We start from the raw sequence: 42121 nt of genomic DNA on the forward strand, positions 1-42121 counted from the left end.
CGTTGCGTACAAAGTATTGTTTGTAAACAATCTTCTGATTATTGTTTCATTTTGGATTTTCGTTCCGCTGTTCGCTTTTGGTTTTACATTTTTTGTAGCAAAGCTGTTTCGTTATTTTAAAATCGAAATTACGTCTTCCCGTAAACAAAACATCCTTGGCATCCTTTTGCTATGCGCTGGTTTTTTTGAAGCATTTTCTGCGGGCATGAACAATGTAGCGAATGCTGTTGGACCGTTAGTGGCTGCCGGCGTACTGGATGTAGCGAAAGGAACCCTGTATGGGGGAGTTTTTGTAGCCCTGGGCGCACTGATATTAGGCCGCAGGGTGTTAGAAACAAACGGGAAGAAAATCACGCGGTTTTCAAAAGGGGAAGGCATTCTCCTATCCGGAACAGGAGCAGGGCTGGTGATCATCAGTTCTATATTTGGAATGCCGGTGCCCTTGGCGCAAGTAACGTCATCGTCTATTATCGGAATAGGCATGGCGAAAAACGGACCAAACGTATTTCATAAACAGGTCGTTCAAACGATGCTGAAAGTATGGATCGTGTCGCCGTTTTTATCTTTATCCATCTCCTATCTGCTTGTATCTATGTTTTTAAAGGCGGATTATTATTCAATCTTTATCATGGTAAGTGTGCTTTTAGCGGCAGGCGGTGCCGTCAGCCTGACAAAAGCCATTCGTAAAGAGAGACGCTCTGTCCACGATCAAGGCGGGGGAATCTAACTATTAATCTGAGTTATTTTATCTGTTAACTAGGAGGAAATGAATATTATGAGCTTAGCACCACATGGAGGAAAACTGGTAAACCGAGTAAATGAGTCATATGAGGTAAGCGGCATTCAGAAAGAAATTGAACTTGATTTGATTTCTTTTGCCGACCTGGAATTGATCGGAATCGGCGGATACAGCCCGATCGAAGGCTTCTTAAATGAGAAAGATTACGTATCTGTTGTTGAAAACATGCGTCTTGCTTCTGGTGTTGTATGGTCTATTCCGATCACGCTGCCGGTAGATGCACAAAAAGCAGCCGAACTGTCAGTCGGCGAAACAGTAAAATTAACGTATGACGGAGAAACATACGGCGTTATCCAAATCGAAGACTTATACGTGCCTGACAAACAAAAAGAAGCTGTTAACGTGTATAAAACGGATGATCAGGCTCATCCAGGGGTAAAAAAGCTGTTCAGCCGCGGTGATACATATGTCGGCGGTCCGATCACACTGATTAAAAAAGCTTCCAAACAATTCCCTGAGTTTACATTTGAACCGACGGAAACAAGACGCCAGTTTGCAGAAAAAGGCTGGGAAACAATTGTCGGTTTCCAAACGAGAAATCCTGTTCACAGAGCACATGAATATATTCAAAAAACGGCTCTTGAGACAGTGGACGGTTTGTTTTTAAATCCGCTTGTCGGCGAAACAAAATCTGATGACATCCCCGCTGATGTCCGGATGGAAAGCTATCAAGTGCTTCTTGACAACTATTACCCGAAAGACCGTGTCTTCCTTGGCGTTTTCTTGGCTGCAATGCGTTATGCCGGTCCGAGAGAAGCGATTTTCCATGCGCTTGTCAGAAAAAACTACGGCTGCACGCATTTCATTGTCGGCCGCGATCACGCCGGTGTCGGTGACTATTACGGCACGTACGAAGCCCAGGAGCTGTTTGACACATTTAAACCTGAAGAACTCGGCATTACACCGCTGAAATTCGAGCACAGCTTCTTCTGCGAAAAATGCGGAAATATGGGAACGGCAAAAACATGCCCGCACGGCAGAGAGCACCACGTGATTTTATCAGGCACCAAGGTAAGAGGGATGCTGAGAGACGGTGTACTGCCGCCTGCAGAATTCAGCCGCGCAGAAGTTGTAGAGGTGTTAATCAAAGGCATGAAGAAAAAAGAAGAAGCAGGCGTTTCTTAAGGGGGACTGGCAGTGACAAATCGCGATATCGTATGGCATGAAGCCTCTATTACAAAAGAAGAGTATCAGAAAAAAAACAAGCATAAAAGCTCCATTCTCTGGCTGACGGGCTTAAGCGGATCAGGCAAATCAACCATTGCCAATGCTGCTGCGAGAGAACTTTTTGAGCAAGGCTACCAAGTTATTGTGCTGGATGGTGACAACATTCGCCACGGTTTAAATAAAGATCTCGGTTTTTCTGATGAAGACCGAAAAGAAAACATCCGCCGAATCGGAGAGGTAGCGAAACTTTTTGTGCAGCAGGGCACCATTGTCATTACTGCTTTTATCTCTCCTTTCCGTGAGGACAGAGACCAGGTTCGCCAGCTTGTGGAAGCAGGCGAATTTAACGAAGTTTATATTAAATGCGACCTCGATATTTGTGAACAAAGAGATCCAAAAGGGCTCTACAAAAAAGCAAGAAACGGAGAAATTCCGTTCTTCACAGGCATTGATTCTCCATATGAAGAACCGGAAGCTCCTGAGCTCGTCCTTGACTCAGGACAATATGATCGTGAAGAGTGCAAAAATCAGCTGATCGAGTTTGTAAAGCAGCAACTGAGCTAAACGCCGCTCAGCTGTGTTCTTCTCAGATGCCGAAAATGCAAACAAGAACAACATCACAGCGAACGTTCTGGAAGAACTCGAATAGATCGGGGGAAAGACGATGGGGAAAGTATATATTGTAGGAGCGGGTCCCGGAGATCCTGATCTGCTGACAATTAAAGCGCTGAAAGCCATTGGAAAAGCTGATGTAATCCTATATGACAGATTAGTAAATAAAGAGATTTTGCAATATGCCAAGGAGCAGGCGGACCTGATCTACTGCGGGAAGCTTCCAGATTTTCATACAATGAAGCAGGAAACCATCAATCGGTTTCTTGTGAAGTATGCGCAAAAAGGGAAAACCGTTGTCAGATTGAAAGGCGGAGACCCATTTGTGTTCGGCAGAGGAGGGGAAGAAGCGGAATGCCTTTCTGAAAATGGCATTCCGTTTGAAATTGTCCCCGGTATCACATCGGGAATCGCGGCGGCTGCTTATGCCGGGATTCCTGTCACTCATCGGGACGCGGGCTCTAACGTGGCTTTTGTAACGGGGCATTATAAAAAAGAAGAGGATTTTGAGGAAAAGTGGAAAGCGCTGGCCACAGGGATTGATACACTTGTCATCTATATGGGCATTAAAAATGTGCAGCAGATCGAAAAAAAACTCCTGGAAAACGGCCGGGACGGTTCTACTCCGGCAGCGTTTATTCATTGGGGAACAACGGACAAGCAAAAATCTGTTTTTTGTACAGTTGACACCCTTTCAGAAACGGTGAAAAAAGAAGACATTAAAAATCCGAGTTTAATTGTTGTTGGAAATGTTGTAAATTATCACTATAAGCTGGAATGGTTTGAATCTGAGCTGAAAAAACAAGATTTAAGCGAGGCGTTGTAAATGAAACAAGCGATTTTATATGTCGGCCACGGCAGCCGGGTAAAAAAGGCTCAGCAAGAGGCCGCTGCCTTTTTGGAAGGATGCAAGGCGCACGTCTCTGCGCCTGTACAGGAAATCAGCTTTTTGGAGCTTCAGGAGCCGACAATTGAGACAGGGTTTGAAGCATGTGTGAAGCAAGGCGCCACTCATATCGCAGTGGTGCCTCTGCTTCTTTTAACGGCTGCTCATGCAAAACATGATATTCCGGAAGAAATTGCCCGTGCCGCATCCCGGTATCCTTCAGTCCATATCTCATACGGAAGTCCGATTGGGATTGACGAAGAAGTTGTCAAAGCTGTCTATCATCGTGTTAAAGACATAGGCGTTCCGTACGAAAACGCCAGGGTTGTGCTCATCGGCAGGGGAAGCTCAGACCCAGATGTAAAAAGAGACGTAACCGGCATTGCCGGGTTGCTCCAAAACATCATGCCCGTCAAGGAAGTGATTCCATGTTTTATGACAGCATGCGGTCCCAATTACAAAGAGGTTTTTTCTGAGCTGAAAAAAGATGACGGCGTGACGACCTTTATTGTTCCGTATTTGCTGTTTACCGGGATGCTGATGAATGAGATAGAACGTGAGGTCCAGAAATTGAAGGCCAAAAATCCAAATGTCTACCTCTCTTCCTATATCGGTTTCCACCCGCATGTGAAAAAGGCATTTTTAAATCGTGTGAAAGAAACTGCTGACAACCATGAGGGGCAATTTAATTTTGACGGAGGCTCATATGCTCCCACTTCACATTAGTCTGCAGAAGAAAAAGGTTGTGATCGCAGGGGGCGGCAGTATTGCGCTCAGAAGGTTAAAAACGGTGCTTTCTGAGGGAGCGGATATTACGATTGTCAGTCCGGTTGCGGAACAGGAAATCAGGCAGATGGCAGACAATCGCCAAATCAAGTGGCTGAGCCGGAAGATTGAGAAAGAGGATTATCTCGACGCTTTTTTGATTATTGCCGCGACGGATGACGCCGCTGTGAATAAAGAAATTGCGCAAAATGCATCGCCTTCCCAGCTTGTCAACTGTGCCAGTGACGCTGAGCTGGGCAATGTGTACATGCCGAAAATCGTAAAAAGAGGGCATGTTACGGTTTCTGTTTCGACAAACGGAGCCAGTCCAAAGCATACGAAGGAACTTGCTGAAAAAGTGGACGTGCTCATTGACGGCGACTTTGTCAGCGAAGTAGACAGGCTTTATCAGATCAGAAGAAATAAATAAGCCAGAGCAGTTGCTGCTCTGGCTTTTCTTTATATGAATCAGCTTTTTTTCAGCCTGATGACAGTATCCGCATCAGGCGTGACAAAGACGGTATGCTGGCTGTCATAAGTCACGAATCCGGGCTTTGCGCCGTTCGGCTTTTTGACGTGCCTGATTTTTGTATAATCAACAGGCACAGAACTTGAATCTTTTGCTTTTGAAAAATAAGCTGCAATTGTGGCGGCTTCAATAATTGTTTGTTCATCCGGCTCGCTGCTTCTGATGACAACATGGGAGCCCGGGATATCCTTCGTGTGAAGCCATATGTCGTCTCTGGCAGCTGCTTTGGTCGTTAAATACTCGTTTTGACGGTTGTTTTTGCCAACTAAAATAGTGTGACCGGAAGAGGATTCGTATGTTTCTAAAACAGGGTTGTTCTGTTTTTGTTTTTTCTGCCCTTTTTGCTGCTTAGGACGTAAATATTTCCCCTCCACAAGCTCTTCTCTGATTTCACTGATATCACGCGGAGAAGCGGACGACAGCTGCTGAATCAGCTGGTCGAAGTATTCAATTTCTTGCTTAGCCAGACTGATTTGTTCTTCGACAACGGCAACTGAGTTTTTCGCCTTCTGATACTTAGTGAAATAGGCCTGTGCATTCTCTGAAGGCGTCTTGTTCGGATTTAGCGGGATAGCGATTGTCGGATTTTCCTCATCATAGTAGTTGATGACTTCAGCCTGCTTGTCGCCTTTTTTCATCATATATAAATTCGCAGTCAGCAGCTCCCCGTAAAGCTGAAATTCCTTAGCGTTTTCCGAATACTCCAGTGTTTTTTCTAGTTTTTTGATTTTGTTGGCATTCTTTTTCCGTTCATTCACAACGAACCGCTCAAGATCCTGAGCCTGCTGTTTAACCCGGTCCCGCTCAGCTTTTCCGAAATAAAAACGGTCCAGCAGCTCACTTAATGAATCGAAGCGGCGTGCTTCTCCTTTAAGGTGAGTCAGCTCCAGCAGATAAAAATATTCCTTCCCGTTAACAGTCGTAATGTTAGGGTTGAAACGGTGCTCCCTTACCTCTGCAAAGAGCTCCAGCAACGCTTTTGGCAGTGTCACTTTGTTGGCAAGGCCCGCTCTGTGGACAGCTTCTTTTGCGAAGAGCGGAGAAACACCGGAAAAATGGTCAACAATTTGTTTATCTAGCCGTCCTTCTTGAAAACTGAGATGACGCAACATGTCATCTTCAGTCGCTTCTAGCGGTGAGATCTTGTCCTGGGCCGGCGGAAGCTTATAATCGTAGCCCGGCAGTACGGTGCGATAGCTGTTCATTGACGGTGATAGATGTTTCAGCCCGTCGATGATCGCATTTTCCTCTCCGTCCGTCAGAATGATATTGCTGTGGCGGCCCATAATTTCGACATAAAGCTTTCGATGCGTTTCATCGCCGATTTCATTACGGCTTTTAATATGAAAAATCATAATGCGGTCAAGGCCCGCCTGTTCAATTTTTTCAATAAATCCGCCTTCAATATGCTTTCTTAGCAGCATGCAAAACATCGGCGGTTCACTCGGGTTTTCATACGTTTGTGCCGTGATATGCACCCGTGAATAGCTTGGGTGTGCCGATAATAAAAGCTTTTGGTTTTTTCCATTGGCGCGGATGTGAAAAATCACATCGTGCTTATAAGGCTGATGGACTTTTGTGATCCGTCCGCCCATTATTCGCTCGTTCAGTTCGTGTGTCATTCCGTATGTAAACATGCCATCAAACGACATATATAATACACCCTCTCATTCTTCCTGCATTCGATAATTATAGCATGAAATGGGACGAGTCAGAATAAGCATGCTTATAGAGTGATATCTCTATAAGAGAGCAGGGGAGTGGACGAGCGGAATGAAGTTTCATGAAATGGGACAAACAGATTTATTAGAGGCAACAAATACGTCCATGAAACAAGGATTAACTGAAAAAGAGGTGAAAAAACGCCTCGACAAGCATGGGCCAAACGAGCTTCAAGAAGGGAAAAAAACATCAGCGCTTATCTTGTTTTTGGCGCAGTTTAAAGATTTCATGGTGCTTGTGCTGCTTGCGGCAACATTAATTTCAGGGTTTCTTGGTGAATATGTGGACGCGGTTGCGATTATTGCGATTGTGTTTGTGAATGGCATACTTGGGTTCTTTCAAGAACGGCGTGCAGAGCAATCTCTTCAGGCATTAAAAGAGCTGTCAACTCCTCATGTGATGGCGCTCAGGGAAGGAAGCTGGACAAAGATCCCTTCTAAAGAACTGGTGCCGGGCGACATTGTGAAGTTTACAAGCGGCGACCGGATTGGAGCAGATGTCCGGATTGTCGAAGCGAAAAGCCTGGAAATTGAAGAATCAGCGTTAACCGGAGAGTCAATCCCGGTTGTGAAACATGCGGATAAATTGAAAAAACCCGATGTATCGCTGGGGGATATTACGAATATGGCCTTTATGGGAACCATCGTCACCCGCGGCAGCGGTGTCGGTGTTGTCGTCGGTACAGGAATGAACACGGCTATGGGGAAAATCGCTGACATGCTTGAATCGGCGGGAACTCTGTCAACCCCGCTGCAAAGAAGGCTCGAGCAGCTCGGGAAAATTTTAATTGTTGTCGCTTTGCTGCTCACTGTACTTGTTGTCGCTGTCGGCGTGATCCAGGGACACGATCTGTACAGTATGTTTTTAGCCGGTGTTTCGCTAGCGGTAGCCGCCATTCCAGAAGGGCTGCCAGCCATTGTGACAGTAGCGCTGTCATTGGGTGTACAGCGTATGATCAAGCAAAAATCAATCGTGAGAAAGCTTCCCGCGGTTGAGACGCTTGGGTGTGCCTCTATTATTTGTTCAGACAAAACAGGAACAATGACGCAAAACAAAATGACGGTCACACATGTATGGTCCGGAGGAAAAACGTGGAGAGTGTCGGGCACGGGCTACGATCCGAAAGGAGGCTTCACACTGAACGATAAAGAGGTCAGTGTGAATGAGCATAAGCCGCTGGAGCAAATGCTATTGTTCGGAGCGCTTTGTAACAATTCGAATATTGAAAAAAGAAACGGTGACTATGTGCTTGACGGAGATCCGACAGAGGGAGCGCTGCTCACCGCGGCAAGAAAAGGCGGCTTTTCAAAGGAGTTTGTGGAATCCCATTACCGGGTGATTGAGGAGTTTCCGTTTGATTCAGCACGAAAAATGATGACTGTCATTGTAGAGGATCAGGACAGAAAGCGCTATATCATTACGAAAGGCGCGCCGGATGTACTGATGCAGCGGTCCTCCCGTATTTATTATGACGGCTCTGCCGCTCCTTTCTCAAATGAGAGAAAAGCAGAAACAGAGGCAGTATTACGGCAATTGGCTTCCCAGGCGCTCCGAACGATTGCGGTTGCCTATAGACCGGTAAAAGCAGGGGAAACACCGTCAATGGAGCAGGCGGAAAAAGATCTGACAATGCTTGGCCTTTCAGGCATCATAGATCCGCCGCGCCCTGAAGTCAGACAGGCGATTAAAGAATGCCGTGAAGCGGGAATTAAGACTGTCATGATTACAGGGGATCATGTTGAGACAGCAAAAGCTATAGCGAAAGATTTGCGCCTCCTCCCGAAAAGCGGAAAAATCATGGACGGCCAGATGCTGAATGAGCTTTCGCAAGAAGAGCTTTCTGACGTAGTGGAGGATGTGTATGTGTTTGCCCGCGTTTCTCCTGAGCATAAATTGAAAATTGTCAAAGCGTATCAGGAAAACGGACATATCGTTGCAATGACAGGAGACGGCGTCAATGACGCGCCCGCGATCAAACAGGCTGACATCGGCGTTGCCATGGGTATTACAGGAACGGATGTGGCGAAGGAAGCATCATCCCTCATTCTCGTAGATGATAATTTTGCAACCATTAAATCAGCGATAAAAGAAGGCAGAAACGTCTATGAAAATATTAGAAAATTTATCCGATACCTGCTGGCTTCTAACGTAGGAGAAATTCTGGTCATGCTTTTCGCCATGCTGCTTGCCCTTCCTTTGCCGCTCGTGCCGATTCAGATTTTGTGGGTCAACTTGGTGACAGATGGATTGCCGGCGATGGCGCTCGGCATGGATCAGCCGGAAGGAGACGTTATGAAGCGGAAGCCGCGTCACCCGAAAGAAGGGGTGTTTGCCCGCAAGCTTGGATGGAAGGTGGTCTCCAGAGGATTTTTAATCGGTGCTGCCACGATTTTGGCTTTTATCATCGTGTATCACCGCAATCCTGAGAATTTGTCTTATGCGCAGACAATTGCGTTTGCGACGTTGGTGCTGGCTCAGCTCATTCACGTATTTGACTGCCGGAGCGAAACGTCCGTTTTTTCCAGAAATCCGTTTGAAAACTTGTATCTGATCGGCGCTGTATTGTCATCGATTTTACTGATGCTGGTGGTCATTTACTATCCGCCGCTTCAGCCGATTTTCCATACGGTTTCCATCACGCCGGGAGACTGGATGCTGGTCATCGGCATGTCGGCCATCCCTACTTTTTTGCTGGCGGGGTCACTTTTGACAAGAAAAAAGTAAATTCATATGATATAATCTTAGGGGTAATAGCATGTCTATTGCCCTTTTATTTTGAGAACAGGGAAGAAATTGGGTGTTTTATTTATGATACGAAGTATGACAGGCTTCGGCAGTGCAAGCAAAACACAAGATGATCTCTCTGTAAGCGTTGAACTTAAATCTGTGAATTACAGGTTTAAAGAAGTGAACGCTCGTTTGCCAAGGCCTTTGCTATATTTAGAAGATAAGCTGAAACAGACGATTCTGCAGTACATACAGCGCGGAAGAATTGAGCTTTTCGTCTCCGTTGACAGTGATATGCTTGTAGAGAGAAGGCTTGACATTGATTGGCCGCTGCTCGATGAGTTTGTCGCAGCTGCAGAGGATATGAAAAAGCGTTATCAATTGTCCGCAGAGCCTGATGTCATGGACTTCTTCAAGCTTGATCATGTCGTCCAGATTCATGAGGAACAGACTCAAAATGAAAAGCTTGAGGAGTTAATAACAGCTGCTGCAGAGGAAGCCGTAAAAGGACTCTGTGAGATGCGCGAAAAAGAGGGGCTGCTTTTAGCCAAAGACTGTCTGATGCATATTGATCAGCTTGAAGAGCTGACCGAAAAGACCGAATCTTTGGCAGCCGATGCGGTATCTCGTTACAGGGAACGGCTGTACGCCAGAATAAAGGAATGGACCGAAGACGTGTTGGATGAGAGCCGGCTTGTTACAGAATGCGCTATTTTTGCAGATCGTTCTGATATTACAGAAGAGATTACAAGATTGAAGAGCCACTTCGCTCAGTTTCGTGATATATTAGCTGAAGGCGGAGCTGTCGGGCGCAAACTCGACTTTCTTGTCCAGGAGCTGAATCGGGAAGCAAATACAATCGGCTCAAAAGCAAATGATCACCAGATCACAAAGCTTGTCGTCGAAATGAAAAGTTCTATTGAAAAAATAAAAGAACAAGTGCAAAATATAGAATAGTGACTGTGCGTATTGTTTACAGACGGACTTGCTAGGCTAAACTAGAGACGTCTATTTTACAGGGGGAACGTAGAAGATGACGATTAAACTGATTAATATCGGATTTGGCAATATTATCTCCGCCAATCGGATGATTTCGATTGTCAGCCCGGAGTCTGCGCCAATCAAACGGATGATCCAGGATGCAAGAGACCGCGGAATGCTAATTGACGCTACATACGGACGAAGAACCCGTGCAGTTGTCGTCATGGATAGTGATCACATTATCTTATCTGCCGTCCAGCCTGAGACAGTTGCACACAGACTTTCTGTTAAAGAAGAAATTATGGATGAAGGGCAGGGATAATTGCCGCATGAAAGAAAGAGGGTTATTAATCGTTCTCTCAGGTCCCTCAGGAGTTGGTAAAGGAACGGTTCGGCAAGCGATTTTTTCGCAAGAAGATACAAAATTCGAGTATTCGATTTCAGTAACAACGAGAAACCCGCGAGAGGGCGAAGTGAACGGAGTCGATTATTTTTTCAAAACGAGAGAAGAATTTGAGCAAATGATTGCAAACAATAAGCTGCTTGAATGGGCAGAATATGTCGGCAATTATTACGGCACTCCTGTCGATTATGTTGAACAGACGCTCCAAGAAGGAAAAGACGTCTTTTTAGAAATCGAAGTTCAAGGCGCTCTTCAAGTGAGAAATGCTTTCCCGGAAGGTCTGTTTATTTTCCTTGCGCCTCCGAGTCTTTCTGAACTGAAGAACAGAATTGTGACAAGAGGAACGGAAACAGATGCTCTGATTGAAAATCGCATGAAAGCCGCAAAAGCTGAGATCGAAATGATGGACGCATATGATTACGTCGTAGAAAATGATAATGTCGAAACGGCTTGCGACAAAATCAAAGCAATCGTTCTCGCTGAACATTTGAAGCGTGAGCGCGTTGCACCAAGATATAAGAAAATGCTGGAGGTTGAATAACTGATGTTAGATCCGTCAATTGACTCATTAATGAATAAATTGGATTCGAAATACACGCTCGTAACCGTTTCTGCTAGACGCGCGCGTGAAATGCAAATCAAAAAAGACCAGATGATTGAACATACGATTTCACACAAATATGTAGGCAAAGCTTTAGAAGAAATTGATGCAGGCCTGCTTTCGTTTGAAAAGGAAGACCGCGAATAGTAGCACAAGTAGCAACCTATATCATGTAGGTTGTTATTTTTTTCCGTGCTGTTTTAAATTGCAGAGGGGGAGAAGTCATTGCTGAACAATCGAAATGTGTTGCTTTGCGTGAGCGGAGGCATCGCTGTTTATAAAGCCTGTGCGCTGACAAGCAAGCTGGTGCAGGCAGGGGCAAATGTTAAAGTCATTATGACTGAATCTGCGTGCCAGTTCGTTTCACCGCTGACATTTCAGGCATTGAGCCGCCATGAAGTATATACAGATACATTTAAAGAACAAAATCCAAGCGTCATTTCTCATATAGACGCAGCTGACTGGGCCGACCTGATTATTGTTGCGCCGGCTACGGCCAATGTGATTGGAAAACTGGCCAACGGCATTGCTGATGATATGCTGACAACAACCTTATTAGCGGCAACAGCGCCGGTATGGATTGCGCCCGCCATGAATGTGCATATGTATGACCATCCGGCAGTCAAACGCAATATTTCTGTCCTTTATCAGGATGGTTTTCGTTTTATTGAACCGAGCGAGGGCTATTTAGCATGCGGTTACGTTGGAAAAGGAAGATTGGAAGAACCCGAAAACATCGTGAAGCTTGCGGAAAAGCATTTTGCAGAAGAAAAAGACGCGCCTTTAGAAGGCAAACATGTGGTGATCACAGCAGGCCCGACACGGGAGGCAGTTGATCCTGTGCGTTTTTTCACGAATAAATCGACGGGTAAAATGGGATACGCATTAGCTGAGGCTGCGGTGCGGTTTGGTGCAAACGTGACCTTGATCTCAGGGCCGGTTTCGCTTGATGTCCCTAAAGGGCTTTCTCAGTTTATCCCTGTCCAATCGGCTGCGGACATGCGCGATGCGGTGCTCTCTGTGTATGAGAGAAGCGACGTCGTCATAAAAACAGCTGCTGTTGCCGATTTTACGCCAAAAACAGTATTTGACCAAAAAATGAAAAAACAAGACGGCGGAATGACCCTTGAATTAAAAAGAACAGTCGACATCTTAAAAGAACTGGGCGAGAAAAAACAGCATCAGCTGTTAGTCGGTTTTGCTGCTGAGACACAAGATGTGGAACATTACGCCCGCAAAAAGCTTTCTGCCAAAAATCTTGACATGATTGTGGCGAATGATGTGAAAGCGGCAGGGGCCGGTTTTGGTGCTGATACGAATATTGTGACGCTCTTTTTCAAAGGCGGGCGCAAACGCGAGCTGCCGAAGATGTCTAAGCTCGATGTTTCGTTTGACATTCTTGGAGAAGTCGCAGCCCTCTTAAAACAAACCGGAGAGCACTCATGAATTTTGCCGAAGTCATCGTTGATGTCAGCACCAAAAATATAGACAGGCCGTTTGATTACAAAATCCCAGACCATCTTAAAGGTATGATCAAAACGGGAATGAGGGTCATTGTTCCGTTTGGCCCCCGTAAAATTCAAGGGTTTGTGACAGCTGTCAAAGATACGTCTGATCTCTCAGGTAAATCTGTCAAAGAAGTGGAGGATTTATTAGATCTTACGCCTGTTTTGACAGAAGAGCTGATGCATTTGTCTTCATGGCTGTCAGACAAAACGCTGTCTTTTAAGATTACGGCGCTTCAAGCGATGCTGCCTGCCGCATTAAAGGCAAAATATGAAAAAGAGCTGAAGATTGCGGAAGGTGCGGATATCCCGCCGCAGGTAGAACGGCTGTTTTCTGAAACAAAGAGCTTGCTGTATTCCGATATACCTGATCACGATACGCTGAAAATCATCCAGAAGCAGGTTCAAAAAGGCCATATCGATGTAACTTATAAAGTGGCGCAAAAAGCGAACAAAAAAATGGTCAGGTATATTCAGGCCAATGCCGGTAAAGAAGAGCTCTCCAAGCAGGCTGAGGGTTTATCCCGACAAGCGGCTAAACAGCAGGCGATCCTGCACTTTTTCATGACAGAACCGGAAGGCACGAAAATACCTGCTGCGGACCTGTGCAAAAAAACAGACGCAAGCTCAGCCACCATCAAGACCCTGATCCAAAAGGGGCTTCTGAAAGAAACCTATGAAGAGGTTTACAGAGACCCCTATCAGGACAAAATGTTCAAAAAAACAGAACCGCTGCCGCTGACAGACGAGCAGAGCGCGGCCTTTCAGCCGATACGCCGGACGTTAGATAACAATGAACATCAAGTGTTTCTCCTGCACGGGGTGACAGGAAGCGGCAAAACGGAAATTTATCTCCAGTCGATTGAAAAAGTGCTTGCGAAAGGAAAAGAAGCCATCGTACTTGTACCGGAAATATCGTTAACGCCGCAAATGGTTCATCGCTTTAAAGGGCGCTTCGGCTCTCAGGTAGCCGTGATGCACAGCGGGTTATCCACTGGTGAAAAGTATGACGAGTGGCGCAAAATCCACCGCAAGGAAGTACGGCTTGTCGTTGGCGCGAGGTCCGCTATTTTTGCCCCGTTTGAAAATCTCGGGATGATTATCATCGATGAGGAGCATGAATCGTCCTATAAACAAGAGGAAATGCCGCGCTACCATGCGAAAGAAGTAGCGATCAAGCGGGCGGAGCACCACCGCTGTCCGGTTGTGTTAGGTAGTGCTACACCGACGTTAGAGTCATATGCACGGGCGCAAAAAGGAGTGTACGAGCTGCTTTCGCTGAAACACCGCGTCAATCACCAAGTGATGCCTGAGGTTTCGCTTGTGGATATGAGAGAGGAGCTCAGAAACGGCAATCGCTCTATGTTTTCAATAGAATTGATGGAAAAGCTTGAAGAAACCATTGCCAAGGGTGAACAGGCTGTGCTGTTTTTAAATAAAAGGGGCTATTCCTCCTTTGTGATGTGCAGGGACTGCGGATATGTCCCGCAATGCCCTCACTGCGACATTTCCATGACGTATCACCGTTCCGGCCAGAGGATGAAATGCCATTATTGCGGACATGAAGAGCCTGTTCCGCATACTTGTCCTGAATGCGGGAGCGATCATATCCGTTTTTTCGGAACGGGAACACAAAGAGTGGAAGAAGAATTAACAAAGGTGCTGCCACATGCAAGAGTCATACGGATGGATGTTGATACGACCTCTCGGAAAGGTGCCCATGAAAAATTATTGTCTGCTTTCGGAGAAGGAAGAGCAGATATTCTTCTTGGAACGCAAATGATTGCGAAAGGGCTTGATTTTCCGAATGTGACACTTGTCGGAGTCTTAAGCGCTGACACAACACTGCACATTCCTGATTTCAGATCTGCTGAAAAAACGTTTCAGCTGCTAACACAAGTCAGCGGCCGCGCGGGAAGACATGAAAAACCCGGCAATGTCATCATTCAAACGTACACACCGTCCCATTACAGCATCCAGCTGACGAAAACGCATGATTATGAAACGTTTTATCAGCATGAAATGGCGCACAGGAGGGAGCAATCCTACCCGCCGTATTACTATTTGGCTCTTGTGACGGTTTCTCACGAGGAAGTGGCAAAAGCGGCTGTAACCGCTGAGAAAATCGCACACTTTCTGAAAGCAAACTGCGGGGCAGATACGAAAATACTTGGTCCAAGCGCATCGCCGATCGCCAGGATCAAAGATAGATATCGCTATCAATGCGTGATAAAATACAAACAGGAAACCCAGATATCAACTTTATTGAAGAAGATACTGGAACATTATAAACGGGAAATTGAACAAAAACATGTAATGATTTCAATTGATATGAATCCTTATATGATGATGTAAGATCTCACGTCTTGGAGGGTAATGAATTGGCAGTAAAAAAGGTCGTCACACATCCCGCGGAGGTTTTGGAAACGCCCGCGGAAACCGTGACTGTTTTTGATAAAAAGCTAAAAAAACTGCTTGATGATATGTACGATACCATGCTCGAAATGGATGGAGTCGGACTGGCAGCGCCGCAGATCGGTATTTTAAAAAGAGCGGCTGTTGTTGATATCGGAGAAGAAAGCGGCAGAATTGACCTTGTGAATCCGGAAATTCTTGAACAAAGCGGCGAGCAAACCGGAGTTGAAGGATGCTTGAGTTTTCCCGGCGTCTACGGAGATGTCACGCGTGCCGATTATGTGAAAGTGCGGGCGTATAACCGTCAGGGAAAACCGTTTATTCTTGAAGCAAGGGGCTTTTTCGCGAGAGCCGTGCAGCATGAAATGGACCACTTGGACGGCGTGCTGTTCACATCAAAAATAAGCAAATATTATACAGAAGATGAACTAGCGGATATGGAAGGATGATTTGATGACGAGAATCGTGTTTATGGGAACACCCGATTTTTCAGTTCCTGTTTTAAGAACCCTGATAGATGACGGATATGAAGTAGTGGGGGTCGTCACGCAGCCTGACCGTCCGAAGGGCAGAAAAAAAGTGCTCACGCCTCCGCCTGTAAAGGAAGAAGCTTTGCGTCACGGCATCCCGGTTCTTCAGCCTGAGAAAGTCAGACTGACAGAAGAAATAGAAAAGGTGCTGGCGTTACAACCGGATCTTATTGTGACGGCAGCGTTTGGGCAAATTCTGCCTAAAGAGCTACTCGACAGCCCTAAGTACGGATGCATTAATGTCCATGCGTCTCTTTTGCCTGAACTGAGAGGCGGGGCTCCTATCCATTATTCCATTCTCCAAGGAAAGAAAAAAACCGGAGTTACCATTATGTACATGGTGGAAAAATTAGATGCAGGCGATATGATTTCTAAAGTGGAAGTAGACATTGAAGAAACCGACAATGTCGGAACCCTGCACGATAAATTAAGCGTTGCTGGCGCGAAGCTTCTGTCTGAAACAGTTCCTCAAGTTATAGCCGGCGACATATCACCTGAAAAGCAGGATGACGAGAAAGCGACGTATGCGCCAAACATTAAAAGAGAACAAGAGCTGATTGACTGGTCCAGAGCAGGAGAAGAGCTTTATAATCAAGTTCGAGGTTTAAACCCATGGCCTGTTGCCTATACGACTTTAAATGGACAAAACCTGAAAGTGTGGGCGGCCAAGAAAACAGCGGCGCCGGCAAAAGCTGAGCCCGGCACAGTCATTGCTATTGAAAAAGAAGGAATTATCGTGGCCACAGGAAACGATACGGCACTGTTATTAACAGAGCTGCAGCCTGCCGGCAAAAAACGCATGCGAGGCGAAGACTTCGTCCGTGGCGCTCATGTTGAGACAGGTGATATGTTAGGAGTGCACAATGAAAACAAATAGCGTTCGTGATATTGCGCTGGAGGCGCTGGTCAAATTAGAACAAAATCAGTCATACAGTAACCTGCTCCTGAAATCGGTTATTAAATCCAATAAACTGAGCGATCAGGACCGGGGGCTTTTGACTGAACTAGTGTACGGTACATTGCAAAACAAAATCGCGCTGGATTATATGCTCAAGCCGTTTATCAACAAGCCGCAAAAGGTGAAGCCGTGGGTTATCCAGCTTCTCCGCCTGTCCCTATATCAAATGGAATATTTAGAAAAAATCCCGGACCGGGCAGTCATCCATGAAGCGGTAGAGATTGCTAAAAACCGCGGGCATAAAGGCATTGCCTCATTTGTCAACGGCGTGCTTCGCTCTATTCAGCGTGAAGGAGTCCCTTCCTTTGACGCCATCGAAGATCCTGTTCTCCGGCTTGCGACAGAAACCAGCCATCCTGAATGGCTCGTGAAAGAGTGGGCAGACGCATACGGATTTGATGCGGCTGAAAAGATTTGCCGCATTCATCTCATTCCGCCTAAGCAAACGCTGCGTATCAATGAAATGAAAACAGACAGAGCGGAGATACTTGATCAAATGGCAGCTGAAGGAATCGAAGCAGAAAAAGGCGATCTCGCCGAGGATGCTGTGAAGCTTGTTAAGGGAACAATCGCCGGAACTCACTTCTTCCAGATCGGTGAAGTGTCCATCCAGGATGAAAGTTCCATGCTGGTTGCCCGGGCCCTTGACCCTAAGCCAGGTGAAACGGTGCTTGATGCGTGCGCGGCACCGGGCGGAAAGTCAGCCCATATCGCTGAATTAATGGAGAACAAGGGAAGTGTGACATCGCTTGACCTTCACAAACATAAGGTGAAGCTGATCAAAGAAGCGTCAGAACGGCTTGGTCTTTCCATTATTGATGCGAAAACAATGGACGCGAGAAAAGCGGGAGAAACGTTTAAAAGTGAACAGTTTGACCGTATTTTGGTTGACGCTCCATGCTCAGGCTTTGGCGTGATCAGAAGAAAGCCGGATATGAAATACACCAAAACCCCGAATGACAGCTCCCGGCTTGCTGAAATCCAGCTGTCTATCTTAAGGGAAATTGCGCCATTAGTAAAAAAAGGTGGCACTCTTGTCTACAGTACGTGTACAATGGATCGGACAGAAAATGAAGAAGTTATCCATGCGTTTATACAAGAACATCCTGATTTTGAACCCGATTTGTCTCTTGAAAAGCGGCTGCCCGAAAAGGCGAGACCCTTTGTTCGGGATGGGAGGCTTCAAATCCTTCCGCATTATTTCGGAACAGATGGTTTCTTTATTTGCAGCATGAGAAAGAAGGGATAAGCAATGACAGAACTTAAAAAAACAAAGATCAGAAAAGAATTGCGGACAGAGCGTCCTTCAATTTATTCTTTTGAATTAGACGAAATCAAACAATGGCTGACAGACAACGGAGAGAAACCGTTCCGCGCGGCACAGATTTTTGAATGGCTTTATGAAAAACGAGTATCTTCTTTTGACGAAATGACAAACCTGTCAAAGGATCTGCGTGAGAAATTAAACACTCATTTCGTATTAACGACGCTGAAAACAGCAGTTAAACAAACTTCTCAAGATGGTACGATGAAGTTTTTATTCGAGCTTCACGACGGTTATACAATCGAAACCGTTTTAATGAGACACGAGTATGGTAATTCTGTATGTGTAACGACACAAGTCGGCTGCCGCATTGGCTGCACATTCTGCGCATCAACGCTCGGCGGCTTAAAACGAAATCTTGAAGCGGGCGAAATTGTCGCTCAAGTGGTGAAAGTTCAAAAAGCGCTGGATGAAACGGATGAACGCGTCAGCTCTGTCGTCATCATGGGAATTGGCGAACCATTTGATAACTTTAACGAAATGCTTGCCTTCTTAAAAATCATTAACCATGATAAGGGACTGAATATAGGAGCCCGCCATATTACTGTTTCTACAAGCGGAATCATCCCGAAAATTTACGAATTCGCTGATCAGCAAATGCAGATTAACTTTGCGATTTCTCTGCACGCGCCAAATACAGAAATCAGAAGCCGTTTGATGCCGATTAACAGAGCGTACAAGCTGCCTGATTTAATGGAAGCCGTTAAATATTACATTAATAAAACAGGACGCCGGATCAGCTTTGAATACGGTCTGTTCGGCGGCGTAAATGATCAGGTCGAGCACGCTGAAGAGCTTGCAGACTTGCTGGAAGGCGTAAAATGCCACGTGAACTTGATTCCGGTAAACTATGTGCCTGAACGGGATTACGTCCGCACACCGCGCGAGCAGATTTTTGCTTTTGAGAAAACGCTGAAATCCCGCGGAGTAAATGTCACGATCCGAAGAGAGCAAGGCCATGACATTGACGCAGCCTGCGGTCAGCTTCGCGCGAAGGAGCGTCAAGACGAGACGAGGTGATGAGGGTTGTTAACAGCCTTAAAAACAGATACAGGGAAAATCCGCCAGCATAATGAAGATGATGCGGGTATTTTTAAGGGGAAAGACGATTTTGTATTAGCGGTTGTCGCTGATGGCATGGGCGGCCATCTTGCTGGAGATGTTGCAAGCAAGATGGCTGTGAAAGCCATGGGAGAGAAATGGAATGAGGCAGATACGGTTCCTGCGGCGCCGTCAGAGTGTGAAGAGTGGCTCATTGAACAGATTCTAGCGGTAAACAGCAAGATTTACGATCATGCCCAAGCGCACGAAGAATGCCAAGGCATGGGAACAACCATTGTATGCGCTCTTTTTACAGGCAAAACGGTTTCCGTTGCTCATATAGGCGACAGCAGATGCTATTTGCTTCAGGACGATCTTTTCGTTCAGGTGACAGAGGATCATTCTCTTGTGAATGAACTGGTTCGCACCGGTGAAATCTCCAGAGAAGATGCTGAGCATCATCCGCGCAAAAATGTGCTGACGAAGGCGCTCGGAACAGATCAATCTGTCAGTATTGACGCACGTTCTTTCGAAATTGAACCCGGAGACAAACTCCTTTTATGTTCTGATGGACTGACGAATAAAGTGGAAGTCACTGAATTAAAAGACATCCTGCAAAGCGATTCAGCTCCTCAGGAAAAAGTAAACCTGCTTGTGGACAAAGCCAATGAGAATGGCGGGGAAGACAATATTACAGCAGTTTTGCTTGAGCTTGCTTTACATGTTGAAGAGGGTGAAGATCAGTGCTAATCGGCAAGCGAATCAGCGGGCGTTACCAGATTCTCCGTGCCATAGGCGGCGGGGGAATGGCCAACGTTTATTTAGCTGAGGACATTATTCTTGATCGTGAAGTCGCAATCAAAATCCTGCGGTTTGACTATGTGAATGACAATGAGTTTATCAGGCGTTTCCGAAGAGAAGCCCAATCGGCATCAAGCCTTGATCACCCGAATATTGTCAGCATTTATGATTTGGGCGAGGAAGATGACATTTACTATATTGTCATGGAATACGTAGAGGGCATGACGCTAAAAGAATACATAACAGCAAATGGGCCGCTTCACCCCAAAGAAGCGCTCAGCATCATGGAGCAAATTGTCTCAGCCATTGCCCATGCCCACCAAAATCATATTGTCCACAGGGATATTAAACCGCATAACATTTTGATCGACCATATGGGCAATATCAAAGTAACGGATTTTGGAATTGCGACTGCACTGACTTCGACAACAATCACCCACACCAATTCTGTGCTGGGCTCAGTCCATTATTTATCCCCCGAACAGGCGCGGGGCGGTCTGGCCACAAAAAAATCAGATATTTATGCACTTGGGATTGTCTTATTTGAGCTGTTAACCGGCCGAATCCCGTTTGATGGAGAATCGGCTGTCAGCATCGCCTTAAAGCATCTTCAGGCTGAAACCCCTTCAGCGAAAAGGTGGAATCCCTCAGTACCCCAAAGCGTTGAAAACATCATATTAAAGGCAACCGCCAAAGATCCTTTTCATCGCTATGAAACTGCTGAAGATATGGAAGAAGATATTCGAACAGCTTTTGACGCGGACAGGCTCAACGAAAAGAAATTTACGATTCAAGATGATGAAGAAATGACGAAAGCGATTCCGATTATTAAGGATGCAGAGCTTGCGAAAGCTTCTAATGAAACCGAAGCTGACATGACATTTCCTCAAGAAAACCAAACGAAGAAAAAAGCTAAGAGAAAAAAATGGCCGTGGATTTTGCTCACCATATGCCTGATTTTTATCACGGCAGGAGTTCTCGCCGTCACTGTTTTTCCTTCTCTTTTTATGCCTAAGGATGTCAAAATACCTGATGTAGCAGGGATGGAATATGAGAAAGCGGCAGATCTTCTAGAAAAAGAAGGCTTGCAGGTAGATTCAGACGTTTTGGAAATCTCAGATGAGAAGATCGAAGAAGGCCTGATGGTCAAAACCGATCCTAAAGCCGAGTCCACTGTTAAAGAAGGAGCAACGGTTACGCTTTATAAGAGTACAGGTAAAGCAAAAAAGCAGATCGGTGATGTGACGGACCAATCAGTCGACAAGGCAAAAAAAGTGTTAAAGGAACAGGGCTTTAAAAATGTAACGGTGGATGAAGTAAATAATGATGAGAAAGACGCCGGCACTGTCATAGACCAGAATCCGTCAGCAGGGACCGAACTTGTGCCGGACGAAGATCAAGTTAAGCTCACAGTCAGCATCGGGCCGGAAGATATTACGCTCAGAGATTTAAAAACATACAGTAAAGAAGCAGCCTCAGGATATCTGGAAGATAACGGGCTCAAGCTGGTGGAAAAAGAAGCGTACTCAGATGACGTTCCGGAAGGACAGGTTGTCAAACAAAAACCGGCAGCGGGAACGGCGCTAAAGCCGGGAAATGAGGTCGAAGTGACATTTTCTCTCGGACCTGAGAAAAAACCGGCGAAAACAGTGAAAGAAAAAGTCAAGATTCCATATGAGCCTGAAAACGAAGGGGACGAGCTGGAGGTGCAAATCGCGATTGACGACGCGGACCACAGCATTTCTGACACTTACGAACATTTTAAGATTAAAGAGCCCGTAGAACGGACGATCGAACTGAAGATTGAACCTGGCCAAAAAGGGTACTATCAAGTGATGGTAAATAATAAAGTCGTCAGCTACAAAACAATTGAGTATCCGAAAGATGAATAACAAGGAGGGAAAATATGCCTGAGGGCAAAATTATTAAAGCGCTTAGCGGCTTTTATTACGTACTGGATGAATCAGAGGATTCAAATAACGGAAAAGTTATACAATGCAGAGGAAGAGGCATTTTCAGAAAAAATAAAATCACCCCTTTGGTCGGTGATTATGTTGTTTATCAAGCTGAAAATAATAAAGAAGGATATCTTCTAGAGATTAAAGAAAGAACCAATGAACTTATCAGGCCGCCGATCTGCAACGTTGATCAAGCGGTGCTTGTTTTCTCGGCGATGCAGCCATCTTTCAGCACAGCATTGCTCGACCGTTTCTTGGTTCTCGTAGAAGCGAATGACATCCAGCCGATTATTTGTATTACAAAAATGGATTTAATTGAAGATCAACATACACAAAAGCTCATTCAAGCGTATGCTGAAGACTACCGGAATATTGGCTATGACGTGTATCTTACCTCTTCAAAGGACCAAGACAGTTTAACGGAGATCATCCCGCATTTCCGCGGCAAAACAACGGTCTTTGCCGGTCAGTCTGGGGTTGGCAAATCCTCGCTTCTCAACGCGATCAGTCCCGAGCTGGGTTTGAGAACAAACGAGATTTCCGAGCATTTAGGCCGCGGGAAGCACACAACCCGCCATGTGGAGCTCATTCACACGTCCGGAGGTCTGGTTGCGGATACGCCGGGTTTCAGCTCTCTTGAGTTTACAGACATAGAAGAAGGAGAGCTGGGCTACACCTTCCCTGACATCAGAGAAAAAAGCGCATCATGCAAATTCAGAGGGTGTTTGCATTTGAAAGAGCCGAAATGTGCAGTCAAACAAGCTGTTGAAGAAGGGGAATTAAAGCAGTACCGCTACGACCATTATGTTGAATTTATTACAGAGATCAAAGACAGAAAGCCGAGGTATTAGATCATGGTAAAGATTGCACCTTCTATTCTTTCAGCTGATTTTGCCGCTTTAGGCAAAGAGATTCAAGATGTAGAAAAAGGCGGAGCCGATTACATTCATGTTGATGTCATGGACGGCCATTTTGTCCCGAATATTACGATTGGGCCGCTGATTGTAGAAGCCATTCGTCCGGTGACGAAACTGCCCCTGGATGTACATTTAATGATTGAAGAGCCGGATCGTTATATCCCGGCTTTCGCAAAAGCTGGAGCAGATATCCTGTCTGTACATGCCGAAGCCTGTCCGCACCTTCACCGGACAATCCAGCTTATGAAAGGGCAGGGTGTAAAAGCTGGCGTTGTCCTGAATCCGCATACACCTGTTCAAGTAATTGAGCATATTTTTGAAGAACTTGATCTCGTTCTCTTAATGACGGTGAACCCTGGATTTGGCGGACAGAAATTTATTCATTCTGTTCTTCCGAAAATAAAAGAAGTGAAACGAATGGCAGAGGAAAAAGGGAAACATGATCTGCTAATTGAAGTAGACGGCGGCGTCAACAAAGAAACAGCCCCGCTAGTCATCGAAGCGGGCGCAAATTTACTTGTTGCCGGTTCTGCTGTTTATGGCCAAACTGACCGCGAAAAAGCTATTTCTGAGATAAGAGGAAGCAAATAAGCAGCAGGAGAAAGAGCCGGGCGTATTTAGCCCGAGCTCTTTTTCCTGTACCCAGAAGCAGAAAGGAAAAAGAGATGAGAAAAATCAATATCGTTGCGGGAGGCCCAAAAGATTTTATCCCTGACCTGACTGGTTATACGGCTGATCACACGATCTGGGTCGGGGTTGACAAGGGCACAGTCACGCTTTTAGATGCCGGCATCATTCCTGATGAAGCTTTCGGAGATTTTGACAGCATTACGGAGCAGGAACGCCGGCAAATCGAAAAAGCCGCGCCCGCTCTCCATGTGTACCAGGCAGAAAAAGATCAAACTGATTTAGACCTCGCTCTTGATTGGGCCCTGGAAAAGCAGCCGGATGTCATTCAGATCTTCGGTATTACGGGAGGCAGAGCAGATCACTTTTTAGGAAATATTCAGCTGCTGTACAGGGGAGTAAAAACAAATTCGAAAATGAAGCTTATAGACAAACAGAATGATATTCAGATGTTCTCTCCAGGCGAATATTCTCTTCTTATCGATCAAAACAAACGGTATATCTCCTTCATCCCATTTACAGAAGAAGTGGATGAGCTGACTCTCATCGGTTTTAAATATCCGCTAAATAAGTGTCATATTACGCTTGGTTCAACACTATGTATTAGTAACGAACTCATTCATTCACGAGGTACTTTTTCGTTTGCGAAAGGCATATTAATAATGATAAGAAGCACGGATTAGCTTCTGCTTTCACTCATTTGTTGAAATTAATGAACCTTAAAGCGATGAACAGGCGGTTACGGGACTTATAGGAGGGGACAAAAATGAAATTTTACACCATTAAATTGCCGAAGTTTTTAGGAGGAATTGTCCGGGCGATGCTGGGCTCATTTAGAAAAGATTAAAGCCCAGGGGTTCAAGCCCCCTTTCACCACATAAAAACGCCTGCCACATATCAGGGCAGGCGTTCATTTTGTTATACACGCTCAACTTTACCGGATTTCAAAGCTCGAGCAGATACATATACTTTTTTAGGTTTTCCGTTCACAAGGATACGAACCTTTTGAAGATTCGCGCCCCAAGTGCGCTTAGAAGCATTCATTGCGTGAGAACGGTTATTCCCAGCTGTTGTTTTTTTACCTGTGATAACGCATTTACGTGCCATTTGTTTCCCTCCTCACTTGCACAAAACATCTACTTTTTCACTTTCATATGTTCTTAGATGCTTTCGATATGGATACTTTAAATAATTTACCACAGCTAAAAAACGTTTGCAACTATTGTTTCATCATCTTTCAAGAAAATTCACTTGACATCTTGCACAAACAGCGGCGCTATAGTATATGTAAAGAGACGTGCAGCGTTTGTCGCGTCTTTTCTTTTCATAATGGAATTCATATAGTAGAATAGCTGTAACTCTATGCATTCGAAGGAGGAACTAGTGTGTCCATTGAATTAAGAACGAAATACGGGCAGATTGATATATCGAATGAAGTCATTGCAATGGTTGCCGGCGGCGCTGCGATTGACTGTTACGGCATCGTTGGAATGGCCTCTAAAAACCAAATTAAAGACGGACTGACTGAAATCCTTCGGAAAGAGAATTTCAGCAGAGGTGTTCAAGTTCGCCAAGAAGCAGAACAGATACATATTGACATGTATATCATTGTCAGCTACGGCACAAAAATTTCTGAAGTGGCACATAACGTCCAAACAAAAGTAAAGTACACAGTAAATCAAACAGTCGGACTTGCAGTGGACTCTGTCAATATTTATGTCCAAGGCGTACGAGTGACGAACCCGTAGTTAGGAGGAGTAGGATTGTCTATCAGAACATTAGACGGCAGAACCTTTGCTGAGATGATTCTTGCAGGTGCACAGAATCTGTCGCAAAACGCGAGTGCGGTTGACGCGCTCAACGTGTTTCCGGTGCCGGACGGTGATACGGGAACAAACATGAACCTGTCAATGACTTCCGGGGCAAGAGAAGTGGAGCATTTGGAGACAAGTGATATCGGTAAAGTGGGCTCCGCGTTATCTAAAGGATTGCTCATGGGGGCAAGAGGGAATTCAGGAGTCATCCTGTCCCAATTGTTCCGAGGATTCAGTAAAAGCATTGAAACAAAAAAAGAAATTAATGCAAAAGAGTTTGCCGCCGCGCTGCAAGCCGGTGTCGATATGGCTTACAAAGCAGTCATGAAGCCTGTGGAGGGCACCATCTTAACAGTTGCAAAAGATGCTGCGAAACAAGCGGTGGCCCTGGCGGAAAAAGAAACCGATATCATTGCGCTGATGACATCGGTGACAAAGGAAGCTGAGGCATCCTTAAATCGGACACCAGAATTGCTGCCTGTCCTGAAGGAAGTAGGAGTCGTTGACAGCGGAGGCAAAGGCCTGCTTTGTGTGTATGAAGGTTTCCTCGCTTCATTAAAAGGAGAGACCGTTCCTGAGAAAACCGTTCTTCCGTCACTTGATGACATGGTCAGCGCAGAGCATCATAAGAGTGCGCAGAGCATGATGAATACAGATGATATTGAATTTGGTTTCTGTACAGAAGTGATGGTAAGGCTCGATCAGAATAAAAGAGAATTTGATGAAGGCACATTCAGAAATGACCTCAGCCAATTTGGTGATTCTCTTTTGGTTATTGCAGACGAGTCTCTGGCGAAGGTTCATATTCATGCTGAAGAGCCGGGAAACGTGTTAAACTACGCTCAAAATTACGGTGAATTAATAAAAATTAAAATTGAAAACATGAGAGAGCAGCACACTTCCATCATCAGCCAGGACAGCGAGCCTGCTCACAGCGAGAAAGCGGCAAAGCAGCCGTACGGCATTGTGACTGTTGCGATGGGAGAAGGCATTTCTGATTTATTCAAAAGCATTGGCGCTTCCGTTGTGATTGAAGGCGGCCAGACGATGAATCCAAGCACTGAGGATATTGTCGATGCTGTAAGATCTGTAAATGCAGACACTGTGTTTATCTTACCGAATAACTCCAACATTATCATGGCTGCCAATCAAGCCGCAAGTGTGATAGGCGATAAGGTTTTTGTCATTCCTGCCAAAACGGTTCCGCAAGGGATGTCAGCGCTGCTGGCATTTAATCCGGATCAAGAGCCTGAAGCAAATGAAGCCAATATGCTAAGTGCCATTCAGCAAGTAAAAAGCGGACAGGTGACATACTCAGTCAGGGATACTCATATTGACGGACAAGACATAAAAAAAGGCGACTTTATGGGAATTCTGAATGGAACGATTATCGGCAGTGCTGAAGATCAGCTGGGTGCTGCAAAAATGCTCTTGTCAGAAATGATCGGAGAAGAGGACGAAATTGTCACCATTCTTTATGGAGAAGATGCGTCTCAAGAAGAAGCTGAAGAGCTTGAAGCGTTTCTCAACGACAAGTACGAAGAGATTGAGGTTGAAATCCACAACGGAAAACAGCCGCTGTATTCGTATATAGTTTCTGCAGAATAGAAGGGCAAATTGCCCTTCTATTCTTATGTCTGCTTTTAAGTGCGGCAGCGCTGTAACGCGCCCGCTTGCCATTTTATATCCGATCAATTAGTCTAGAAGCAAAGCCGCTTATAAGCTCTGATTCATAAGGAGGAATAGCATGAAATACAGAAGCGTTTTTGATATTATCGGCCCGGTTATGATCGGTCCGTCCAGTTCGCATACAGCAGGCGCGGCGAGAATCGGGAGAGTGGCCAGAAGTTTATTTGGCAGAGAGCCTGAGCGCATCGTTGTGTCCTTTTACGGCTCTTTTGCTGAAACATATAAGGGTCACGGCACAGATGTGGCAATCATCGGCGGTCTGCTTGATTTTGATACATTTGACGAACGGATTAAAACCGCTATACAAATTGCAGAAGATAAAGGAATTGATATAGAGTTTCGAGTCGAAGACGCTGTTCCGGTTCACCCAAACACAGCTCGAATCAGCATTTCTGATGAAAAGGGAGAACTTGAACTGACGGGAATTTCGATAGGCGGAGGAAAAATTGAAATCACAGAATTAAACGGCTTTGAGCTCCGTCTGTCTGGAAACCACCCTGCCATTCTAGTTGTCCATAATGACAAGTTTGGCACCATTGCAGGAGTTGCCAATGTCCTTGCGAAATTCTCAATCAACGTCGGCCATATGGAAGTCGCCCGCAAGGATATTGGTCAGCTTGCGCTGATGACAATAGAAGTGGATCAAAATATTGACGATGATGTTCTCGATGAGCTGTCGAAGCTGCCGAACATTATTCAAGTGACAAAGATTGCTGACTAGCGAAGGGTCAGGAGGAGCCAGTTATGTTTCGTAATGTAAAAGAATTAATTGAGATAACGAAAGAAAAGCAAATGTCCATTTCTGACATTATGATCGCTCAAGAGATGGAAGTAACAGAAAAAACAAAAGAAGAAATTTTTCAGCAGATGGATCACAATCTGACTGTTATGGAAGCGGCGGTTCAGAAAGGGCTTGAAGGGGTTACGAGTCAAACGGGCTTAACAGGCGGGGATGCCGTTAAATTACAGGCCTACATTCGATCTGGAAAAAGCCTGTCGGGAGCGCTGATTTTAGACGCGGTATCGAAAGCTGTGGCAACAAATGAAGTGAATGCCGCCATGGGAACAATCTGTGCGACACCGACAGCCGGATCTGCGGGTGTAGTGCCGGGTACGTTATTTGCCGTGAAAGAAAAACTGAACCCCACAAGAGAACAAATGATCCGCTTTTTATTTACGGCCGGAGCTTTCGGCTTTGTCGTAGCAAATAATGCAAGTATTTCCGGTGCGGCCGGCGGGTGTCAGGCAGAGGTAGGATCTGCCTCGGGCATGGCAGCTGCGGCAATTGTTGAAATGGCAGGCGGAACACCTGAGCAAAGTGCGGAGGCCATGGCCATTACATTAAAAAATATGCTCGGCCTTGTGTGTGATCCTGTTGCGGGCCTTGTTGAAGTGCCTTGTGTGAAGCGGAATGCAATGGGCGCATCAAACGCGATGATTGCTGCTGATATGGCATTAGCAGGCATTACAAGCCGGATTCCATGTGACGAGGTCATCGATGCGATGTATAAAATCGGCCAAACGATGCCCACTGCCCTTAGAGAAACAGGCCAGGGCGGTTTAGCGGCCACACCGACGGGAAGAGAATTAGAGAAAAAAATATTCGGAGGAGCGCTGGGTTCAAGTGAAACAACATCAGCAAACTAGTATAGCCAACATTAAGGGCATTGGGCCGGAAACAGAAAAAACATTAAATGAACTCGGTATTTATGACATTTCTGATCTTCTGAATTATTTCCCTTATCGCTATGATGACTACGAGCTGAGGGATTTAGAAGAAGTACAGCATGATGAAAGAGTCACAGTTGAAGGGAAGGTTCATTCAGAGCCTTCTCTTACCTATTACGGAAAAAAACGAAACAGGCTGACATTTCGCCTTCTTGTCGGCCATTATTTAATCACTGCCATTTGTTTTAACCGTCCTTATTTAAAGAAAAAGCTTTCGCTGGGCTCTGTTGTGACGATTTCCGGTAAATGGGACAAGCACCGTCAGACCATTTCTGTTCAGGAATTAAAAAATGGGCCGCATCAAGAGGATAAAAGCATTGAACCAGTTTATTCCGTGAAAGAAAATGTCACCGTCAAAATGATGAGACGTTTTATTCAGCACGGGCTGACACAATATGCGGACTCAATACCTGATCCTCTCCCGGAAAATCTTAAAATTCGCTATAAGCTGCCGGACTATCATCAAGCGTTAAAAGCGATGCACCAGCCAGAAACAAGAGAAGCATTAAAGCTGGCCAGACGCCGATTCGTTTACGAAGAATTTTTATTATTTCAGTTGAAAATGCAGGCGTTCCGAAAGGCGGAAAGAGAGCAGTCGCAAGGGATACGGCAGCGTTTTTCAAACGAAGAACTCATGACATTTGTCAAAAGCCTCCCGTTTCCTCTCACCAACGCCCAGTCCCGCGTGCTTCGCGAAATAACAGCAGACATGTCTTCCCCATACAGAATGAACCGTCTTCTTCAAGGAGACGTCGGATCAGGAAAAACGGCAGTCGCTGCCATCGCGCTTTATGCGGCCATTTTATCCGGATATCAGGGAGCGCTTATGGTTCCGACAGAAATTCTTGCTGAACAGCATGCTGATTCCCTTGTTTCACTGTTTGAAAAGTGGGATGTCAATGTCGCCCTTCTGACAAGCTCTGTAAAAGGGAAGCGCCGAAGGGAATTGCTTGAGCAGCTTGGTGCGGGAGAGATTGATATTCTTGTAGGAACCCATGCTTTAATCCAGGATGAGGTCGAGTTTAAAGCGCTAAGTCTTGTCATCACGGATGAGCAGCACCGATTTGGAGTTGAACAGCGGAAGAAGCTTCGGAACAAAGGGCAGGATCCCGATGTTCTCTTTATGACAGCCACTCCGATTCCGAGAACCCTGGCGATTACTGTTTTCGGTGAAATGGATGTCTCCGTCATTGATGAGATGCCGGCGGGGCGGAAACAAATCGAGACCTATTGGGTGAAACATGACATGCTGGACCGCATTCTGGCATTCGTCGAAAAAGAATTAAAGCAGGGCAGACAGGCGTATATTATCTGTCCGCTGATCGAAGAATCAGACAAGCTTGATGTGCAAAACGCTATAGATGTATACAATATGCTTTCTGAGGTTTTCCGTGGAAAATGGAACGTCGGCCTTATGCACGGAAAACTGCATTCCGATGAAAAAGATCAGGTGATGAGGGAATTCAGCGCGAATACGTGTCAAATTCTCGTATCAACCACTGTTGTTGAAGTCGGAGTGAATGTCCCGAATGCAACGATTATGGTCATTTACGACGCCGATCGCTTTGGTTTGTCCCAGCTTCACCAGCTGCGCGGCCGTGTAGGCCGCGGCGAGCACCAATCTTACTGCATTCTTATGGCTGATCCGAAATCAGAAACAGGAAAAGAACGGATGAGAATCATGTCGGAAACCAATGACGGCTTTGAACTGTCTGAAAAGGATTTGGAACTGAGAGGCCCGGGAGATTTCTTTGGAAAAAAACAAAGCGGAATGCCTGATTTTAAGGTGGCGGACATGGTTCATGATTACAGAGCGCTTGAAACGGCAAGGCAGGACGCTGCAAATCTGGTGGCTTCGGAAGCGTTCTGGAACGACCCCGAATATGGGGCGCTAAGAGAGCATTTGCTGAAAAGCGGAGTCATGGACGGGGAAAAATTGAGCTGAGGTAAGAAGTTTTTGGTGTTTAGCCAGAAACAATCATTGCATTCCAATCTATGAAATTATATACTACTATTAGTACCTAGTCTTAATTTGCCGGATGGTGTTTAGATATGAGAAGAAATAAGAAAGAACGCCAGGAATTACTTCAGCAGACGATCAAAGCAACCCCATTTATTACAGATGAAGAATTAGCGGGAAAATTCGGAGTAAGCATTCAGACGATTCGTTTGGACCGCTTGGAGCTTTCCATACCGGAGCTAAGAGAAAGAATTAAGAACGTGGCAGAGAAAACGCTTGAAGATGAAGTGAAGTCCCTGTCACTAGACGAAGTCATCGGAGAAATTATTGACCTTGAGCTGGATGATCAGGCGATTTCTATTTTAGAAATAAAACAGGAGCATGTATTCAGCCGGAATCAAATTGCGAGAGGACACCATTTATTTGCTCAGGCGAATTCTTTGGCCGTTGCAATTATAGATGACGAATTGGCGCTGACTGCAAGTGCAGACATCCGCTTTACCAGGCAGGTAAAGCAGGGTGAGCGCGTCGTTGCGAAAGCGAAAGTGACGGCGGTTGAGAAAGATAAAGGAAGAACGGTTGTCGAAGTGAACAGCTATGTTGCAGAGGAAATTGTTTTTTCTGGACATTTTGACATGTACCGTTCAAAACATTCATAAAGGTGGAGCATGCATGAGAATAGCTGTAGATGCAATGGGAGGAGACCACGCTCCCAAAGCTGTTATTGACGGAGTTATGAAGGGTATAGAGTCATTTGATGATCTTCATATTACACTTGTCGGTGACAAGACAACAATAGAATCGTATTTAACAACATCATCAGACCGCATCACGGTGCTGCACGCAGATGAAGTGATTGAGCCTACGGACGAACCGGTCCGCGCCGTGCGGAGAAAAAAGAACTCCTCTATGGTCCTGATGGCGCAGGAAGTTGCAGAAGGCAGAGCTGACGCCTGCATTTCAGCAGGAAATACCGGCGCGCTAATGACAGCCGGCCTGTTTATTGTGGGAAGAATTAAAGGAATTGACCGCCCTGCGCTTGCACCGACACTGCCGACTGTATCAGGCGGCGGATTTCTGCTCCTTGATGTCGGCGCCAATGTAGATGCCAAGCCTGAGCATCTCGTTCAATACGCCATTATGGGTTCTGTTTATTCCCAGCAAGTCCGAGGCGTGACTTCACCGAGAGTCGGACTTTTGAATGTCGGAACAGAAGATAAAAAAGGAAACGAATTGACGAAGCAGACGTTCCAATTATTAAAAGAGGCAAACATCAACTTTATCGGAAACGTGGAAGCACGGGACCTTTTAGACGATGTAGCAGATGTCGTAGTAACGGACGGATTTACCGGGAATGTTACACTCAAAACGCTTGAAGGCTCTGCGATGTCCATTTTTAAAATGATGAAAGAAGCGCTCACGTCAAACTTTACATCTAAGCTTGCGGCCGCTGTGCTGAAGCCGAAGATGAAGGAAATGAAAATGAAAATGGATTATTCCGAATACGGCGGAGCAAGTCTTTTCGGTTTGAAAGCGCCGGTAATCAAGGCACACGGCTCTTCTGATGCCCGTGCGGTTTACCATGCGATCCGCCAAGCCAGAGAGATGGTCAGCCAAAACATGGCTGCGCTCATTCAGGAAGAAGTAAAAGAAGAAAAAACAGATGAATAGTCTGGAGGTTTTTACATCATGAGTAAGATTGCATTTTTATTCCCTGGTCAGGGATCTCAATTTATCGGCATGGGGAAAGAGCTTTATGATCAGGTTCCAGCTGCAAAACGTCTGTTCGATGAAGCGGACGAAACATTGGAAACAAAGCTCAGCTCACTGATTTTTGAAGGTGATGCCAAAGAATTAACCCTTACATACAATGCGCAGCCTGCTTTGCTGACGACTAGCATGGCTGTGCTTGAAAAATTTAAAGAATCAGGCATTACACCTGATTTCACAGCCGGACACAGCCTTGGAGAATATTCTGCACTGGTGGCGGCTGGCGCAATGAGCTTTAAAGACGCTGTTTATACTGTCAGAAAACGCGGTGAGTTCATGAACGAAGCGGTGCCGGCCGGAGAAGGAGCGATGGCTGCCATTCTCGGCATGGATGCCGACGCATTGAAACAAGTAACCGATAAAGTCACTGAGGATGGCCACCTTGTGCAGCTTGCCAACCTCAACTGTCCCGGACAAATCGTTATTTCCGGAACGGCAAAAGGAGTAGAGCTTGCATCTGAACAGGCAAAAGAGAACGGCGCTAAACGTGCGATTCCGCTTGACGTAAGCGGTCCGTTCCATTCTGAACTGATGAAGCCTGCTGCTGATAAGCTGAAGGAAGTCTTGGACTCCTGTGAACTGAAAGACGCAGACGTGCCGGTGATCTCAAATGTTTCTGCAGATGTGATGACAGATAAGGCAGACATTAAAGAGAAACTCATTGAGCAGCTGTACTCCCCGGTTCGTTTTGAGGAAACTGTTAACAAGCTGATCGCAGAGGGTGTTACGACGTTTATTGAAATCGGTCCCGGCAAAGTGCTTTCAGGCCTTGTGAAAAAAGTAAACAGACGCTTAAAAACCATTGCCGTATCAGACCCGGAAACGATTGAACTGGCAATTCAAACGCTTAAGGAGGAGAATGAGAATGCTTAATGAAAAAACAGCTGTTGTCACTGGCGCATCCCGCGGAATCGGTCGTTCAATCGCCCTTGACTTGGCCAAAAACGGTGCAAACGTTGTCGTTAACTACTCAGGCAGCGAAGCGAAAGCAAATGAAGTCGTAGATGAAATCAAATCAATGGGCAGAAAAGCGATTGCTGTCAAAGCCGATGTATCAAATCCTGAAGATGTACAAAACATGATAAAAGAAGCGATTTCTGTTTTCTCTACGATTGACATTCTAGTGAACAACGCCGGAATTACAAAAGACAATCTCATCATGAGAATGAAAGAAGATGAGTGGGATGATGTCATTAACATTAACCTGAAGGGTGTTTTCAACTGCACGAAAGCTGTGACAAGACAGATGATGAAGCAGCGTTCAGGCCGGATTATTAATGTATCGTCTATCGTCGGCGTCAGCGGAAATCCTGGACAAGCCAACTACGTGGCTGCAAAAGCAGGTGTGATCGGCTTAACAAAATCTTCAGCTAAAGAGCTCGCAAGCCGCAACATCACAGTTAATGCGATTGCGCCTGGATTTATCTCAACTGATATGACAGATAAACTTGCTAAAGACGTTCAAGATGAAATGCTGAAACAAATTCCGCTCGCTCGCTTTGGCGATCCCGGCGATGTCAGCAGCGTCGTCACGTTTCTTGCTTCAGAGGGAGCGCGTTACATGACAGGCCAGACGCTTCATATTGACGGCGGAATGGTAATGTAAGTTTTTTCTCGAAAATTTCATCATAGTTACTCTAGTTTTTTAAAAACGAATCCACTATAATACTTGAGGGGAGGTGAATTGCTATGGCAGATACATTAGAGCGTGTAACGAAAATCATCGTAGATCGCCTTGGCGTTGATGAAGCAGACGTCAAACTTGAAGCTTCTTTCAAGGAAGACTTAGGTGCTGATTCCCTGGATGTAGTTGAGCTTGTTATGGAACTTGAAGACGAGTTTGATATGGAGATTTCTGACGAAGATGCTGAAAAGATTGCAACAGTCGGCGACGCTGTGAACTACATACAAAACCAGCAATAAGCTGATGCTAAAAGTCCCGCCGAAACGCGGGGCTTTAGCCCTTTATTCGTGCAGTTATTACAGCATGCCGCTTTTACGCGCGCTGTATCCGGTTTAGTCAGAGAAGCGCGGTGAACCTGATGTGCCTATGGAGGTTACTATGTCAAAACACTCACATTATAAAGATAAGAAAAAGTTCTATAAAAAAATAGAACAATTTAAAGAGTTTCAAGAACGGATCTCGGTTCACTTTCAAAATGAAAAGCTTTTGTATCAAGCATTTACACATTCATCTTATGTGAATGAGCATCGGAAAAAGCCGTATGAAGATAATGAAAGGCTTGAATTTTTAGGTGACGCTGTTTTGGAACTGACGATCTCCAGATTCTTATTTGCCAAGTATCCGGCTATGAGTGAAGGAGATTTGACGAAATTGAGAGCCGCGATTGTATGCGAACCGTCTCTCGTTTCATTGGCTCACGAACTGTCATTCGGCGATCTTGTCCTATTAGGGAAAGGCGAGGAAATGACGGGCGGCAGAAAACGCCCTGCACTTTTGGCGGATGTCTTCGAAGCATTTATCGGAGCCTTGTATCTTGACCAGGGATTAGAGCCGGTCGAAAGTTTCTTAAAAGTCTATGTGTTCCCTAAAATAAACGATGGTGCTTTTTCTCATGTGATGGATTTTAAAAGCCAGCTGCAGGAATACGTGCAGCGGGACGGCAAGGGCTCGCTGGAGTATAAAATATCCAACGAAAAAGGACCTGCCCATAACCGTGAATTCGAAGCCATCGTATCTCTAAAAGGTGAACCACTCGGAGTCGGAAACGGCCGTTCAAAGAAAGAAGCCGAACAGCACGCTGCTCAGGAAGCTCTAGCTAAATTGCAAAAACACCATACGAAACAATAAAATCCCCCTAAGTTATAAGGGGGATTTCAGTATGTTTGCCGTCTTATTTCATCCATGTTTATGATAAAATTGAAATACTTATTACATAAGGAGGATCGCTATGTTCCTCAAACGTTTAGACGTTATAGGATTTAAATCATTTGCAGAACGGATTTCCGTTGATTTTGTAAAAGGCGTCACTGCGGTTGTCGGCCCGAACGGAAGCGGAAAAAGCAATATCACAGACGCTATTCGCTGGGTTCTTGGAGAACAATCAGCACGTTCCCTTCGCGGCGGGAAAATGGAAGATATTATTTTTGCCGGCAGTGATTCGAGAAAACGGTTAAATCTTGCCGAAGTTACACTTACGCTTGATAATGACGATCATTTTTTGCCGATTGACTTCCATGAGGTCAGTGTCACAAGACGTGTGTACAGATCTGGCGAGAGTGAATTTTTAATTAACAATCAGCCGTGCCGCTTAAAAGATATTATTGATTTATTTATGGACTCAGGACTTGGAAAAGAAGCATTTTCGATTATCAGCCAAGGGAAAGTGGAAGAAATCCTGAGCAGCAAAGCGGAGGATCGCCGCAGTATCTTTGAAGAAGCAGCAGGGGTGCTCAAATACAAAACGAGAAAGAAAAAAGCAGAAAACAAGCTGTTTGAAACCCAGGATAATTTAAACCGGGTAGAAGATATATTACATGAGCTGGAAGGCCAGGTTGAACCTCTTAAAATACAGGCCTCAATCGCGAAAGACTACCTGGAGAAAAAGAAAGAGCTTGAGCACGTTGAAATTGCGCTGACCGCTTACGATATTGAAGAGCTGCACGCCAAATGGTCAAGCCTTCAGGAGAAAGTGCAAGCCGCTAAGGAAGAAGAGCTTGCTGAATCGTCTGCTATTTCAGCAAAAGAAGCGAAAATTGAAGATGCTCGAGACAAAATTCAAGCCCTCGATGAATCAGTGGACGAGCTCCAGCAAGTCTTACTTGTGACAAGTGAGGAGCTTGAAAAGCTGGAAGGGCGCAAAGAAGTACTGAAAGAACGCAAAAAAAACGCTGTGCAAAACCGAGAGCAGCTTGAAGAAGCCATCGTACAGTTTCAGCAAAAAGAAGCTGTGCTGAAAGAAGATCTTGCGAAGCAGGAAGCTGTTTTCGAAACGCTTCAGACAGAAGTGAAAGATTTAAAAGCACAGGTGAAGGAAAAGCAGCAGGCTCTCAGTCTTCATAATGAAAATGTCGAAGAGAAAATTGAACAGCTGAAAAGCGATTACTTTGAGCTGTTAAACAGCCAGGCGTCGATTCGCAATGAGCTCCAGCTGCTTGATGACCAGATGTCCCAATCAGCCGTTACCCAGCAGAGGCTAGCTGATAATAATGAAAAGCATCTGCAGGAACGGCGCGATATTTCCGCCCAAAAAGCTGCATGTGAAACCGAGTTTGCGCGCATAGAGCAGGAGATTCACAGCCAAGTCGGCGCGTATCGTGAAATGCAGGTCAAATACGAGCAGAAAAAGCGTCAATATGAGAAAAATGAATCTGCTCTTTACCAAGCATACCAATACGTCCAGCAGGCGAGATCGAAAAAAGACATGCTTGAGACGATGCAGGGAGATTTCTCCGGCTTTTATCAAGGTGTTAAAGAGGTGCTGAAAGCGAAAGAGCGGCTTGGCGGTATTCGCGGGGCAGTCCTTGAGCTGATTTCAACAGAACAAAAGTATGAAACGGCCATTGAAATCGCACTCGGAGCTTCAGCACAGCATGTCGTGACCGATGATGAACAGTCCGCACGTAAAGCGATTCAATATTTGAAACAAAATTCGTTCGGCCGGGCGACATTTCTGCCGCTTTCTGTCATCAAAGACCGTCAGCTTCAAAGCAGGGACGCGGCAACTGCGGAGCAGCACCCGTCATTTCTCGGGGTTGCCAGTGATCTTGTCACATTTGATCCCGCGTATCGCCGTATCATTCAAAACCTGCTTGGCACCGTTCTGATTACAGAGCATTTAAAAGGCGCAAATGAGCTTGCGAAGCTGCTTGGACACCGTTACCGCATTGTTACTCTCGAGGGCGATGTCGTGAATCCTGGAGGTTCAATGACGGGGGGCGCCGTTAAAAAGAAAAACAACTCCCTGCTAGGAAGAAGCCGGGAACTAGAGGATGTCACCCAGCGGCTCGCTGAGATGGAAGAAAAAACAGCGCAGCTTGAACAAGAGGTCAAAACCCTTAAGCAATCCATTCAGGAGATGGAGAAAAAGCTGGCTGAATTAAGAGAGGCCGGGGAAGGCTTAAGAGTAAAGCAGCAGGATGTGAAAGGCCAGCTGTATGAGCTTCAAGTCGCTGAGAAGAATATCAATACTCACTTAGAGCTCTATGATCAGGAAAAATCAGCTCTGTCAGAAAGCGATCAAGAGAAGAAAGCGCGCAAACGCGAGCTGGAAGAAAAGCTTTCTTCCGTATCCGAAAAGATGAAACAGCTTGAAGAGGATATTGATAGACTGACAAAACAAAAACAGACACAGTCCTCTACAAAAGAGTCTCTCTCCAATGAGCTGACTGAGCTGAAGATCGCAGCAGCGAAAAAAGAGCAAGCATGTAAGAGCGAAGAGGACAACCTCGCTAGATTAAAGAAAGAGCTCCAAGAAACAGAGCTTGCTTTAAAAGAGACGAAAGAGGACCTAAGCTTCTTAACGTCAGAAATGTCATCAAGCACAAGCGGCGAAGAAAAACTGGAAGAGGCCGCGAAACATAAATTGAATGACAAAACAAAAACAATTGAATTGATTGCGTTAAGGCGTGACCAGAGGATCAAACTTCAGCAGGGGCTTGATACGTATGAGCGCGAGCTGAAAGAAATGAAGCGCCTGTATAAACAAAAAACAACGCTCTTAAAAGACGAAGAAGTAAAACTAGGCCGAATGGAAGTCGAGCTTGATAATTTGCTGCAATACTTGCGGGAAGAATACAGCTTGTCCTTTGAGGGAGCTAAAGAGAAATACCAGCTTGAAACAGATCCTGAGGAAGCACGAAAGCGCGTGAAGCTGATTAAACTCGCAATAGAAGAGCTTGGAACGGTAAACCTCGGAAGCATAGATGAGTTTGAGAGGGTTAACGAACGCTATCAATTCTTGTCAGAGCAAAAAGAAGATTTAACAGAAGCAAAAAATACCCTGTTCCAAGTGATTGAGGAAATGGACGAAGAGATGACGAAACGCTTTAACGACACATTCGTCCAAATCCGCTCTCACTTTGATCAAGTCTTCCGCTCCTTATTCGGAGGAGGACGAGCGGAATTAAGGCTTACCGATCCGAATGATCTGCTGCATTCCGGGGTAGAAATTATCGCGCAGCCGCCGGGAAAAAAACTGCAAAACTTAAACCTTTTGTCTGGCGGAGAGCGTGCGCTTACTGCTATTGCGCTCTTATTCTCAATTTTAAAGGTGCGCCCTGTACCGTTTTGTGTTCTAGACGAGGTAGAAGCCGCGCTTGACGAAGCAAATGTGTTCCGGTTTGCGCAGTATTTGAAAAAATACAGTGCCGATACCCAGTTTATTGTGATTACCCACAGAAAAGGCACTATGGAGGAAGCCGATGTGCTTTACGGCGTGACAATGCCGGAATCAGGTGTTTCTAAGGTCATCTCAGTGAAGCTGGAAGAGACAAAAGAATTCGTTCAGTAACGAGGAAAGAGGTTATAAGATGAGTTTTTTTAAAAAATTAAAAGAGAAAATCACAAAGCAGACAGATTCCGTATCTGAAAAGTTTAAGGACGGCCTTGAAAAAACGAGAAACTCCTTTCAAAACAAAGTGAATGATCTCGTGTCCCGTTACCGTAAAATTGATGAGGACTTCTTCGAAGAGCTTGAAGAGGTCCTGATCAGTGCTGATGTCGGTTTTACAACGGTTATGGAGCTGATAGACGAGCTCAAAAAAGAAGTGAAACGCAGAAATATTCAAGATCCGCAGGAAGTGCAGTCTGTTATTTCTGAGAAGCTGGTGGAGATTTATAACAGCGGAGACGAACAAATTTCTGAGCTGAACATTCAGGAAGGGCGTTTAAATGTCATTCTCCTAGTCGGCGTAAATGGAGTCGGCAAAACGACAACGATCGGAAAGCTTGCTCATAAACTAAAGCAAGAAGGGAAATCTGTTGTACTCGCTGCCGGAGACACTTTCAGAGCAGGAGCGATTGAACAGCTTGAAGTATGGGGAGAACGTACGGGTGTGCCTGTCATTAAGCAGGCGGCCGGCAGCGATCCTGCGGCTGTCATCTATGATGCTGTTCACGCTGCCAAAGCGAGAGAAGCCGATGTATTGATTTGTGATACGGCAGGGCGTCTTCAAAATAAGGTAAACCTGATGAAGGAGCTCGAAAAGGTGAAGCGCGTTATCGAGAGAGAAGTGCCCGAAGCGCCTCATGAGGTGCTGCTCGCCCTTGATGCCACGACTGGACAAAACGCAATGGCACAGGCGAAGGAGTTCTCTAAAGCAACAAACGTTACAGGAATTGCTTTAACAAAGCTTGACGGCACTGCAAAAGGCGGCATTGTCCTTGCGATTCGCAACGAGCTTCATATTCCGGTTAAATTAGTCGGCTTAGGAGAAAAAGTTGATGATCTTCAGGAGTTTGACGCTGAATCTTACGTATACGGGCTCTTTTCAGATTTAGTGGAAAAAGCGGAGGATTAAAAAGACAAACAGCCCCCAAAAGCATTGGGGGCTGTTTTGTTATCGTCTCACTTGATAGGCGAAATGATAAAGGCTGTTATCAGTGGATAGCAATCTCGCATCACCTGAATAAACCCTGAATGGAATAATGTCATAGTAATGAACGGAAACAGATGTGTAATACGTGTAGTATCCAGCAGCAGGTCCTAAATACATTGGAACGTTAAACTTTCCGTTTTCATCAGTTGTTCCCGCAGCTGTCTGTGTTGTATTCCCGACTTTTGTATCTGCTTCGAAGCTGACTGGTGTGTTTGGCACTGGCGCTCCATTTTCGTCGAGCAATGTACCGCTTATCGTAATATTGTACTTGACTCGCCAAAATTGGCCCTGTCCGTAATTGATTTTGCCGTACACGCCTCCGTCCGTGCTAATATTTGAGATGGAGGCCCTATAAGTGGCTCCGGCCGCAGCTGCTTGCTGGGCTGGAAAAATAAATGGTAAAACGGCAGCCAAGCATAACATAACCAACAAACCGATTTTTTTCATGAGAATCCTCCTTTAAAGTGGGTTTCATATACAATATCGGAATAAATTAGAATATGTTTAGTTAATATTGGAAAAAGTGATCATTGCTTTGACAAGATAAAAACTTGACACTCACATTAAAACCATGTAAACTAAGTTATCGTAAAGGGATTTGACTTAACAAAGGGGAGAGCTCATATGTCGCTCGAAAAGACAACGAGAATGAATTATCTGTTTGATTTTTATCAGTCGTTGTTGACGTCTAAACAGAAGAGCTATATGTCGCTTTATTATTTGGACGATTTCTCCCTTGGCGAAATAGCCGAAGAGTATGAGGTTTCAAGACAAGCTGTTTATGATAACATCAAACGAACAGAAGCGATGCTTGAACAATATGAAGAAAAGCTGCTCCTTTTGAAAAAGTTTCAGGAGCGTAAAGAGATGTTTAATAAGCTGAAGGAGCTTGCTTCCGGTACTAAAGAAGAGGAAGAAATTACAGCTCTGATTGAAGCGCTTGAGAAATTAGATTAGGAGGCGGCAAACTATGGCATTTGAAGGATTAGCCGACCGACTGCAGCAGACGATTTCTAAAATCCGCGGAAAAGGGAAAGTCAGCGAACAAGATGTAAAAGAAATGATGCGTGAAGTTCGTCTTGCGCTGCTTGAGGCTGACGTTAACTTTAAAGTAGTAAAGGATTTTGTGAAAAAAGTAAGTGAACGGGCTGTAGGCCAAGACGTCATGAAAAGCCTGACGCCCGGCCAGCAGGTCATTAAAGTCGTTAAAGAGGAACTGACAGAGCTGATGGGCGGCGAAGAAAGCAAAATTGCCGTCGCAAAGCGGCCGCCGACTGTTATTATGATGGTTGGTCTCCAGGGTGCCGGTAAAACGACAACGAGCGGTAAGCTTGCAAATCTGCTGCGCAAAAAGCATAATCGCAAACCGATGCTGGTTGCTGCCGATATTTACCGTCCTGCTGCAATCAAGCAGCTGGAAACGCTAGGCAAGCAGCTCGACATGCCTGTTTTTTCCCTTGGCGATCAGGTCAGCCCTGTAGAAATAGCCAAGCAGGCTATCGAAAAAGCCAAGGAAGAACACTATGATTATGTTATTTTGGATACAGCAGGCCGTTTGCATATCGACCATGAGCTTATGGATGAACTGACCCAAGTGAAAGAAATCGCGAATCCGGAAGAAATTTTTCTGGTTGTCGATTCAATGACCGGGCAGGATGCCGTGAATGTAGCCAAAAGCTTTAACGAACAGCTCGGTTTAACCGGTGTTGTGTTAACGAAGCTTGATGGAGACACGCGCGGGGGTGCTGCACTTTCCATTCGTGCGGTGACAAACACGCCGATTAAATTCGCCGGTTTAGGCGAAAAACTTGATGCATTAGAAGCATTCCATCCTGAACGCATGGCATCAAGGATTCTCGGCATGGGTGACGTGTTAACATTGATTGAAAAAGCTCAGGCAACTGTCGATGAAGACAAGGCCAAAGAGCTGGAACAAAAAATGAGAACAATGAGCTTCACATTGGATGATTTTCTGGAGCAGCTCGGACAGGTCAGAAACATGGGGCCTCTGGATGAGCTTCTGCAAATGATGCCGGGTGCAGGTAAGATGAAAGGCTTGAAAAATATTCAAGTTGATGAAAAGCAGCTGAATCATGTGGAAGCGATCATTAAATCGATGACTGTTCTTGAAAAAGAACAGCCGGATATCATTAATGCCAGCCGGCGCAAGCGGATTGCGAAAGGAAGCGGGACGTCCGTACAGGAAGTCAACCGTCTGCTTAAGCAGTTTGACGAAATGAAAAAAATGATGAAGCAGATGACAAACATGTCAAAAGGAAAGAAAAAAGGATTTAAGTTACCTTTTATGTAATCGGTTATACATGATAAAACC

41 protein-coding genes (1 of these 41 running past the window's edge) are annotated in these 42121 nt (G+C 45.4%); 38 read left to right on the forward strand and 3 right to left on the reverse strand.

What is annotated here, in order from left to right:
• The 6 genes from cysP to sirC form a co-directional block, all read left to right on the forward strand.
• On the forward strand, positions 1-727 hold the 3' portion of the coding sequence (gene cysP / locus CJU60_RS11000; RefSeq protein ID WP_024121348.1) for a sulfate permease. The gene continues 338 nt to the left of window position 1, outside the view; the window shows 727 of its 1065 coding nt (coding positions 339-1065); its start codon lies beyond the left edge, outside the window; the stop codon is at positions 725-727.
• A 48-nt stretch (positions 728-775) separates the two neighbouring features.
• Complete coding sequence (gene sat / locus CJU60_RS11005; RefSeq protein ID WP_024121349.1) at positions 776-1924, forward strand: sulfate adenylyltransferase; 1149 nt, start codon at positions 776-778, stop codon at positions 1922-1924.
• Positions 1925-1936: 12 nt separating this feature from the next.
• Positions 1937-2530 (forward strand): adenylyl-sulfate kinase, encoded by a 594-nt coding sequence (cysC, locus tag CJU60_RS11010; RefSeq protein WP_095713808.1) that lies wholly within the window; start codon positions 1937-1939, stop codon positions 2528-2530.
• Between the two features lie 100 nt (positions 2531-2630).
• Complete coding sequence (cobA, locus tag CJU60_RS11015; RefSeq protein ID WP_095713809.1) at positions 2631-3404, forward strand: uroporphyrinogen-III C-methyltransferase; 774 nt, start codon at positions 2631-2633, stop codon at positions 3402-3404.
• Entirely contained in the window at positions 3405-4190 is a 786-nt protein-coding gene (gene sirB, locus CJU60_RS11020; RefSeq protein ID WP_095713810.1) for a sirohydrochlorin chelatase, read from the forward strand.
• Complete coding sequence (gene sirC / locus CJU60_RS11025; RefSeq protein ID WP_095713811.1) at positions 4171-4659, forward strand: precorrin-2 dehydrogenase; 489 nt, start codon at positions 4171-4173, stop codon at positions 4657-4659. Before sirB ends, sirC begins: the two co-directional genes overlap by 20 nt.
• Positions 4660-4697: 38 nt before the next feature.
• Here the strand turns inward: sirC and rqcH are convergent, their stop codons facing one another.
• Positions 4698-6410 (reverse strand): tRNA modification protein RqcH, encoded by a 1713-nt coding sequence (gene rqcH / locus CJU60_RS11030; protein WP_095713812.1) that lies wholly within the window; start codon positions 6408-6410, stop codon positions 4698-4700.
• A gap of 121 nt (positions 6411-6531) precedes the next feature.
• Between rqcH and CJU60_RS11035 the strand changes: the two genes are divergently transcribed.
• The 17 genes from CJU60_RS11035 (at position 6532) to spoVM (ending at position 24115) form a co-directional block, all read left to right on the forward strand.
• Positions 6532-9204 carry a calcium-translocating P-type ATPase, SERCA-type gene (locus tag CJU60_RS11035; RefSeq protein ID WP_095713813.1) on the forward strand — a complete coding sequence of 891 codons (2673 nt, stop codon included), beginning with the start codon at positions 6532-6534 and terminating at the stop codon, positions 9202-9204.
• An 84-nt stretch (positions 9205-9288) separates the two neighbouring features.
• Positions 9289-10164 (forward strand): YicC/YloC family endoribonuclease, encoded by an 876-nt coding sequence (locus tag CJU60_RS11040; protein WP_095713814.1) that lies wholly within the window; start codon positions 9289-9291, stop codon positions 10162-10164.
• Between the two features lie 76 nt (positions 10165-10240).
• On the forward strand, positions 10241-10510 hold the full coding sequence (gene remA, locus CJU60_RS11045) for an extracellular matrix/biofilm regulator RemA (RefSeq protein ID WP_003154355.1): 270 nt from the start codon (positions 10241-10243) through the stop codon (positions 10508-10510).
• 7 nt (positions 10511-10517) lie between these two features.
• The gene (gene gmk / locus CJU60_RS11050) at positions 10518-11132 is read left to right on the forward strand and encodes a guanylate kinase (protein WP_024121355.1); all 615 of its coding nucleotides are present in this window, start codon (positions 10518-10520) and stop codon (positions 11130-11132) included.
• Between the two features lie 3 nt (positions 11133-11135).
• The gene (rpoZ, locus tag CJU60_RS11055; protein ID WP_003221520.1) at positions 11136-11339 is read left to right on the forward strand and encodes a DNA-directed RNA polymerase subunit omega; all 204 of its coding nucleotides are present in this window, start codon (positions 11136-11138) and stop codon (positions 11337-11339) included.
• 78 nt (positions 11340-11417) lie between these two features.
• Entirely contained in the window at positions 11418-12638 is a 1221-nt protein-coding gene (gene coaBC, locus CJU60_RS11060) for a bifunctional phosphopantothenoylcysteine decarboxylase/phosphopantothenate--cysteine ligase CoaBC (RefSeq protein WP_095713815.1), read from the forward strand.
• Positions 12635-15052: a primosomal protein N' gene (priA, locus tag CJU60_RS11065; protein WP_095713816.1), complete on the forward strand. Its 2418-nt coding sequence runs from the start codon at positions 12635-12637 to the stop codon at positions 15050-15052. The genes coaBC and priA overlap by 4 nt, the downstream gene beginning before the upstream one ends.
• Before the next feature lie 26 nt (positions 15053-15078).
• The gene (gene def, locus CJU60_RS11070) at positions 15079-15561 is read left to right on the forward strand and encodes a peptide deformylase (protein ID WP_024121358.1); all 483 of its coding nucleotides are present in this window, start codon (positions 15079-15081) and stop codon (positions 15559-15561) included.
• A 4-nt stretch (positions 15562-15565) separates the two neighbouring features.
• On the forward strand, positions 15566-16519 hold the full coding sequence (gene fmt / locus CJU60_RS11075) for a methionyl-tRNA formyltransferase (RefSeq protein ID WP_024121359.1): 954 nt from the start codon (positions 15566-15568) through the stop codon (positions 16517-16519).
• Complete coding sequence (gene rsmB / locus CJU60_RS11080) at positions 16506-17849, forward strand: 16S rRNA (cytosine(967)-C(5))-methyltransferase RsmB (protein ID WP_095713817.1); 1344 nt, start codon at positions 16506-16508, stop codon at positions 17847-17849. The genes fmt and rsmB overlap by 14 nt, the downstream gene beginning before the upstream one ends.
• 3 nt (positions 17850-17852) lie before the next feature.
• Positions 17853-18944, forward strand: coding sequence for a dual-specificity RNA methyltransferase RlmN (gene rlmN, locus CJU60_RS11085; protein ID WP_024121361.1), 1092 nt, complete (start codon positions 17853-17855; stop codon positions 18942-18944).
• A gap of 6 nt (positions 18945-18950) precedes the next feature.
• Positions 18951-19715, forward strand: a complete 765-nt coding sequence (gene prpC / locus CJU60_RS11090; protein WP_024121362.1) for a protein-serine/threonine phosphatase PrpC — start codon at positions 18951-18953, stop codon at positions 19713-19715.
• Positions 19709-21658: a Stk1 family PASTA domain-containing Ser/Thr kinase gene (gene pknB / locus CJU60_RS11095; RefSeq protein ID WP_095713818.1), complete on the forward strand. Its 1950-nt coding sequence runs from the start codon at positions 19709-19711 to the stop codon at positions 21656-21658. The genes prpC and pknB overlap by 7 nt, the downstream gene beginning before the upstream one ends.
• Before the next feature lie 14 nt (positions 21659-21672).
• Entirely contained in the window at positions 21673-22575 is a 903-nt protein-coding gene (rsgA, locus tag CJU60_RS11100) for a ribosome small subunit-dependent GTPase A (RefSeq protein WP_024121364.1), read from the forward strand.
• Between the two features lie 3 nt (positions 22576-22578).
• Positions 22579-23232: a ribulose-phosphate 3-epimerase gene (rpe, locus tag CJU60_RS11105; protein ID WP_095713819.1), complete on the forward strand. Its 654-nt coding sequence runs from the start codon at positions 22579-22581 to the stop codon at positions 23230-23232.
• A 74-nt stretch (positions 23233-23306) separates the two neighbouring features.
• Positions 23307-23951 carry a thiamine diphosphokinase gene (locus CJU60_RS11110; RefSeq protein ID WP_095713820.1) on the forward strand — a complete coding sequence of 215 codons (645 nt, stop codon included), beginning with the start codon at positions 23307-23309 and terminating at the stop codon, positions 23949-23951.
• 83 nt (positions 23952-24034) lie between these two features.
• Positions 24035-24115, forward strand: coding sequence for a stage V sporulation protein SpoVM (gene spoVM / locus CJU60_RS11115; protein WP_003221545.1), 81 nt, complete (start codon positions 24035-24037; stop codon positions 24113-24115).
• Between the two features lie 71 nt (positions 24116-24186).
• Here the strand turns inward: spoVM and rpmB are convergent, their stop codons facing one another.
• Complete coding sequence (gene rpmB / locus CJU60_RS11120) at positions 24187-24375, reverse strand: 50S ribosomal protein L28 (RefSeq protein WP_003221548.1); 189 nt, start codon at positions 24373-24375, stop codon at positions 24187-24189.
• 278 nt (positions 24376-24653) lie between these two features.
• On the opposite strand from rpmB, the gene CJU60_RS11125 reads away from it, so the two are divergent.
• From CJU60_RS11125 to ftsY, 13 genes are all read left to right on the forward strand, one after another.
• The gene (locus tag CJU60_RS11125; protein WP_024121367.1) at positions 24654-25016 is read left to right on the forward strand and encodes an Asp23/Gls24 family envelope stress response protein; all 363 of its coding nucleotides are present in this window, start codon (positions 24654-24656) and stop codon (positions 25014-25016) included.
• Positions 25017-25031: 15 nt separating this feature from the next.
• Positions 25032-26690, forward strand: a complete 1659-nt coding sequence (locus CJU60_RS11130) for a DAK2 domain-containing protein (RefSeq protein ID WP_095713821.1) — start codon at positions 25032-25034, stop codon at positions 26688-26690.
• Between the two features lie 139 nt (positions 26691-26829).
• The gene (gene sdaAB, locus CJU60_RS11135) at positions 26830-27492 is read left to right on the forward strand and encodes an L-serine ammonia-lyase, iron-sulfur-dependent subunit beta (protein ID WP_024121369.1); all 663 of its coding nucleotides are present in this window, start codon (positions 26830-26832) and stop codon (positions 27490-27492) included.
• 23 nt (positions 27493-27515) lie between these two features.
• The gene (sdaAA, locus tag CJU60_RS11140; RefSeq protein WP_024121370.1) at positions 27516-28418 is read left to right on the forward strand and encodes an L-serine ammonia-lyase, iron-sulfur-dependent, subunit alpha; all 903 of its coding nucleotides are present in this window, start codon (positions 27516-27518) and stop codon (positions 28416-28418) included.
• Positions 28396-30444 (forward strand): ATP-dependent DNA helicase RecG, encoded by a 2049-nt coding sequence (gene recG, locus CJU60_RS11145; RefSeq protein WP_095713822.1) that lies wholly within the window; start codon positions 28396-28398, stop codon positions 30442-30444. The genes sdaAA and recG overlap by 23 nt, the downstream gene beginning before the upstream one ends.
• 107 nt (positions 30445-30551) lie before the next feature.
• Positions 30552-31118 carry a transcription factor FapR gene (gene fapR / locus CJU60_RS11150; RefSeq protein ID WP_095713823.1) on the forward strand — a complete coding sequence of 189 codons (567 nt, stop codon included), beginning with the start codon at positions 30552-30554 and terminating at the stop codon, positions 31116-31118.
• Positions 31119-31131: 13 nt separating this feature from the next.
• The gene (gene plsX, locus CJU60_RS11155; protein WP_024121373.1) at positions 31132-32130 is read left to right on the forward strand and encodes a phosphate acyltransferase PlsX; all 999 of its coding nucleotides are present in this window, start codon (positions 31132-31134) and stop codon (positions 32128-32130) included.
• An 18-nt stretch (positions 32131-32148) separates the two neighbouring features.
• Positions 32149-33102 (forward strand): ACP S-malonyltransferase, encoded by a 954-nt coding sequence (gene fabD, locus CJU60_RS11160; RefSeq protein ID WP_095713824.1) that lies wholly within the window; start codon positions 32149-32151, stop codon positions 33100-33102.
• Positions 33095-33835 carry a 3-oxoacyl-[acyl-carrier-protein] reductase gene (gene fabG, locus CJU60_RS11165; RefSeq protein WP_024121375.1) on the forward strand — a complete coding sequence of 247 codons (741 nt, stop codon included), beginning with the start codon at positions 33095-33097 and terminating at the stop codon, positions 33833-33835. Before fabD ends, fabG begins: the two co-directional genes overlap by 8 nt.
• Before the next feature lie 83 nt (positions 33836-33918).
• The gene (gene acpP / locus CJU60_RS11170) at positions 33919-34152 is read left to right on the forward strand and encodes an acyl carrier protein (RefSeq protein ID WP_003154310.1); all 234 of its coding nucleotides are present in this window, start codon (positions 33919-33921) and stop codon (positions 34150-34152) included.
• A 139-nt stretch (positions 34153-34291) separates the two neighbouring features.
• Positions 34292-35041: a ribonuclease III gene (rncS, locus tag CJU60_RS11175; RefSeq protein ID WP_010334220.1), complete on the forward strand. Its 750-nt coding sequence runs from the start codon at positions 34292-34294 to the stop codon at positions 35039-35041.
• Positions 35042-35141: 100 nt separating this feature from the next.
• Entirely contained in the window at positions 35142-38702 is a 3561-nt protein-coding gene (gene smc / locus CJU60_RS11180) for a chromosome segregation protein SMC (protein WP_095713825.1), read from the forward strand.
• A 19-nt stretch (positions 38703-38721) separates the two neighbouring features.
• Positions 38722-39711 (forward strand): signal recognition particle-docking protein FtsY, encoded by a 990-nt coding sequence (ftsY, locus tag CJU60_RS11185; protein ID WP_044155917.1) that lies wholly within the window; start codon positions 38722-38724, stop codon positions 39709-39711.
• A 39-nt stretch (positions 39712-39750) separates the two neighbouring features.
• Here ftsY and CJU60_RS11190 read toward each other — a convergent pair whose 3' ends face one another.
• Positions 39751-40236, reverse strand: a complete 486-nt coding sequence (locus CJU60_RS11190; protein ID WP_095713826.1) for an Ig-like domain-containing protein — start codon at positions 40234-40236, stop codon at positions 39751-39753.
• A gap of 177 nt (positions 40237-40413) precedes the next feature.
• On the opposite strand from CJU60_RS11190, the gene CJU60_RS11195 reads away from it, so the two are divergent.
• A complete protein-coding gene (locus tag CJU60_RS11195) occupies positions 40414-40746 on the forward strand; it encodes a putative DNA-binding protein (RefSeq protein WP_024121379.1) in 333 nt (110 codons plus the stop codon).
• A 13-nt stretch (positions 40747-40759) separates the two neighbouring features.
• Positions 40760-42100 (forward strand): signal recognition particle protein, encoded by a 1341-nt coding sequence (gene ffh / locus CJU60_RS11200; RefSeq protein WP_024121380.1) that lies wholly within the window; start codon positions 40760-40762, stop codon positions 42098-42100.
• Positions 42101-42121 lie beyond the last annotated feature (21 nt).

This window comes from Bacillus sp. 7705b (assembly GCF_002289525.1).
GTDB lineage: Bacteria > Bacillota > Bacilli > Bacillales > Bacillaceae > Bacillus > Bacillus halotolerans.

What these genes read in the sequence shown, in the direction of transcription:
- fapR (WP_095713823.1), top strand. Translation starts at nt 30,552, where the DNA reads ATGAGAAGAAATAAGAAAGAACGCCAGGAATTACTTCAGCAGACGATC.
- sdaAA (WP_024121370.1), top strand. Translation starts at nt 27,516, where the DNA reads ATGTTTCGTAATGTAAAAGAATTAATTGAGATAACGAAAGAAAAGCAA.
- spoVM (WP_003221545.1), top strand. Translation starts at nt 24,035, where the DNA reads ATGAAATTTTACACCATTAAATTGCCGAAGTTTTTAGGAGGAATTGTC.
- ffh (WP_024121380.1), top strand. Translation starts at nt 40,760, where the DNA reads ATGGCATTTGAAGGATTAGCCGACCGACTGCAGCAGACGATTTCTAAA.
- ftsY (WP_044155917.1), top strand. Translation starts at nt 38,722, where the DNA reads ATGAGTTTTTTTAAAAAATTAAAAGAGAAAATCACAAAGCAGACAGAT.
- gmk (WP_024121355.1), top strand. Translation starts at nt 10,518, where the DNA reads ATGAAAGAAAGAGGGTTATTAATCGTTCTCTCAGGTCCCTCAGGAGTT.
- rqcH (WP_095713812.1), bottom strand. Translation starts at nt 6,410, where the DNA reads ATGTCGTTTGATGGCATGTTTACATACGGAATGACACACGAACTGAAC.
- priA (WP_095713816.1), top strand. Translation starts at nt 12,635, where the DNA reads ATGAATTTTGCCGAAGTCATCGTTGATGTCAGCACCAAAAATATAGAC.
- smc (WP_095713825.1), top strand. Translation starts at nt 35,142, where the DNA reads ATGTTCCTCAAACGTTTAGACGTTATAGGATTTAAATCATTTGCAGAA.
- CJU60_RS11040 (WP_095713814.1), top strand. Translation starts at nt 9,289, where the DNA reads ATGATACGAAGTATGACAGGCTTCGGCAGTGCAAGCAAAACACAAGAT.
- rsmB (WP_095713817.1), top strand. Translation starts at nt 16,506, where the DNA reads ATGAAAACAAATAGCGTTCGTGATATTGCGCTGGAGGCGCTGGTCAAA.
- remA (WP_003154355.1), top strand. Translation starts at nt 10,241, where the DNA reads ATGACGATTAAACTGATTAATATCGGATTTGGCAATATTATCTCCGCC.
- rpoZ (WP_003221520.1), top strand. Translation starts at nt 11,136, where the DNA reads ATGTTAGATCCGTCAATTGACTCATTAATGAATAAATTGGATTCGAAA.
- rncS (WP_010334220.1), top strand. Translation starts at nt 34,292, where the DNA reads ATGTCAAAACACTCACATTATAAAGATAAGAAAAAGTTCTATAAAAAA.
- fmt (WP_024121359.1), top strand. Translation starts at nt 15,566, where the DNA reads ATGACGAGAATCGTGTTTATGGGAACACCCGATTTTTCAGTTCCTGTT.
- sat (WP_024121349.1), top strand. Translation starts at nt 776, where the DNA reads ATGAGCTTAGCACCACATGGAGGAAAACTGGTAAACCGAGTAAATGAG.
- fabG (WP_024121375.1), top strand. Translation starts at nt 33,095, where the DNA reads ATGCTTAATGAAAAAACAGCTGTTGTCACTGGCGCATCCCGCGGAATC.
- rpe (WP_095713819.1), top strand. Translation starts at nt 22,579, where the DNA reads ATGGTAAAGATTGCACCTTCTATTCTTTCAGCTGATTTTGCCGCTTTA.
- cobA (WP_095713809.1), top strand. Translation starts at nt 2,631, where the DNA reads ATGGGGAAAGTATATATTGTAGGAGCGGGTCCCGGAGATCCTGATCTG.
- CJU60_RS11195 (WP_024121379.1), top strand. Translation starts at nt 40,414, where the DNA reads ATGTCGCTCGAAAAGACAACGAGAATGAATTATCTGTTTGATTTTTAT.
- sirC (WP_095713811.1), top strand. Translation starts at nt 4,171, where the DNA reads ATGCTCCCACTTCACATTAGTCTGCAGAAGAAAAAGGTTGTGATCGCA.
- sirB (WP_095713810.1), top strand. Translation starts at nt 3,405, where the DNA reads ATGAAACAAGCGATTTTATATGTCGGCCACGGCAGCCGGGTAAAAAAG.
- plsX (WP_024121373.1), top strand. Translation starts at nt 31,132, where the DNA reads ATGAGAATAGCTGTAGATGCAATGGGAGGAGACCACGCTCCCAAAGCT.
- rsgA (WP_024121364.1), top strand. Translation starts at nt 21,673, where the DNA reads ATGCCTGAGGGCAAAATTATTAAAGCGCTTAGCGGCTTTTATTACGTA.
- rlmN (WP_024121361.1), top strand. Translation starts at nt 17,853, where the DNA reads ATGACAGAACTTAAAAAAACAAAGATCAGAAAAGAATTGCGGACAGAG.
- rpmB (WP_003221548.1), bottom strand. Translation starts at nt 24,375, where the DNA reads ATGGCACGTAAATGCGTTATCACAGGTAAAAAAACAACAGCTGGGAAT.
- CJU60_RS11190 (WP_095713826.1), bottom strand. Translation starts at nt 40,236, where the DNA reads ATGAAAAAAATCGGTTTGTTGGTTATGTTATGCTTGGCTGCCGTTTTA.
- acpP (WP_003154310.1), top strand. Translation starts at nt 33,919, where the DNA reads ATGGCAGATACATTAGAGCGTGTAACGAAAATCATCGTAGATCGCCTT.
- CJU60_RS11035 (WP_095713813.1), top strand. Translation starts at nt 6,532, where the DNA reads ATGAAGTTTCATGAAATGGGACAAACAGATTTATTAGAGGCAACAAAT.
- fabD (WP_095713824.1), top strand. Translation starts at nt 32,149, where the DNA reads ATGAGTAAGATTGCATTTTTATTCCCTGGTCAGGGATCTCAATTTATC.
- sdaAB (WP_024121369.1), top strand. Translation starts at nt 26,830, where the DNA reads ATGAAATACAGAAGCGTTTTTGATATTATCGGCCCGGTTATGATCGGT.
- CJU60_RS11110 (WP_095713820.1), top strand. Translation starts at nt 23,307, where the DNA reads ATGAGAAAAATCAATATCGTTGCGGGAGGCCCAAAAGATTTTATCCCT.